The organism is Pseudomonas lactucae (assembly GCF_036688725.1).
Lineage (GTDB): Bacteria > Pseudomonadota > Gammaproteobacteria > Pseudomonadales > Pseudomonadaceae > Aquipseudomonas > Aquipseudomonas lactucae.
Genome location: NZ_JAQQPT010000029.1, coordinates 1 through 57,671, shown reverse-complemented (window position 1 = coordinate 57,671; position 57,671 = coordinate 1). Strand labels below are relative to the sequence as shown.

Annotated in this window: 48 protein-coding genes, 1 tRNA gene, 1 rRNA gene and 2 pseudogenes (1 of these 52 running past the window's edge); 10 read left to right on the top strand and 42 right to left on the bottom strand. The window is 60.4% G+C overall.

Annotated features, from left to right (window positions below; genetic code table 11):
• Both ptsP (V6M90_RS26950) and nagE read left to right on the top strand, forming a co-directional pair.
• Nucleotides 1-1,840: the 3' portion of a phosphoenolpyruvate--protein phosphotransferase gene (ptsP, locus tag V6M90_RS26950; protein WP_332847418.1), read on the top strand. 671 nt of this gene lie to the left of the window's left edge; only the last 1,840 of its 2,511 coding nucleotides appear in the window; its start codon lies off the left edge, out of view; the stop codon is at nucleotides 1,838-1,840.
• Between the two features lie 26 nt (nucleotides 1,841-1,866).
• Nucleotides 1,867-3,564 (top strand): N-acetylglucosamine-specific PTS transporter subunit IIBC, encoded by a 1,698-nt coding sequence (gene nagE, locus V6M90_RS26945; protein ID WP_332847417.1) that lies wholly within the window; start codon nucleotides 1,867-1,869, stop codon nucleotides 3,562-3,564.
• Nucleotides 3,565-3,694: 130 nt separating this feature from the next.
• Here nagE and V6M90_RS26940 read toward each other — a convergent pair whose 3' ends face one another.
• The 3 genes from V6M90_RS26940 to purL form a co-directional block, all read right to left on the bottom strand.
• The gene (locus V6M90_RS26940) at nucleotides 3,695-3,958 is read right to left on the bottom strand and encodes a DUF6124 family protein (protein ID WP_141065025.1); all 264 of its coding nucleotides are present in this window, start codon (nucleotides 3,956-3,958) and stop codon (nucleotides 3,695-3,697) included.
• Nucleotides 3,959-4,352: 394 nt separating this feature from the next.
• Nucleotides 4,353-4,664, bottom strand: coding sequence for a hypothetical protein (locus V6M90_RS26935; RefSeq protein ID WP_003175926.1), 312 nt, complete (start codon nucleotides 4,662-4,664; stop codon nucleotides 4,353-4,355).
• Nucleotides 4,665-4,668: 4 nt separating this feature from the next.
• The gene (purL, locus tag V6M90_RS26930; protein ID WP_332847416.1) at nucleotides 4,669-8,565 is read right to left on the bottom strand and encodes a phosphoribosylformylglycinamidine synthase; all 3,897 of its coding nucleotides are present in this window, start codon (nucleotides 8,563-8,565) and stop codon (nucleotides 4,669-4,671) included.
• Between the two features lie 286 nt (nucleotides 8,566-8,851).
• On the opposite strand from purL, the gene mltF reads away from it, so the two are divergent.
• Complete coding sequence (mltF, locus tag V6M90_RS26925; RefSeq protein ID WP_003175928.1) at nucleotides 8,852-10,312, top strand: membrane-bound lytic murein transglycosylase MltF; 1,461 nt, start codon at nucleotides 8,852-8,854, stop codon at nucleotides 10,310-10,312.
• A 290-nt stretch (nucleotides 10,313-10,602) separates the two neighbouring features.
• Here the strand turns inward: mltF and V6M90_RS26920 are convergent, their stop codons facing one another.
• The 5 genes and pseudogenes from V6M90_RS26920 to treP all read right to left on the bottom strand — a co-directional run bounded on the left by V6M90_RS26920 (nucleotide 10,603) and on the right by treP (nucleotide 17,916).
• Nucleotides 10,603-10,893: a PTS transporter subunit EIIB gene (locus V6M90_RS26920; RefSeq protein WP_003175929.1), complete on the bottom strand. Its 291-nt coding sequence runs from the start codon at nucleotides 10,891-10,893 to the stop codon at nucleotides 10,603-10,605.
• A 2-nt stretch (nucleotides 10,894-10,895) separates the two neighbouring features.
• Complete coding sequence (ptsP, locus tag V6M90_RS26915; protein WP_332847415.1) at nucleotides 10,896-13,430, bottom strand: phosphoenolpyruvate--protein phosphotransferase; 2,535 nt, start codon at nucleotides 13,428-13,430, stop codon at nucleotides 10,896-10,898.
• A gap of 69 nt (nucleotides 13,431-13,499) precedes the next feature.
• Nucleotides 13,500-14,720 (bottom strand): annotated as a pseudogene (locus tag V6M90_RS26910) (carbohydrate porin).
• Nucleotides 14,721-14,771: 51 nt separating this feature from the next.
• On the bottom strand, nucleotides 14,772-16,418 hold the full coding sequence (gene treC, locus V6M90_RS26905) for an alpha,alpha-phosphotrehalase (RefSeq protein WP_332847414.1): 1,647 nt from the start codon (nucleotides 16,416-16,418) through the stop codon (nucleotides 14,772-14,774).
• 55 nt (nucleotides 16,419-16,473) lie between these two features.
• Complete coding sequence (gene treP / locus V6M90_RS26900) at nucleotides 16,474-17,916, bottom strand: PTS system trehalose-specific EIIBC component (RefSeq protein ID WP_078825966.1); 1,443 nt, start codon at nucleotides 17,914-17,916, stop codon at nucleotides 16,474-16,476.
• A gap of 236 nt (nucleotides 17,917-18,152) precedes the next feature.
• Here treP and treR point away from each other — a divergent pair, with 236 nt between their 5' ends.
• Nucleotides 18,153-18,857, top strand: a complete 705-nt coding sequence (gene treR, locus V6M90_RS26895) for a trehalose operon repressor (protein ID WP_003175934.1) — start codon at nucleotides 18,153-18,155, stop codon at nucleotides 18,855-18,857.
• A 19-nt stretch (nucleotides 18,858-18,876) separates the two neighbouring features.
• Here the strand turns inward: treR and V6M90_RS26890 are convergent, their stop codons facing one another.
• From V6M90_RS26890 to V6M90_RS26865, 6 genes are all read right to left on the bottom strand, one after another.
• Nucleotides 18,877-20,109 carry a type II toxin-antitoxin system HipA family toxin gene (locus V6M90_RS26890; RefSeq protein ID WP_042945249.1) on the bottom strand — a complete coding sequence of 411 codons (1,233 nt, stop codon included), beginning with the start codon at nucleotides 20,107-20,109 and terminating at the stop codon, nucleotides 18,877-18,879.
• Nucleotides 20,102-20,347, bottom strand: coding sequence for a helix-turn-helix domain-containing protein (locus tag V6M90_RS26885; RefSeq protein WP_141065031.1), 246 nt, complete (start codon nucleotides 20,345-20,347; stop codon nucleotides 20,102-20,104). The genes V6M90_RS26890 and V6M90_RS26885 overlap by 8 nt, the downstream gene beginning before the upstream one ends.
• 186 nt (nucleotides 20,348-20,533) lie before the next feature.
• Nucleotides 20,534-22,111 (bottom strand): glutamine-hydrolyzing GMP synthase, encoded by a 1,578-nt coding sequence (guaA, locus tag V6M90_RS26880; RefSeq protein ID WP_078734560.1) that lies wholly within the window; start codon nucleotides 22,109-22,111, stop codon nucleotides 20,534-20,536.
• An 80-nt stretch (nucleotides 22,112-22,191) separates the two neighbouring features.
• Complete coding sequence (guaB, locus tag V6M90_RS26875; protein WP_017530001.1) at nucleotides 22,192-23,661, bottom strand: IMP dehydrogenase; 1,470 nt, start codon at nucleotides 23,659-23,661, stop codon at nucleotides 22,192-22,194.
• A gap of 104 nt (nucleotides 23,662-23,765) precedes the next feature.
• Nucleotides 23,766-24,314, bottom strand: coding sequence for a sugar ABC transporter ATPase (locus tag V6M90_RS26870; RefSeq protein WP_141065032.1), 549 nt, complete (start codon nucleotides 24,312-24,314; stop codon nucleotides 23,766-23,768).
• Between the two features lie 74 nt (nucleotides 24,315-24,388).
• Nucleotides 24,389-25,156 (bottom strand): sulfite exporter TauE/SafE family protein, encoded by a 768-nt coding sequence (locus V6M90_RS26865; RefSeq protein WP_003175941.1) that lies wholly within the window; start codon nucleotides 25,154-25,156, stop codon nucleotides 24,389-24,391.
• A 99-nt stretch (nucleotides 25,157-25,255) separates the two neighbouring features.
• Between V6M90_RS26865 and V6M90_RS26860 the strand changes: the two genes are divergently transcribed.
• From V6M90_RS26860 to leuA, 4 genes are all read left to right on the top strand, one after another.
• Nucleotides 25,256-26,146, top strand: coding sequence for a LysR family transcriptional regulator (locus tag V6M90_RS26860; protein ID WP_332847413.1), 891 nt, complete (start codon nucleotides 25,256-25,258; stop codon nucleotides 26,144-26,146).
• Between the two features lie 10 nt (nucleotides 26,147-26,156).
• Complete coding sequence (gene xseA / locus V6M90_RS26855) at nucleotides 26,157-27,536, top strand: exodeoxyribonuclease VII large subunit (protein ID WP_003175943.1); 1,380 nt, start codon at nucleotides 26,157-26,159, stop codon at nucleotides 27,534-27,536.
• Nucleotides 27,537-27,539: 3 nt separating this feature from the next.
• Nucleotides 27,540-28,361, top strand: a complete 822-nt coding sequence (locus V6M90_RS26850) for a M23 family metallopeptidase (RefSeq protein ID WP_003175944.1) — start codon at nucleotides 27,540-27,542, stop codon at nucleotides 28,359-28,361.
• A 322-nt stretch (nucleotides 28,362-28,683) separates the two neighbouring features.
• Nucleotides 28,684-30,363, top strand: coding sequence for a 2-isopropylmalate synthase (gene leuA, locus V6M90_RS26845; RefSeq protein ID WP_332847412.1), 1,680 nt, complete (start codon nucleotides 28,684-28,686; stop codon nucleotides 30,361-30,363).
• Between the two features lie 118 nt (nucleotides 30,364-30,481).
• Here leuA and V6M90_RS26840 read toward each other — a convergent pair whose 3' ends face one another.
• The 21 genes and pseudogenes from V6M90_RS26840 to trmJ form a co-directional block, all read right to left on the bottom strand.
• A complete protein-coding gene (locus V6M90_RS26840; RefSeq protein WP_141065035.1) occupies nucleotides 30,482-31,273 on the bottom strand; it encodes an amidohydrolase in 792 nt (263 codons plus the stop codon).
• The gene (locus V6M90_RS26835; protein WP_003175947.1) at nucleotides 31,261-32,409 is read right to left on the bottom strand and encodes a pyridoxal phosphate-dependent aminotransferase; all 1,149 of its coding nucleotides are present in this window, start codon (nucleotides 32,407-32,409) and stop codon (nucleotides 31,261-31,263) included. The genes V6M90_RS26840 and V6M90_RS26835 overlap by 13 nt, the downstream gene beginning before the upstream one ends.
• Nucleotides 32,410-32,604: 195 nt before the next feature.
• A complete protein-coding gene (der, locus tag V6M90_RS26830; RefSeq protein WP_003175948.1) occupies nucleotides 32,605-34,074 on the bottom strand; it encodes a ribosome biogenesis GTPase Der in 1,470 nt (489 codons plus the stop codon).
• Between the two features lie 134 nt (nucleotides 34,075-34,208).
• Complete coding sequence (gene bamB / locus V6M90_RS26825) at nucleotides 34,209-35,360, bottom strand: outer membrane protein assembly factor BamB (RefSeq protein WP_003175949.1); 1,152 nt, start codon at nucleotides 35,358-35,360, stop codon at nucleotides 34,209-34,211.
• On the bottom strand, nucleotides 35,353-35,994 hold the full coding sequence (locus V6M90_RS26820; protein WP_003175950.1) for a YfgM family protein: 642 nt from the start codon (nucleotides 35,992-35,994) through the stop codon (nucleotides 35,353-35,355). The genes bamB and V6M90_RS26820 overlap by 8 nt, the downstream gene beginning before the upstream one ends.
• 41 nt (nucleotides 35,995-36,035) lie before the next feature.
• Nucleotides 36,036-37,325, bottom strand: a complete 1,290-nt coding sequence (hisS, locus tag V6M90_RS26815; protein WP_003175951.1) for a histidine--tRNA ligase — start codon at nucleotides 37,323-37,325, stop codon at nucleotides 36,036-36,038.
• A 21-nt stretch (nucleotides 37,326-37,346) separates the two neighbouring features.
• Complete coding sequence (gene ispG, locus V6M90_RS26810) at nucleotides 37,347-38,456, bottom strand: flavodoxin-dependent (E)-4-hydroxy-3-methylbut-2-enyl-diphosphate synthase (RefSeq protein ID WP_003175952.1); 1,110 nt, start codon at nucleotides 38,454-38,456, stop codon at nucleotides 37,347-37,349.
• 2 nt (nucleotides 38,457-38,458) lie between these two features.
• Nucleotides 38,459-39,439: a RodZ domain-containing protein gene (locus V6M90_RS26805; protein ID WP_003175953.1), complete on the bottom strand. Its 981-nt coding sequence runs from the start codon at nucleotides 39,437-39,439 to the stop codon at nucleotides 38,459-38,461.
• Nucleotides 39,439-40,197: a type IV pilus biogenesis/stability protein PilW gene (gene pilW / locus V6M90_RS26800; protein ID WP_003175954.1), complete on the bottom strand. Its 759-nt coding sequence runs from the start codon at nucleotides 40,195-40,197 to the stop codon at nucleotides 39,439-39,441. The genes V6M90_RS26805 and pilW overlap by 1 nt, the downstream gene beginning before the upstream one ends.
• 25 nt (nucleotides 40,198-40,222) lie before the next feature.
• Nucleotides 40,223-41,358, bottom strand: a pseudogene (gene rlmN / locus V6M90_RS26795) (23S rRNA (adenine(2503)-C(2))-methyltransferase RlmN); the annotation flags it as partial.
• Between the two features lie 29 nt (nucleotides 41,359-41,387).
• Nucleotides 41,388-41,813: a nucleoside-diphosphate kinase gene (ndk, locus tag V6M90_RS26790; RefSeq protein ID WP_003175956.1), complete on the bottom strand. Its 426-nt coding sequence runs from the start codon at nucleotides 41,811-41,813 to the stop codon at nucleotides 41,388-41,390.
• Between the two features lie 88 nt (nucleotides 41,814-41,901).
• On the bottom strand, nucleotides 41,902-42,102 hold the full coding sequence (iscX, locus tag V6M90_RS26785; protein WP_003175957.1) for a Fe-S cluster assembly protein IscX: 201 nt from the start codon (nucleotides 42,100-42,102) through the stop codon (nucleotides 41,902-41,904).
• Nucleotides 42,103-42,115: 13 nt separating this feature from the next.
• Nucleotides 42,116-42,457, bottom strand: a complete 342-nt coding sequence (gene fdx, locus V6M90_RS26780) for an ISC system 2Fe-2S type ferredoxin (RefSeq protein WP_003175958.1) — start codon at nucleotides 42,455-42,457, stop codon at nucleotides 42,116-42,118.
• A 3-nt stretch (nucleotides 42,458-42,460) separates the two neighbouring features.
• Complete coding sequence (gene hscA / locus V6M90_RS26775) at nucleotides 42,461-44,323, bottom strand: Fe-S protein assembly chaperone HscA (protein ID WP_003175959.1); 1,863 nt, start codon at nucleotides 44,321-44,323, stop codon at nucleotides 42,461-42,463.
• A gap of 53 nt (nucleotides 44,324-44,376) precedes the next feature.
• Nucleotides 44,377-44,898: a co-chaperone HscB gene (gene hscB / locus V6M90_RS26770; protein WP_332847411.1), complete on the bottom strand. Its 522-nt coding sequence runs from the start codon at nucleotides 44,896-44,898 to the stop codon at nucleotides 44,377-44,379.
• A gap of 8 nt (nucleotides 44,899-44,906) precedes the next feature.
• Complete coding sequence (gene iscA, locus V6M90_RS26765) at nucleotides 44,907-45,230, bottom strand: iron-sulfur cluster assembly protein IscA (RefSeq protein ID WP_003175963.1); 324 nt, start codon at nucleotides 45,228-45,230, stop codon at nucleotides 44,907-44,909.
• Between the two features lie 28 nt (nucleotides 45,231-45,258).
• Nucleotides 45,259-45,645, bottom strand: a complete 387-nt coding sequence (iscU, locus tag V6M90_RS26760) for a Fe-S cluster assembly scaffold IscU (protein ID WP_003175965.1) — start codon at nucleotides 45,643-45,645, stop codon at nucleotides 45,259-45,261.
• A gap of 99 nt (nucleotides 45,646-45,744) precedes the next feature.
• On the bottom strand, nucleotides 45,745-46,959 hold the full coding sequence (locus V6M90_RS26755; RefSeq protein ID WP_078734577.1) for an IscS subfamily cysteine desulfurase: 1,215 nt from the start codon (nucleotides 46,957-46,959) through the stop codon (nucleotides 45,745-45,747).
• A gap of 50 nt (nucleotides 46,960-47,009) precedes the next feature.
• Nucleotides 47,010-47,501, bottom strand: a complete 492-nt coding sequence (gene iscR / locus V6M90_RS26750) for a Fe-S cluster assembly transcriptional regulator IscR (protein ID WP_042945252.1) — start codon at nucleotides 47,499-47,501, stop codon at nucleotides 47,010-47,012.
• A 541-nt stretch (nucleotides 47,502-48,042) separates the two neighbouring features.
• On the bottom strand, nucleotides 48,043-48,825 hold the full coding sequence (cysE, locus tag V6M90_RS26745; protein ID WP_003175969.1) for a serine O-acetyltransferase: 783 nt from the start codon (nucleotides 48,823-48,825) through the stop codon (nucleotides 48,043-48,045).
• A 2-nt stretch (nucleotides 48,826-48,827) separates the two neighbouring features.
• Nucleotides 48,828-49,598, bottom strand: coding sequence for a tRNA (cytosine(32)/uridine(32)-2'-O)-methyltransferase TrmJ (trmJ, locus tag V6M90_RS26740; protein WP_305427768.1), 771 nt, complete (start codon nucleotides 49,596-49,598; stop codon nucleotides 48,828-48,830).
• A gap of 145 nt (nucleotides 49,599-49,743) precedes the next feature.
• On the opposite strand from trmJ, the gene suhB reads away from it, so the two are divergent.
• Nucleotides 49,744-50,559 (top strand): type III secretion system regulator SuhB, encoded by an 816-nt coding sequence (gene suhB / locus V6M90_RS26735; protein ID WP_003175971.1) that lies wholly within the window; start codon nucleotides 49,744-49,746, stop codon nucleotides 50,557-50,559.
• Between the two features lie 205 nt (nucleotides 50,560-50,764).
• On the opposite strand, the gene V6M90_RS26730 is transcribed toward suhB, so the two are convergent.
• The 6 genes from V6M90_RS26730 to queA all read right to left on the bottom strand — a co-directional run bounded on the left by V6M90_RS26730 (nucleotide 50,765) and on the right by queA (nucleotide 56,839).
• The gene (locus V6M90_RS26730; RefSeq protein ID WP_003175972.1) at nucleotides 50,765-51,307 is read right to left on the bottom strand and encodes a glycine zipper 2TM domain-containing protein; all 543 of its coding nucleotides are present in this window, start codon (nucleotides 51,305-51,307) and stop codon (nucleotides 50,765-50,767) included.
• Between the two features lie 124 nt (nucleotides 51,308-51,431).
• On the bottom strand, nucleotides 51,432-52,346 hold the full coding sequence (gene secF / locus V6M90_RS26725) for a protein translocase subunit SecF (RefSeq protein WP_003175973.1): 915 nt from the start codon (nucleotides 52,344-52,346) through the stop codon (nucleotides 51,432-51,434).
• 9 nt (nucleotides 52,347-52,355) lie between these two features.
• The gene (secD, locus tag V6M90_RS26720; protein ID WP_078825985.1) at nucleotides 52,356-54,224 is read right to left on the bottom strand and encodes a protein translocase subunit SecD; all 1,869 of its coding nucleotides are present in this window, start codon (nucleotides 54,222-54,224) and stop codon (nucleotides 52,356-52,358) included.
• Nucleotides 54,225-54,286: 62 nt separating this feature from the next.
• Nucleotides 54,287-54,625, bottom strand: coding sequence for a preprotein translocase subunit YajC (yajC, locus tag V6M90_RS26715; RefSeq protein ID WP_003175975.1), 339 nt, complete (start codon nucleotides 54,623-54,625; stop codon nucleotides 54,287-54,289).
• Nucleotides 54,626-54,668: 43 nt separating this feature from the next.
• Nucleotides 54,669-55,784 carry a tRNA guanosine(34) transglycosylase Tgt gene (gene tgt, locus V6M90_RS26710; protein WP_003175976.1) on the bottom strand — a complete coding sequence of 372 codons (1,116 nt, stop codon included), beginning with the start codon at nucleotides 55,782-55,784 and terminating at the stop codon, nucleotides 54,669-54,671.
• 5 nt (nucleotides 55,785-55,789) lie between these two features.
• On the bottom strand, nucleotides 55,790-56,839 hold the full coding sequence (queA, locus tag V6M90_RS26705) for a tRNA preQ1(34) S-adenosylmethionine ribosyltransferase-isomerase QueA (protein ID WP_003175977.1): 1,050 nt from the start codon (nucleotides 56,837-56,839) through the stop codon (nucleotides 55,790-55,792).
• Nucleotides 56,840-56,947: 108 nt separating this feature from the next.
• On the opposite strand from queA, the gene V6M90_RS26700 reads away from it, so the two are divergent.
• Nucleotides 56,948-57,032: transfer RNA gene (locus tag V6M90_RS26700), tRNA-Leu, on the top strand.
• Between the two features lie 415 nt (nucleotides 57,033-57,447).
• Here V6M90_RS26700 and rrf read toward each other — a convergent pair.
• Nucleotides 57,448-57,563, bottom strand: a 5S ribosomal RNA gene (gene rrf / locus V6M90_RS26695).
• Between the last annotated feature and the right edge of the window lie 108 nt (nucleotides 57,564-57,671).

Sequence of the window (57,671 nt, the reverse complement as noted above, 5' to 3'; positions counted from 1 at the left end):
GATCGGCGAAGGCGACGAGGTGCGCGTCAGTTGCCGGGGCAAGGATTGCGAGGCGGCGCTGCAAGCGCTGATTGATGCACTGTCAGCGCCGGTGAAAGACGAACACACGGCACCGGTCGCCGTTACGCCCCGTCGGGCGAGTACCGAAGCCAACGTATTGCAAGGCGTGTGCGCGGCCCCTGGCCTGGTGTGCGGGCCGTTGTTGCGCCTCACCGGCATCGAACTGCCGGCGGACAGCGGCACACATTCGGTCGATGACCAACGGCAACGCCTGGACACGGCCCTGGAGCAGGTGCGCAGTGAAATCCGTAGCACCCTGGACCACGCTCGCCAGCGCAAACACGTCGAGGAAGAAGAGATCTTCGCCGCCCACCTGGCCTTGCTCGAAGACTCTGCCCTGCTCGAAGCCGCCAGCGACGCCATTGAACACGGCAGCGCCGCCACCCATGCCTGGCGCGATGCAATCCAGGCCCAGTGCGCGGTGTTGCTGGCCTTGGGCAAACCGCTGTTTGCCGAACGCGCCAATGACCTGCGCGATCTGCAGCAACGCGTGTTGCGCGCGTTGCTGGGTGAGGCCTGGCACTTCGAGTTACCGCCCGGCTCGATTGTCAGCGCCCATGAATTAACCCCGTCGGACTTGCTGCACCTGAGCGCGCAACAGGCGGTCGGCATCTGCATGGCCGAAGGCGGCGCCACTTCACACGTGGCGATCCTGGCGCGCAGTAAAGGCTTGCCCTGTGTGGTCGCGCTGGGCGCCGACGTGCTCGATGTGCCCCAGGGCCAGCACGTGGTACTCGACGCCGCCAACGGCCGTCTGGAACTGGCGCCCAGCGAAGCGCGTCACGCGCAAGTGCACCAGATTCGCAACGCGCAAAAACTGCGCCGTCAACAGCAACAGGCCCAGGCTCAACTGCCGGCGCACACTACAGACGGTGTAAATATTGAAGTGGCCGCCAATGTGGCCTCCAGCAGCGAGGCCCACGCGGCCTTTGAGAACGGCGCCGATGGCGTCGGCCTGCTGCGCACCGAATTCCTGTTCGTCGACCGCCGCACCGCACCGGATGAGCAGGAGCAGCGCCAAGCCTATCAAGCCGTGCTGGATGCCATGGGCGATAAGTCGGTGATCATCCGCACCATCGACGTGGGCGGCGACAAGCAACTCGACTACCTGCCGCTGCCGGTGGAAGCCAACCCGGTGCTGGGCCTGCGCGGCATTCGTCTGGCCCAGGTGCGCCCGGAACTGCTTGACCAGCAACTGCGTGCGCTGCTGCAGGTCACGCCGCTGGCACGCTGTCGCATCCTGCTGCCGATGGTCAGCGAAGTGGATGAACTGTTACAGATCCGCCGGCGCCTGGATGAACTGTGTGTGGAACTTGAGCTGACGCAACGCCCCGAGTTGGGCGTGATGATCGAAGTCCCCGCCGCCGCGCTGATGGCCGAGCAACTGGCCGAGCAGGCGGACTTCTTGTCCATCGGCACCAATGACCTGTCCCAGTACACCCTGGCGATGGACCGCGACCACGCCGGCCTCGCCGCCCGCGTGGATGCGCTGCACCCGGCCTTGCTGCGGCTGATCGCCCAGACTTGCGCCGGTGCGGCGAAACATGGGCGATGGGTCGGTGTGTGCGGCGCCCTGGCCTCTGACCCGCTGGCCACACCGGTGCTGGTCGGCCTGGGGGTGCGCGAGCTGTCGGTGAGCCCGCCGCAGATCGGCGAAATCAAAGACCGCGTCCGCCATCTGGATGCGGCGCAATGCCGGCAACGCAGCCTTGGCCTGCTCGACCTGAGCAGCGCCAAGGCCGTTCGCCAAGCCTGTCAACACCACTGGCCGCTGAGCTGACCACAACAAAAACAGGGAGACACGCCATGTACCAACACCTTATCGAAGGCCTGCAACGCCTGGGCCGGGCGCTGATGCTGCCGATCGCGATCCTGCCGATCGCCGGCCTCTTGCTGCGCCTGGGCGACACCGACCTGCTCAACATCGCAGTGATGCACGATGCCGGGCAGGCGATCTTCGCCAACCTGGCGCTGATCTTCGCCATTGGCATCGCCGTCGGTTTTGCCCGCGACAATAACGGCACCGCGGGGCTGGCCGGCGCGATTGGTTACCTGGTGATGGTCTCCACGCTCAAGGTGATGGACTCGACCATCAACATGGGCATGCTTGCCGGTATCGCCAGCGGCTTGATGGCAGGCGGGCTGTATAACCGTTTCAAGGACATCAAATTGCCGGAGTACCTGGCGTTCTTTGGCGGGCGGCGCTTTGTGCCGATCATCACGGGGTTCAGTGCGGTCGGCCTGGGCGTGATTTTCGGCCTGATCTGGCCACCGGTACAGAGCGGCATCAACAGCTTCGGCGTGCTGTTGATGGAAAGCGGTAGCCTCGGCGCGTTCGTGTTCGGCGTGTTCAACCGCCTGCTGATCGTCACGGGGTTGCACCACATCCTCAACAATATGGCGTGGTTCGTGTTCGGCACCTTTACCGATCCGGTGACCGGCGCCGTGGTGACCGGCGACCTGACCCGCTACTTCGCCGGCGACCCCAAAGGCGGCCAGTTCATGACCGGCATGTTCCCGGTGATGTTGTTCGGTCTGCCCGCTGCGTGTCTGGCGATGTACCGCAATGCACTGCCGGAGCGACGCAAGGTGATGGGCGGGATTTTCCTGTCGATGGCACTGACCTCGTTCTTGACCGGGGTGACCGAGCCGATTGAATTTGCGTTTATGTTCCTGGCGCCATTCCTGTACCTGATTCACGCGCTGCTCACCGGCCTGTCGATGGCGGTCACCGACCTGCTGAATATCCACCTGGGCTTTACCTTCTCCGGTGGGTTTATCGACATGGTGCTGGGCTGGGGCAAGTCCACCAATGGCTGGCTGGTGGTGCCGGTGGGCCTGGCCTACGCGGTGATCTACTACACGGTGTTCAGCTACTGCATCCGCCGCTTCAACCTGAAGACGCCGGGCCGGGAAGATATCCAGGTGGTGCAGGCTGAAGTGATGAGCGATAAAACGCGTGCCACGGCGTATATCCAGGCATTGGGCGGTGCAGATAATTTGTTGAGTGTCGGTGCTTGCACCACGCGCTTGCGCTTGGACATGGTGGATCGCAACAAGGCGGTGGATGCCGAGTTGAAAGCGCTGGGCGCTATGGCGGTGGTGCGGCCGGGGAACGGCGGCAGTTTGCAGGTGGTGGTCGGGCCGATGGCCGATAGTATTGCCGATGAGATTCGCCTCGCCATGCCGTCGTTTGTTGCGAGTGCGCCGGTTGCCGTTGCGCCTGTGGATAAGTCGGTTGCGGTGAATGTGCAAGAGGCTGAGAAATGGCTGGATGCCTTGGGTGGGCGGGGGAATGTGCGCCAGCTGCAAACGGTGGCGATGAGCCGGTTGCGGGTGGAGTTGGGCGATGATTCGGTGGTGTCCGAGGCTCAGCTTACTGCGCTTGGTTGCCAGGGTGTGAGTCAGCTTGAGAGCGGGGTTTGGCACTTGTTGATGGGCGACAAGGCGTCCGGATTGGGTGAGGCGCTGGAGCGGTTGGTTGCCCGCCCGATCAACGCCTGATCACCCTGTGGCGAGGGAGCTTGCTCCCGCTGGACCGGGCTGGCGCTCCAGTGCGAAGCGCTCCCAGGATTTTTGGGGCCGCTGCGCAGCCCAGCGGGAGCAAGCTCCCTCGCCACAGAGTGTGGTTTATTCAGTTGCTGATGGGTACTTCCTGTAGATCCAGTACTCGATCCACCATCAACTGAATACCCTCCACCATTCGATGAATCCCCAGCACTGCATCACGGTGCGGGCCGTCGATTTCAAAAGCCAGATTACCCGCCAGTGCCTGTACGGATGCCAGGTCTTGGGAGGCGTTGGCGAGCAGGGTTTCGCTGTTCAGGTTGGGGAGTACGGTGAAGATTTGGTCGGCAGACTGAGAATCAGATGGGGGATTTGGGCTGTCTTTGATCATGGCAAAATTCCTAACAAAAAGTGGGAGCTACCGACATCACTTGCAGATGATGGGTGGCAGCTGTGTACGGGTCTGCAAGACCGAGTTGTTAGGAACCCCGGCAGACCCGAGGGTCTCCCGCACACAGCCACCATGACTCGAACCACTTTATGAAAGCGGCACGATTATAGGCGTGCTGTTGAGCACTAACAAACTATCGGCGGGCTTGCAGTCCCGGTCACTGAATTGGCAGCGACTGGCGAAGGTTAGTTGTGCGAGTTCCGAGGGACAACCTGAAAGGTTTGTCGGAAAGTTCTGAGGCGCCTGTACAGACGCCATCGGAGGCCCTGACAGACAACAAAAAACCCGCTGACCAAACTGGCCCAGCGGGTTTCTTGTTTTCACAGCCAACGAATCAGAAATCCGCCAACTGCCACACCTCATACGCCGGTGTCTCATACGGATGGCTCAGCTTCAAAGCAGCCACTACAGCCACAATCAACTCATCCGCCACCACCAACTCAACCTTCCACTCTTCAACCACTTCAACCTGGCCGACCTGCCCGATAAACGGCTGGCTGCCATCCAACGCGCGGAATTGGCCCTGGCCCAGCACTTGCCAGGCGCAGCGGTCGTAGTCGCCGATGCGCCCGCCGCCGGCTGCGAAGACGGCGGTTTTTACCGTCTCCACATGGCTGTCGGGCACGAAGAAGGCGAGTTTGTACACGGCCTTAGTTCACCCAAACGCGTGCGTTGCGGAACATGCGCATCCAGGCGCCGTCTTCGTTCCACTCTTCCGGGCGCCACGAGTTCTGCACGGCGCGGAATACACGTTCCGGGTGCGGCATCATGATAGTCACGCGACCGTCGCGGCTGGTAAGGCCGGTGATGCCGCGCGGCGAGCCGTTCGGGTTGGCCGGGTAGGTCTCGGTGACTTTGCCGTGGTTATCCACAAACCGCAGCGCCACGGAGCCAGACAGGTCGGCTTCGAGCAACGCTTCTTCGCTGCTGAATTCGGCATGGCCTTCACCGTGGGCGATGGCGATCGGCATGCGCGAACCGGCCATGCCTTGCAGGAAGATCGAGTTGGACTCCTGCACCTGCACCATGGCCACGCGGGCTTCGAACTGCTCGGAACGGTTGCGCACAAAGTGCGGCCAGAACTCGCTGCCCGGGATCAGTTCGCTGAGGTTGGACATCATCTGGCAACCGTTGCACACACCCAGGGTGAAGCTGTCGTTGCGCTCGAAGAAGCCCTGGAACGCATCGCGGGCACGGCTGTTGAACAGGGCCGACTTGGCCCAGCCTTCACCGGCACCCAGCACGTCGCCGTAGGAGAAACCGCCGCAGGCCACGAGGCCTTTGAACTCGTTGAGGTCAACGCGACCGGCGAGGATGTCGCTCATGTGCACGTCGATTGCGTTGAAGCCGGCACGGTCGAACGCCGCCGCCATTTCCACCTGGCCGTTGACGCCCTGCTCACGCAGTACGGCAACCTGTGGGCGAATACCCTTTTTGATGTAAGGCGCGGCGATGTCCTGGTTGACGTCGAAGCTGAGCATGGTGCTCAGGCCCGGGTTTTCTTCTTCCAGGATCGTGTCGAATTCCTGCTCGGCGCAGTCGGCGTTATCACGCAGGCGCTGGATCTGGTAGCTGGTCTCGGCCCACTGGCGTTGCAGCAGACGACGCTGACCGGCAAACACGGTGTCGCCGTTGAAGGAAATATTGATTTCACCGTTGTTGATCGGCTGGCCGATCACCGCCACGCAGTCGTCCAGGCCGGCGGCGCTGAATTGTGCGAGTACGTCCGGGGTAGCGTCCTGGCGCACCTGGATCACCGCACCCAATTCTTCGTTGAACAGGATGCCGTTGATTTCAGCGGCGTCCTCGGCAACGCTGTCGAGCACGATGTTCAGGCCACAGTGACCGGCAAACGCCATCTCGACGACGCTGGTCAGCAGACCACCGTCGGAACGGTCGTGGTAGGCCAGCAGGTGGCCGTCGGCATTCAGGCCCTGGATCACGGCGAAGAAGGCTTTGAGGTCTTCGGCGTCATCGACGTCCGGGGCCTGCTTACCAAGCTTGCCGTGGGTCTGTGCCAGGATCGAGGCGCCCATGCGGTTCTGGCCACGGCCCAGGTCGATCAGGATCAGGTCGGTGGTGCCCTTGTCCATGCGCAGTTGCGGGGTCAGGGTCTGGCGGATATCGGTGACCGGCGCAAAACCGGTGACGATCAGCGACAGCGGCGAGGTGACGCTCTTGTCGGTGCCTTCATCGTTCCAACGGGTGGCCATGGACATGGAGTCCTTGCCCACCGGAATGGTAATACCCAGCTCCGGGCACAGCTCCATGCCGACCGCTTTAACCGTGTCGTACAGACGCGCGTCTTCACCGGGGTGGCCGGCGGCGGACATCCAGTTGGCCGACAACTTGATGTCGGACAGCTTGCCGATACGGGAAGCGGCGATGTTGGTGAGGGTTTCACCAATGGCCATGCGGCCCGATGCCGGAGCGTCCAGCAGGGCCAGCGGCGTGCGCTCGCCCATGGCCATGGCTTCACCGGTGTAGACATCGAAGCTGGTGGCGGTGACGGCAACGTCGGCCACCGGCACCTGCCACGGGCCGACCATTTGGTCACGGGCTACCAGGCCGGTGATGGTGCGGTCGCCGATGGTGATCAGGAAGCTTTTGCTCGCCACGGCCGGGTGGTGCAGCACGCGTTCGATGCTGTCGGTCAGGTCGAGGTTGCTTGGGTCGAAATCATCGCCCAGCTCGGTTTCACGCACGGCCGAACGGTGCATGCGCGGGGCCTTGCCCAGCAGCACTTCGAGCGGCATGTCCACCGGGCTGTTGCCGAAGTGGTTGTCGGTGACCGTCAACTGCGGCTCGGCAGTGGCTTCGCCAACCACGGCAAACGGGCAACGCTCGCGTTCGCAGATGGCCTGGAAGCGTGCGAAGTCTTCAGGACCGACGGCCAGTACGTAGCGTTCCTGGGATTCGTTGCTCCAGATTTCGTGCGGGGCCATGCCCGGCTCGTCGTTTGGAATGTTGCGCAGTTCGAAACGGCCACCGCGGTCGCCATCGTTGACCAGTTCCGGGAAGGCGTTGGACAAACCGCCGGCACCGACGTCGTGGATGAAGCTGATCGGGTTCTTGTCGCCCAACTGCCAGCAACGGTCGATGACTTCCTGGCAGCGGCGTTCCATCTCCGGGTTTTCGCGCTGTACGGAAGCGAAGTCCAGGTCGGCCGAGCTGGTGCCGGTGGCCATGGAGGAAGCGGCGCCGCCGCCCAGGCCGATGAGCATGGCCGGGCCGCCGAGTACGATCAACTTGGAGCCGACCAGGATCTCGCCTTTCTTGACGTGTCCTTCACGGATGTTGCCCATGCCGCCGGCCAACATGATCGGCTTGTGGTAACCGCGCACTTCATCGCCACGCGGGGTGGTGATGGACTGTTCGAAGGTACGGAAGTAGCCGGTGAGCGCCGGACGCCCGAATTCGTTGTTGAACGCGGCGCCGCCCAGCGGGCCTTCGATCATGATGTCCAGCGCGGTGACGATGCGCTCAGGCTTGCCGTACGGCACTTCCCACGGCTGTTCGAAGCCCGGGATCTGCAGGTTGGACACGGTGAAGCCGGTGAGGCCCGCCTTTGGCTTGGCGCCGCGGCCGGTGGCACCTTCGTCGCGGATCTCGCCGCCGGAACCGGTGGCGGCGCCCGGGAACGGGGCAATCGCGGTCGGGTGGTTGTGGGTTTCAACCTTCATCAGGATATGCACCGGCTCCTGCACCGCGCCGTACTGGCGGGTCTCGGGGTCCGGGAAGAAGCGGCCGGCGACGGAGCCGACGATGACCGAGGCGTTGTCCTTATAAGCCGACAGAACGCCTTCGCTGTGCATCACGTAGGTGTTCTTGATCATGCCGAACAGGCTTTTTTCCTGGCTCTGGCCGTCAATGTCCCAACTGGCGTTGAAGATCTTGTGACGGCAATGCTCGGAGTTGGCCTGGGCGAACATCATCAGTTCGATGTCGTGCGGGTTGCGCTTGAGACCGTTGAAGGCATTGACCAGGTAGTCGATCTCGTCTTCGGCCAGGGCCAGGCCCAGCTCGGTGTTGGCCTTCTCGAGGGCGGCGCGGCCACCGCCGAGCACGTCGATCGCGGTGAGCGGCTTGGGTTCTGCGTGGCTGAACAGGCCGGCGGCCTGTTCCAGCTGGCTGACGATGATCTGGGTCATGCGGTCGTGCAGGCTGCTGGCAATCAGCTCGGCCTCGGCATCGCTGAACCCACCTTCGACGTAGAAGGCAATACCACGCTCCAGGCGCTGGATTTTATCCAGGCCGCAGTTACGCGCGATATCGCTGGCTTTGCTCGACCAGGGCGAGATGGTGCCGAACCGTGGCAGAACCAGGAACAAGCGGCCGGTCGGCTCTTGAACGGGAACGCTTGGGCCGTACTTCAGAAGGCGTGCCAGCACTTGCTGCTCGTCGGCGGTCAAGACGCCGGTAACGTCGGCGAAGTGAGCAAATTCAGCATACAAGCCAGTGACAGCTGGAACCTTCTGGCTCAGTTGCTCAAGGAGTTTGCTGTGGCGAAAGGCAGAAAGGGCAGGAGCGCCGCGCAGGATCAACATCTTCGGGACAGCCTCGGGAAGGGGTGTGCTTTGAGGCCGTGCATTCTAGCGTAAACCTGCGCCAACGGCACCCGAAACGGCACGGCTGGCTGCTGCCGAACGTCAGTTGGCACCGATTGCACGGTATCGAGGCGCTATCGCAGACATTCCGCACAGTTATTTTAACCGTCACAATTGCTCGTCAACCCACGTTTCTGCGGGCTGCAGCACAGTTTTGACGGCGCTAGCAGACAAGTCCGCCGCTGTCGAGATATGGCGCCGTGAGCCGTTTGCGTATACTGCGCAGATGTTCTCACCAACTGCTTTGCGCCCGCGATGCGCCAAATGGCTCGTCGCCACCGGACTCTTTTTATTGCTCAGCGCCTGTGTTGATAAACCCAGCACGCTCGAGCGAATCAAGGAGGATGGCGTCTTGCGGGTGATAACCCGGAACAGCCCGGCCACGTATTTTCAGGACCGCAACGGTGAAACCGGTTTCGAATACGAACTGGTCAAGCGTTTTGCCGATGACCTGGGCGTGAAGCTGGAGATAGAAACCGCCGACAACCTCGACGACCTGTTCGGCCAGTTGGGCAAACCCAACGGCCCGGTTCTCGCCGCCGCCGGGCTGGTTGGCAGCGAGCAGCGCCAGCAGCAGGTACGTTTCTCCCACCCTTACCTTGAAGTCACCCCGCAGATCATCTACCGCAACGGCCAATCGCGCCCGACCAACGCGGCGGATCTGGTGGGCAAGAAGATCATGGTGCTCAAGGGCAGCACCCACGCCGAACAACTGGCCGAGTTGAAAAAGCAGAATCCTGCAATCGAATACGAAGAGTCCGACGCCGTTGAAGTCGTCGATTTGTTGCGCATGGTGGACGAGGGGCAAATCGACCTGACCCTGGTGGACTCCAACGAAGTGGCGATGAACCAGGTGTACTTCCCCAACGTGCGCGTGGCGTTCGACCTGGGCAACGCCAGCAATCAGAGCTGGGCCGTGGCGGCAGGCGAAGACAACAGCCTGCTCAACGAGATCAACAGCTACCTGGACAAGGTGGAAAAGAACGGCACCCTGCAGCGTCTCAAGGATCGCTATTACGGGCATGTCGATGTACTCGGCTATGTCGGCGCCTATACCTTCGCCCAGCATTTGCAGCAACGTCTGCCCAAGTACGAGAAGCACTTTCGCGCCTACGCCAAGGAAGAAAAAGTCGATTGGCGCTTACTGGCGGCCATCGGTTATCAGGAATCGCTGTGGCAACCGGCGGTCACCTCCAAGACCGGCGTGCGCGGCCTGATGATGCTGACCCAGAACACCGCTCAGGCGATGGGCGTATCCAACCGCCTGGACGCCAGACAGAGCATCATGGGCGGCGCCAAGTACCTGGCCAAGATCAAGGATGAGCTGGACGACAGCATCGCCGAACCGGACCGCACCTGGTTTGCCCTCGCCGCCTACAACGTCGGCACCGGCCATCTGGACGACGCGCGGCTTTTGGCGAAGAAAGAAGGCCTGAACCCGAACAAATGGCTGGATGTGAAGAAAATGCTGCCGCGTCTGTCGCAGAAGCAGTGGTACAGCAAGACCCGCTACGGCTACGCCCGTGGTGGTGAGCCGGTGCATTTTGTGGCGAACATCCGACGTTACTACGACATCCTCACCTGGGTGACCCAGCCGCAGCTGGAGGGCAACCAGGTGGTGGAAGGTAATCTGCACGTGCCGGGTGTGGACAAGACCAAGCCGCCGGAAGATAGCCCACAGTTGTAAACAGTCGCTTAACGACGCTGCAAAAACCTGTGGGAGCCGGGCTTGAGGGTGCATCCCTAAGTAGCCGTTACCGCAGAAACGGATATGTACTCGGTCAGATCCAAAAAAATAGTCGTCTGACAAGCCGCCATCGGGGGCAAGCCCCCTCCCACATTCAGGTCGCGGGGTGTCCGTTAGATAGTCGCCAGCTTCAGGGCCGTCACGGGAGCAAGCTCCCTCGCCACAGGCTTCTTTTCGCCCGCGCTATCTCTTGACTGGCAACCTGATCCCACATCGATCTGCTTTGATCTTCAGGCCGGTTGCAGGCCCGTGAGCAAATGCACCACGCCCCCCGCCAGTACCATCACGGCCGGCACACCCGCTGCCTTCAACGCCAGCTCATCCAACCGCCCCGCATCGCGCAGTTGCACGCGCACCCGTGTCAGGGCGACGCGCCGTTGGGACGTGAGGTTATCCGCACCGCCCAGCGCACCGAGCACGCCGGCCGATAACAGGTGTTCGCCTTCAGGCGCGGGTACGGCCTCGGCGACCAGGTCCGGGGTCAGGGCTTTCCAGAATGCCTGCTGCAATTTCTCGAACATGTTCAGTTCTCCAGGACAGGTGAGGTGCCGGCAGTGGCGGTGTGGAACTGGTAAAGGGCTTCGCGTACCTCGACGGCCTCTTCCAGATTCAGCACCTGGCGAGCGATGCACTGGCAGTCTTTCAAGTGCAACTCACGCACGGTGGCCTTGATGGTGGGGATCAACGGCACACTGACCGACAACTCATCCACCCCCAGTCCGATCAACATCGGCACCGCCAGTACTTCTGATCCCAGGGCGCCGCACACACTGACCGGTTTGCCGTGGGCATGGGCCGCCTTGACGGTGCTGGCGATCAGGCGCAGCACGGCCGGGTGATAGCTGTCGGCCTGGCTGGCCAGCCGTGGATGATCACGGTCCATGGCCAGGGTGTACTGGGTGAGGTCGTTGGTGCCGATGGAAAAGAAATCCACATGCGGTGCAAACAGATCCGCCATCAGCGCCGCCGAGGGCACTTCTATCATGATGCCCAGCTTGGGCCGCTCTGCCAGCCCCAGCGCCTGGACCTCTTCTTCCAGTATCCGGCGCGCCAGGTGCAGCTCCGACAACAGGCTGACCATCGGCAACATGATATGCAGCCGGGCCTGACCGGCACTGGCGAGGATCGCCCGGAACTGTTCACGCAGCAGTTCAGGACGCGCCAGGCACAGGCGAATGCCGCGCAAGCCGAGGAAGGGGTTGGTCTCGCTGTCCATCGGAACATAAGCCAGGGGCTTGTCGCCGCCCACATCGAGAGTACGCACCACCAGGTTACGCTCAGGGCCAAGTGCACGGGCGATGGCGCTGTAGGTGTCGGCCTGCTCGCGGGCACTCGGTGCTCGGTTGCGGTCCAGATAGAGAAACTCCGAACGCAGCAGGCCCACACCCTCCCCGCCCAGGAGCAGGGATTGCTCCACCTCCTGCAACGATGCCACATTGGCCGTGACCTCCACGGCATGACCGTCGCGGGTGACGGCGGCCAATGACGCCTGCGCCACTTCACGCTGGCGCCGCAGCGATTGTTGATGGCGCGCGGTCTCCAGTTGTTCGATCTCGACCGGGTCGGGCTCCAGGTGCAACTCGCCTTTGTCGGCATCGAGCAATACCTGTTTCCCGTTGCTCAGCGCCAGCACGCAAGTCGGCACCCCGCAAATCGCCGGCAGGCCCAGCGCCCGGGCAAGAATCGCCACGTGGCTGGTCGCACCGCCGCCGACCGTGACAAACCCCAGCACCTTGCGCGTATCCAGGCTGGCGGTTTGCGACGGGGTCAGTTGCTCGGCAATCAGAATCGCACGTTCCGGCACTTCCTGGGCGTCGTCCTGGATGCCCAGGATCAGCTTGAGCACACGCCGGCCCACATCGTCCAGGTCGGCCGCGCGCTCGGCAAGCAGCGTATTGCCCAGGCCCTGGAACAGCCGGGTCGTGGCGACCGTGACGCTGTTCCACGCAAACGCAGCGCTCTTGCCTTCGGTCAGCAGGGTGTGTGCCTGCTCCAGCAGGGTCGGGTCTTCGAGCAATTCCTGATGCGCGCGGAAGATCTCGGCCTGGGCGCTGCTCACGTTGGCCTGCATGGCTTGCAGGGCCCGATCGGCATCGCTCAAGGCATGCGTCAGGGTGGCGCGCTCCTGCGCTTCACCGAGGCCTGCCTCGGTAATGACCAGCGCCGCTTCCTTGATCTGGAATACCTGGCCGAACGCCGATCCCGGCGAGGCGCACACACCGTACAACAAGGTAGTGGAGCTGACCGGCGCCGGCGTTTCGGCGGTGCTGGCCGGTGCAACACCGACCACGTTTTCGCCGCAGCCGTCGGCGAGCAATGCCACCAAGGCCTCGATCGCCGCCGCTGCATCTTCGCCGGCGGCGCTGACCTGCAAGGTATCGCCGCGCACGGTTTGCAGGGCCATGATGCGCACCAGGGATTTGGCATTGGCGCTCTCGGTCTGCTTATGCAGGTAAATGCTCGCCTTGAACCCTTTCGCCGCCTGGGCGAACACCGCCGCCGGGCGCGCATGCAGGCCGTGGGCGTTGAGCAGGGTCAACGGTTTGGAAAACAGCGCATCGCCCTGCTCTTGCGCCACCTCCACGGTGGCCGTGGCAGGCTTGAGCTGCAGCACCGGCTGGCCGGCCTCGACCGTACTGGTGGCGGACACCAACAGTTCGAACGGCTCACCGCTGACTACCAGCATCAAGGTCAGCAGGCTGCGGGCATTGAGGGCGATGAAGTCGGCATCGAACTCGATCAGCGGCTGGCCGGCCTGCACCTGCTGACCATCTTCGACCAGCGGCGTAAAGCCCTCGCCCGCCAGGTTCACGGTGTCCAGGCCGATGTGCATCAACACCTGCACGCCGTGCTCGTTGGTGACACTGACGGCATGCCCACTGTCCTGAATGTTACTGATCACACCGGACATGGGCGCGCAAAGGGTCTGCGAAGTCGGATCGATGCACAGGCCATCGCCAAGCAGGCGGCTGGAGAATGCCGGATCGGGCACTTGATCCAGGGGCAGCTGCACCCCGGCCAAGGGTGCCAGCAATACCAAGGGTTGGATTGTGGTCATGACATCACCTGTTGTTGTGTTCTGTGAATAGCCTGGCGGCGCGAGCACACTCGCGCCGGCAGATAAAAATTATTTCCACCAGTACTCGACCTGCACCCCGACGTTGGAGCCATGCCGCGCGGTGCCGTAGCTGCCGGTGTCGGACAAGGCCGAGCCGGCTGCCAGTTCATTGGCGGCACGCTTGGCGGCGGCGTTCCAGGTGGCATAGGTGTAATACAGGCGCACTTCCGGCCGTGCCCAGAATTCCGGGCCTTTGGGCGACCAGGTCGGAGCGAAGGTGAACTTGCTCAACTTGCGCGTGCCGCCGGTGGCGTCGACCTGATCGTGGCCAAGCTCGGCCACCAGCTTGAACTGCTCGGTCAGGGCATAGACCGGGCGTACGCCGAGGGACATCCAGGTCTGGTCCTGGCTGCCGAGACGTACGTCCTTCTGGTACACCGCTTCGATCTGGCCGCCAAACCGCGGCGTCATTTGCCAGTCAAAAAATTCCACCGCACGGTAGCTTTTGCTGCTGTTGTCCAGCGCGGTGTTGCCGGTGTAGCCCAGGCCCGTGCCCGGCCCTTCGCCGTACTGCAAGGCGAATTTGTTCTTGCCGCCGAGGAACGCCTGCTGCACATGCTGCGCGGTCAGCGCCCAACCGCTGTTGGCGTCGCGGCCACCGGCCTTTTCGAGGTAGCTCAGGCCCAGCTACAGCTCGCCGCCGGGGTTGGTCTTGAAGCCGGCGACGTTGAAGTCGTGACGGGTCACGTAGGCTTTCTGGTAGAGGTTGTCCTTGCGCGACAGGGCGTAGCTGTACTTCAGGTCGCCGATTTTTACGTCTTCGATACCGCCACCGGTGGCACTCTGGTTCCAGTAGTAGAAATCGGAGATATGGATGTCATTACGCTTGTAGTACCGACGCCCGGCCCACAGTGAGCCACCGTTGAGACTGGGCATGTTCGACCACTGCGCATACATCTGCGGCATGCGCGCCGAGCCGTTGTTTTCGCCCTGGAATTTCAGGGCGCGGTCGTACTTGTTGTACAGCGAGGCCATGGCATCGACGCTGAGCACCGAGCCGTCATCCAGGGTAAACACGTCCTGGCGCAGCTCAAGCTCCGCGTACTGTTCGCATTCGTTGCCCAGGCGGTATTTGGTTTGCGCGCCCGGCAACTGGAAGCACTGTTGTGGGCCACTGCCGGTCGACGTCCCCGCCCCGCTGCGCAAATAACCGGCAAATTCCAGGGCATGCGCCGCCAACGGCAACGTCAGGCACGAGGCTGCAAAGCCCAGTTTGAGGGTGGTTTTCATGAGGCACTCCTTTTATTTTTATTGTGTTTGTCGCGTCATACAGCGGGTGTTTCAGCCCCTCAGCAGCAGCACGAACGACTCGTAAGGTCGCAGCGAGACAGTGTCTGTGCGTGGCGGGCAGTCGGGGTAGTTACTGATCAGCAGGCGTTGCTCGGTCGCCTCGGTGATGACATCGGGGGGCAGTTGGATCTGGCACGGTGCGGCGTAGAAATTGTTCAGCACCAACAGGCGCTCGCCCTGCCCTTCGCGCAGGTACGCCCACACTTGAGGGTGCTCGGCCAGCAACGGGCGATACACCCCGTCCTGGATCAGCGGCTGGTGCCGACGCAGGGCAATCAGGGCACGGTAGTGATGCAGCACCGAATGCGGGTCGTCGCGCTGGTTGTCGACATTGATGAGCGCGGCGTTGGCCGCAAGACCGATCCACGGCTCACCACGGCTGAAGCCGGCGTTTTCCCCCGCGTTCCATTGCATCGGTGTGCGCCCGTTGTCGCGGGACTTCTGCATGATCGCCGCCATGCTCGCCGCCTCGGACTCGCCGGCATCGCGCTTGAGGCGATAGATGTTCAGGGTCTCGACATCCCGGTACTGCTCAATGCGCTCGAAACCCGGGTTGGTCATGCCCAGCTCTTCGCCCTGGTAAATGAACGGCGTGCCCTGCAGGAAGTGCAGCGCCGTGGCGAGCATCTTGGCCGACACCACGCGGAACTCGCCGTCATCACCGAAGCGCGAGACCACTCGCGGCTGATCATGGTTACACCAGAACAGTGCGTTCCAGCCGCCACCGGCCTGCATACCCAGTTGCCAATCGGACAGGATGCGTTTGAGCTGCAGAAAATCGAAGTCTGCCCGTATCCATTTTTGCAGGTTCGGGTAATCCACTTTCAGGTGATGAAAGTTGAACGTCATCGACAGCTCTTTCGACTCGGGCCGCGAATAGCGAATGCAGTGCTCAAGGCTGGTGGACGACATTTCGCCGACGTTGATCAGGTCGTACCCCTCGAACACTTCGCGGTGCATTTCCTGCAGGTACCGGTGCACGTTCGGGCCGTCGGTGTAGAAACGCCGACCGTCGCTGGCGTCCTGCGCAAAGTCCGCCGGCTTGGAGATCAGGTTGATCACATCCAGCCGGAAGCCACCGACGCCCTTGTCGCGCCAGAAGCGCATCATCTTGAACACTTCGGCGCGCACCTGGGGGTTGTCCCAGTTGAGGTCGGCCTGGGTATGGTCGAACAGGTGCAGGTAATACTGGCCGGTTTGCGCCTCGTACTCCCAGGCCGAGCCGCCGAACTTGGACTCCCAGTTATTCGGCTGGTCGCGCCAGATGTAGAAGTCACGGTACGGGTTGTCGAGGCTGCTGCGCGCCTGCTGGAACCACTCATGCTCGACCGACGTGTGATTGACCACGATATCCAGCATCAGCTTGATGCCGCGCCTGGCCGCCTCGTGGATCAACAGCTCGCAATCGGCCATGGTCCCGTAGCTGGGGTCGATGGCGTAGTAGTCGCTGATGTCGTAACCGTTGTCGCGCTGGGGCGAGCGCAGGAACGGGGTGACCCACAGGCAATCGATGCCCAGCCATTGCAGGTAGTCGAGCTTGTCGACGATGCCCAGCAGGTCGCCGGTCGCGTTCCCTGCATGGCTGTGGAAGCTCTTGGGATAGATCTGGTAGATCACCGAGTGTTGCCAGGCTTGCATGGTGGGTCCTCGAGTAGAATTTTGTACTGGCCTTGAAGGCCTCATCAGCGATAGTTCAGGCAACCCGATAACCCGGCCGGACAATCTTCATGCTCAACACACAGGTCAGCGCAAACGGCACCACGATCGCGACCGTCATGCCGACGACAAACAACGGGATGAACTCAGGCATGATCGAGATGAAACCGGGCAGGCCACCCACACCGATAGCCGAGGCCTGGACCTTGTTCAGCGACAGGAAAATGCTGCCCAACGCGGAACCGGCGAGCGCCGCGTAGAACGGGAATTTGAAGCGCAGGTTGACGCCGAACATCGCCGGCTCAGTGATGCCGAAGTACGCGGAAATCGCCGAGGTCGAGGCCATGCTTTTGTCACGGGCGTTGCGGGTCATGTAGAACACCGCCAGTGCCGCGCTGCCCTGGGCCAGGTTGGACATGACGATCATTGGCCAGATAAAGGTGCCGCCCTGGCTGGAAATAAGTTGCAGGTCCACGGCGAGGAACATGTGGTGCATGCCGGTGATGACCAGCGGCGCATACAACAGGCCGAACAGTGCGCCGCCGACCATGGGCGCCAGGTCGAACAGGGTGACCATGCCTTCGGTGATGAGGATGCCGAGGTGACGGGTCACCGGGCCGATGATCGCCAGCGCCAGCACGCCGGTAACAACGATGGTGGTGATGGGGATCACCAGCAATTGGATGGCATTCGGCACGCGCGCGCGCAACCATTTTTCGATCACGCTCATGACGTAGGCGGCCAGCAGGATCGGCAGGATCTGCCCCTGGTAACCGACTTTTTCGATCTGGAACCAACCGAAGATATCGAAGTACGGCAGGCTCTGGCCGTCGAGGCCGGCGACGGCCTTGCCGTAGTTCCAGGCGTTGAGCAGGTCGGGGTGGACCAGCATCAGGCCAAGCACGATGCCGAGGATTTCACTGCCGCCAAACCGCTTGGCCGCCGACCAGCCCACCAGCGCCGGCAGGAACACGAACGAGGTGTTGGCCATCAGGTTGATCAGGCTCCACAGGCCATCCAGGTTCGGATAGGCCTCCAGCAGCGTTTGCCCCTCGATGAACATGCCCTTGGCGCCCATCAGGTTGTTGATGCCCATCAACAGGCCGGCAATGATCAGCGCCGGCAGGATCGGCATGAACACATCGGAGAACACCCGCACCAGTTGTTGCAGGGGGTTGATCTTGTCGCCGGCGGCTTTCTTGACGTCGGCAATGGTCGAGGCGGCAAGGCCGGTCTGCTCGCGCAGGGCGGCGTAGACCTTTTCCACTTCGCCGGGGCCGATGACGACCTGGAACAAGCCGCCGGTAAAGAAGGAGCCCTTGACCAGGTCGACCTGGTTCAGTGCCGGGCTGTTGACCAGGTTCTGGTCCTTGAGGGCCAGGCGCAGGCGCGTCACACAGTGCGCGGCCTGCTCCAGGTTATCGGCGCCGCCGAGGTGCTGGAGCAACTCGCGGGCAATGTTGGGGTAGTCGTGGCTCATGGGTTTTCTTCCACTTTTCTTGTTATCGGGAGTGACCTTGGCAGTCCAACGACGTCAAAAGTACTCGTCTGTACGAGTTAAATCAACAACTCGTACAGACGAGTTTAAAAATGGATTAATTTTCTGTTTTTTGTGTCGGATACTTCTGAAATTTCAAATCGATTGAATGGACAACGCCCCGGCACTGCCACTAAGGTTCCTGCCTTGAACGCCAACGCGGTACAGAGCCCTCCAACATGAGCAAATACAACCAGATCTATACCGATCTGCTTGCCAGCATCACGACCGAACGGCTGCAGCGTGGTACCCGCCTGCCTTCCGAAACCGAATTGATGAGCGCCTACCAGGCCAGCCGTGGCACCGTGCGCCGGGCCATCGAGCAGTTACAGGAGCGGGGCTTCGCGCAAAAGATTCATGGCAAGGGCACGTTTGTGTTGTCGCCCAACCCCATCGAGTTCCAGTTGGGCGGCATCGTCAGCTTTCGCGAAACCCACGCCGACCTGGGCGATGACGTACAGACCGAAGTGGTGCAGTTCAGCCAGTTCGCCCTGGAGGGCGCGCTGCTCGAACACATCGAAGCCGAACCCGGCAGCCTGATCACGCAGATCAAGCGGGTACGACGCATTGGCGGCAAACGGGTGATCCTCGACATCAACCACTTCGTCGCCGACGTGATCCCGGGGCTGGACCAGGCGATTGCCGGGCAGTCGATCTACGCGTTCATCGAGCAGACCTTGCAGTTGCAGATCAGCTACGCCCAACGCACCATCGAAGCCCTGCCCCGCAGCAAGGACGACCAGGCGCACCTGGACCTGGATGGGCAAAGCCATGTGATCGTGGTGAGTAACCAGACGTTTTTGCAGGATGGGCGGCAGTTCGAGTACACCGAGTCGCGGCATACGTTGGATAAGTTTTACTTTTCGGATATTGCACGGCGGTAAGCGTAAGCCGGGAAGATCACTACACTGCGATACTCTTCGCCAGTCCTGCTGCCCAAGCAGCGGTCATCTTCTCCCCTACTGCCTCGAACTCCGGGTGAGTGCTTCGGTATTCTGAAAGCTCCGCCATCGCGCGAGCCATGCCGTCTTGCACCCTGGCAAGCAGTTCATTGCAACGGGTCTCTGTCAAACCGCACGAACTGCGTCCAAACTGGACCAGCATCTTGCGCTTTGGCCAAGCCTTCGACCCGCCGAGCAGCAAACCCATGATGTCGTTGCTGCTGTACACCGTGGTGGTCACCAGATCGTAAGCCGGGGCGAGCCAAACGTCCGCGTCCTTTGCGCAATTCTCATACAGCAGGCCGAAATTTTTCAGGTGCGCGTCACCGTTCTGGATCCCGGCAGAAAGCGCCACCATCAAAAAGAAGTCTTCCAGTGTCCTGACGACGCGGCTGGGTGTGACAAATGACCTGATCAGCTTCGTGCATCCCTGATAGCTGCCGTCGTATTTCCTGGCGGTTCCCCATCCCGATAGAACGCACATGTCCTCAAATCCGAGGTAGGCGCTTGCACCGATATCGAACCGTTTCACCACCAGGAATTTCCCGTGCTGACTGAGCTGAAACTCAGGCACCTCCAAGCCGCAATGGACTGCGGCCCGCATGCAGAAAAACTCATTGGCGGCCAATTGTGAAAACTCAGATTCGTTGAACGCCTTCACCAGATGCGTGGCGCCCCTATGCGTGAGACGTTCAATGCCGGGGACCGTATCGTTCAGGTCGCGCACCAGCACCTTTGGTTGAACACCCGAGACCCCGGAATAGGCCGCGTAGGTTTTCAGAAGATCATCGAACAGGTCTTTTGCCCCGTCATAGACCAATAACTCTGCGAGCTTGATCTCAGGCAGTGACTCACCACCGGCGGCACGGGAAACGCTGATACGACCCAGTTGGTGTGGGCCCACAATGCCCAGCAGGGTGAAGTCGTCAAAGCCGTGTACCGACTTGCTGAAACGTCGCACAAGTTCGTCCTTGAGATGCCCCTCAGGGATATGCATCTCGAACAACGGATGGACGCCATACTTCCAGTTGTAGCTCTCCAAGCGCACGGGCATGGTCAGGGAAACTGCGTTCTCTTCAGCAACCTTTTCGTTATACGAGAACACCGAATCACGCCGGTCGTCTTCACCGCGCCCGAGCGTTCCAGCAGGCACACCCCCAGCACCGATATACAACCGATCACGTTGACTAGTCATGGATGCCTCCTGATTTCAGCTCATCGAGAGTTTTGCGACGATGCCTGGGTATGGCAGTCAACTCATACCCCAACCCCTCGAGGATCGCTCCGACCTTGCGAATCCCCACTTCCGGGATGGTGTTGTTCTCGATCCCCGAGATAGTGGCGCGACTCATGCCGTGGCGCTGCGCGAGCTGGGCTTGTGAGAGGCCGGCGGCCTTGCGCAGATTTTTGATCAATATACCTAAATCGCCCATACCAAAACGCATCCTATACAATGCAAAAATTGCAAACATTGAATTAATGCACTATATAAGATGCAAAAAGCCCTGAATAGTGTTTTATATGGATCCGTTTCTTGATAAGGCTGACGCTCCGAAAACACAAAACCCCGGCCAAAAGACCGGGGTTTTGTTATTCAGCACTCACCTGCTGCCGCAGGCTCATTCCCACTCAATCGTCGCCGGCGGCTTGCTCGACACGTCATAAGTAACACGCGAGATACCTTCGATCTCATTGATGATCCGGCCACTGACCGTCTCCAAAAGCTCGTAAGGCAGATGCGCCCAACGCGCCGTCATGAAGTCGATGGTTTCCACCGCACGCAAGGCCACAACCCACGCGTAACGACGGCCGTCGCCTACCACGCCAACGGATTTGACCGGCTGGAACACCACGAACGCCTGGCTGACCTTGTGGTACCAGTCGGCCTTGCGCAGTTCTTCGATGAAGATGTGGTCGGCGCGACGCAGCAGGTCGGCGTATTCCTTCTTCACTTCACCGAGGATGCGCACACCCAGGCCTGGGCCTGGGAAGGGGTGGCGGTAGACCATGTCGTAGGGCAGGCCCAGTTCCAGGCCAAGGCGGCGGACTTCGTCCTTGAACAGTTCGCGCAGCGGTTCTACCAGCTTGAGGTTCATTTCCTCAGGCAGGCCACCTACGTTGTGGTGGGACTTGATCACGTGGGCCTTGCCGCTCTTGGCGCCGGCCGACTCGATCACGTCGGGGTAGATGGTGCCCTGGGCGAGGTACTTGATGTTGTCCAGTTTGTTGGACTGGGCATCGAAGACGTCAATGAAGGTGCGGCCGATGATCTTGCGCTTTTTCTCCGGGTCGGACTCGCCGGCCAGGTTGTTGAGGAACTGCTCCTCGGCATTGGCGCGGATCACCTTGACGCCCATGTTCTCGGCGAACATGGCCATCACTTGCTCACCTTCGTGCAGGCGCAGCAGGCCGTTGTCGACGAACACACAGGTCAACTGGTCGCCGATGGCCTTGTGCAGCAGCGCGGCGACCACGGAGGAGTCAACGCCGCCGGACAGGCCGAGCAGCACGTTGTCGGTACCAACCTGGGCGCGCACCTGGGCGATGGCGTCTTCAGCGATTTTAGACGGGGTCCACAGGGCTTCACACTCGCAGATGTCGAGGATGAAGCGCGACAGGATACGGCCGCCTTGCTTGGTGTGGGTCACTTCCGGGTGGAACTGCACGCCGTAGTAACGGCGCTCGTCGCTGAACATGCCGGCGATCGGGCAGCTCGGGGTGCTGGCCAGGATGTGGAAGTCTTCCGGCATTTTGGTGACCTTGTCACCGTGGCTCATCCACACGTCGAGGCCGAACAGGCCGTCGGCGTCGACGTGGTCTTCGATGCCGTCCAGCAGGCGGCTCTTGCCGACTACGTCCACACGGGCATAACCGAATTCACGCAGTTCGGAGCCTTCAACCTTGCCGCCCAGTTGCTCGGCCATGGTCTGCATGCCGTAGCAGATGCCGAAGACCGGTACGCCCAGGTCGAATACGGCTTGCGGGCAACGCGGGCTGTTGGCTTCGTGCACGGACTCGGGGCCACCGGCGAGGATGACGCCTTTCGGTGCGAATTCGCGGATCGCTTCGTCATCCATGTCGAACGGGTGCAGTTCGCAGTACACGCCGATTTCACGCACGCGGCGGGCGATCAGCTGGGTGTACTGGGAACCGAAGTCGAGGATCAGGATGCGGTGGGCGTGAATGTCGAGGGCCATGAAGTCAGTCTCGTCTAATGAATCAGAAACAACTCGGGGCTGAAGAACAGCCCCGGTTACTTAACATTTTGCTGGAAGCCTCAACCTACGCGGTAGTTTGGCGCTTCCTTGGTGATCTGCACGTCGTGGACATGGGATTCAGCCATGCCGGCGCCGGTGATCCGTACGAACTCTGGCTTGGTGCGCATTTCTTCGATGTTGGCGCTGCCGGTGTAACCCATCGAGGAACGCAGACCGCCCATCAGTTGATGGATGATGGCGCTCAGGGTGCCCTTGTAAGGCACACGGCCTTCGATACCTTCCGGCACGAGCTTCTCGGCGCCTGCCGAAGAGTCCTGGAAGTAACGGTCGGACGATCCCTGGGCCTGGGACATGGCGCCCAGCGAACCCATGCCGCGGTAAGCCTTGTACGAACGGCCCTGGAACAGTTCGATCTCGCCAGGGGCCTCTTCGGTACCGGCGAACATCGAGCCCATCATCACGCACGAAGCACCGGCGACGATGGCCTTGGACAGGTCACCGGAGAAACGGATGCCGCCGTCGGCGATCAACGGCACACCGGTGCCTTCAAGGGCGGCGGCGACGTTGGCGATCGCGCTGATTTGCGGCACGCCTACACCGGCGACGATACGCGTGGTGCAGATCGAGCCTGGGCCGATACCGACCTTGACGGCATCCGCGCCCGCTTCGGCCAGGGCCTTGGCGGCAGCGCCGGTGGCGATGTTGCCGCCGATCACCTGTACTTCAGGGAAGTTCTGCTTGACCCAACGCACGCGGTCGATCACGCCTTTGGAATGGCCGTGGGCAGTGTCAACCACCACCACGTCCACACCGGCGGCAACCAGCGCGGCAACGCGGTCGCCGGTGTCTTTACCGGTACCGACGGCAGCGCCAACGCGCAGACGACCCTGGTCATCCTTGCTGGCCAGCGGGTAAGCCTTGGCTTTTTCGATGTCGTTGACGGTCATCATGCCTTTGAGGGCGAATTTGTCGTCGACGATCAGTACGCGCTCAATGCGGTGCTTGTGCAGCAGTTCACGCACATCGTTCTTGTCGGCGCCTTCCTTGACCGTGACGAGGCGCTCTTTGGGCGTCATCACTTCGCGGACGGTCACTTCAAGACGGTTTTCAAAGCGCACGTCACGGGAAGTGACGATGCCGACCAGGTCGCCATCATGCAGCACGGGAACACCGGAGATGTTGTGCAGGCGGGTCAGGTCGAACAGGTCACGCACGGTGGCGTCGGCTTCGATGGTGATCGGATCTTTCACCACACCGGCTTCGTAACGCTTGACCTTGCGCACTTCGGCAGCTTGCTGCTCGATGGTCATGTTCTTGTGGATGATACCGATACCGCCTTCCTGCGCCATGGCAATGGCCAGGCGGGCTTCGGTAACGGTGTCCATCGCAGCGGAAACCAGGGGAATATTCAGCTCGATGCCACGGGTTAGGCGGGTCTTGAGACTGACTTCGTTAGGAAGCACCTCGGAATAACCGGGCACTAGGAGAATGTCGTCGAATGTCAGAGCTTCTTGGCTGATACGCAGCATCGCGGGGGCTCCCGAGCGGGAAAATGGAAGCGCGCCATTATATACATGCACCCTGTCGGGCTCAATGTAAAACTCTGACAAACTTGGTAATACTGATAGATGGATTAAAGCTCGACTTTGACCCAACTGATCTTCTGGTCCAGCCAATCGGCAAATTCGTCGATAAAGCTCTGCTTGAAACCCGCCTCCGCCCAGTTGTTGAAGATGAATCCCAGGTTGGAAAACCCGCACTCCTGCAGAAACAGGAAGCCGTTGATGTCATCTTCATGCCCACACAGCGGGCAGGTGAAGTTGTCGGTGTGGCCGGGCATCCAGTCTTCCAGGCTTTCGAACAGCGCCTCGCCGACTTCCTTGCGGCACTCCGGGCAGCCGGCTTCTTCGAGAAAGCCCTTGGCCGGCGTGTAGATGCAGCGTTTGTAGATAATCTCCAGGCCATTGACCGACTCGTTGAACGGCAGCGCCTCGGGATGCAGCACCACGGCGCGGGCACCGTCGGCCAGGGCGTAGGCCATGCGGTTGCCGGTACGACCGCAGGTGGTCAGTTCTTCCTTGATGATGTTCTTGCGCACCAGCCAGCGCACGATCGCCCGGGCACGGGGTTCGTGGACGGGCAAGGTGGAGATTTTGGGGACAAGGATGCTTTGGGAGTTCATGTAAGTCCTGCGGTGTGGCTGCTGCCCCCGATGAGGCCCTGAAGGCTGGCAGCTTAATCCCTGCCCCACGCAGGTCAAGTACTCAAGTAACGCCCGATCAGCGCAATGCCACTGGCCAACACCAACCAGGTCACCAACCGCACAAACGCCTCACGGGACATGCGCATCGTCAACCTGCGCCCGCACCACAACCCCAGGGCCATCGCCGGCAGCAGGCACAGCGCCAGCATCAACAGTGGCAAATCAGCATAGACCCCGGCGATCAGGAACAGGCTCAGGCGCACCACCGTGCTGCAACTGATCAGCGCGCTTTGCGTAGCACGTGCCGCGTCCTTGGGCAGACGACTGTTCAGGTAGATCGCATATAAAAAGCCACCACTGCCGAACAGCGCACCAAACAGCCCGCCGACGGTGCCCATGGGGATCGACCAGCCTTTGGCGAGCTGCGTGGGCCGGGCTGTTACTGCCAGGCTGTAAACCGCGTAGGCGCTGATAAACAGGCCCATCAATAACAGCAACAGGTCCGAATGCAGGTTGAGCAAAAACACCACACCCAGCGTACAGCCGATGGCCATGCACGGCAGCAGTCGAAGCAGCTCCGGTTTGTTCACATCCCGTCGTGTTTGCAGCAGGCCGCCAAAGGCTGCGACAAAATCCAGCAACACCAGCAACGGAATAATCTTCGACAATGGCATGAACAGAATCAGCACAGGCCCGGCCACCAGCGCCGTACCGAAGCCGGCGATACCGAACACGATGTACGCCACCACCACACCCACGCCGATCACCAGCCAATCCACAGCGCCAAATGACCACTGGCTCATCAGTTCAATCGGGCTCATGAACGATTCCTTGTAAAAGACAGCGTTCACTTTAGCCATCGACGAGAGATGCGACTAATATCTTCAAAGCCCCACACCTATCTCAAAAAGGCATGACGCGTGATTTCCACTCGCCAACTGCGCTACTTCGTTGAAATCGCCGACAGTGGCAGCTTCAGCGCCGCCGCGGAACGTTTGTTCGTGGCGCAATCGGCCTTGAGCCGGCAGATCAAGGAACTGGAAGCCCAGCTGCAAACCCCGCTGTTCGAGCGCACGGCGCGCCAACCGAGGCTGACGGCCGCCGGTGAAGCCTTCTATCCACGCGCGCGCAACCTGCTGAGTGAATTGCTCAAGGCCAGTGAAATGGCCACTCAAGTCGGTCATGGCCAGCTCGGTACGCTGCGCTTGAGCCATTCGAGTACCGTGCCGATGAGTGGTCGCTTGCTGCAAGGTATCAGCACGTGGCTGGAGCGCTGCCCAGGGGTGTCGGTGGATATTGCCAAACTGTCCTCCGAAGACCAGTTGGAGGAAATCGCCGAGGGCCGCCTGGACGTAGGGCTATTGCGCTTGCCGGTGTTGTGCCAGCGCGAAGGGGTGAGCGTGCGGCCTTTATATAGCGAACCCATGTTGCTGGCGGTGCCGTCGAATCATCCGTTGTCACGCCGTGATACGCCCGTAGAGCTGCAGCAGCTTAGGGATGAGGCATTTATCTCGATCCCTCATCCACAGCGTGGCGGCCTGAGTTATCTGTCGGCCGAACTGTGCATGCGCGCGGGATTTTTCCCCAAGGCGGCGCGCGTCATGTCGCGCAAGACCACGCAGCTGCAATTGATCCAGGCCGGCTTCGGTATCGCTTTGTTACCAAAATCCATGCAAGACATCGCGCCCTCCAACGTGCGCTTTTTACCCCTGGCCGACCCGGACTGCCTGAGCAGCGTGGCGTTGGCTTGCCAACAGGCGCCGCAACCGCTGGTGGCGCAATTCTGCCAAACCTTGCACGAATGCCTATAAACTGCCGCCCATGATTAAAGACCCTTTTGCCCGCCTGGGCCTGGACCGCGAAGTCCTGACTGTCAGCCAGCTCAACGGCCGCGCGCGGGTGTTGCTGGAAGACGTGTTCACCAATATCTGGGTCGAAGGCGAGATCTCCAACCTCGCCCGCCCGGCCTCCGGCCATGTGTATTTCACCCTCAAGGACAGCGGTGCGCAGGTGCGTTGCGCGCTGTTTCGCAATAATGCCGCGCGGGTGCGCCAGGCGTTGAAGGACGGCCTGGCGGTGAAGGTGCGCGGCAAGGTCTCGTTGTTCGAGGGCCGGGGTGATTACCAACTGATCCTCGATACCGTTGAGCCGGCCGGTGACGGCGCGCTGCGCCTGGCCTTCGATGCGCTGAAGGAAAAGCTCAGCGCCGAAGGCCTGTTCAGCGCCGAACGCAAGGTGCCGCTACCGGCGCACCCTCGGCGCATTGGCATTATCAGTTCGCCGACGGGCGCCGTGATTCGCGACATCATCAGCGTGTTCCGCCGCCGCGCGCCGAACATTGAACTGACCCTGATCCCGACCGCCGTACAAGGCCGCGAAGCGATCCCACAGATCGTGCGAGCGTTGAAACTCGCCGATGCCCGAGGTTTTGACGCGCTGATCCTGGCGCGTGGCGGTGGTTCGCTGGAAGACCTCTGGTGTTTCAACGAAGAAGCCGTGGCGCGGGCGGTGGATGCCTGCGTGACCCCCATCGTCAGTGCCGTCGGCCATGAAACCGATGTGTCCATCAGCGACTTTGTCGCGGACGTGCGCGCCCCTACCCCCTCCGCCGCCGCTGAACTGCTGGCACCGGACGCCAGTCATCTGGTCCGCCAAGTTGAAAACCTGCACCGCCGCCTGGTGATGCTGATGCGCAACCGACTGAGCCACAGTCGTCTGCGCCTGGAAGGCATGGCCCGTCGCCTGCGCCACCCCGGCGAGCGTCTGCGCCAGCAGGCCCAGCGCCTGGATGACCTGGACATGCGCCTGCGCCGCGCCTTCGAGCGTAGCCTCAATACACGTCGCGAACGCCTGATCCGCCTGGAAACGCGCCTCGCCGGCCAACATCCGGGGCGTCAACTCGCGCTGCTGCGCCAACGCCTGGACAGCCTCGCCGAACGCCTGCCTCGCGCCATGCGTGAAGGTCTCAAGGCACGGCGCCTGCAATTGCAGAGCCAGGTGCAGACGTTGCAAGTAGTGAGCCCGCTGGCGACCTTGGGGCGTGGCTACAGCATCCTGCTGGATGAACGTGGCCAGGCCATTCGCAACGCCGCGCAAACCCGCACCGGCCAGCGCCTGACAGCGCGCCTCGGTGAAGGCCAATTGCAGGTGCGGGTGGAAGACAACCACCTGACCCCCGTCACCCTTTCGTTACTGGATTGATCGATGCCTCGTTTCTTAAGCTTGTGGATGCTGCTGTGCCTGGCCTTTAACGCTCACGCCGACAGCTACGTCAGTCGCACCTTGAATAAACCGGTGCCAGGCGGTGTGGCGGTGGTCGAACTCGGCCCTTCGGCCACGGCGCCCAAAGCCTCCTACCAAGGCAAACCGGTGCTGGTGGTCAAGGAACAGGACAACTGGCTGGCCATTGTCGGCATCCCGTTGAGCGTCAAGCCAGGTAATGAGCGCATCAGCAGTGGTGGCCGCACATTGCCGTTTATTGTCGGCTACAAGAAATACCCCGAGCAGCGCATCACCTTGAAAAACAAAAGCCAGGTCAACCCCGAGCCCGCGCAACTCAAGCGCATCGAGGCCGAGCTGGCGGTTCAGATCAAGGCCTACCGCAGCTTCAGCCCCAACCTGCCGAGCAATCTGGTGCTGGACAAACCCGTGAACGGGCCGCTGTCGAGCAAGTTCGGCGTACGTCGTTTCTTCAACGGCGAGGAACGCAATCCGCACTCGGGCCTGGATTTCGCCGTACCGGCCGGTACGCCGATCAAGACCCCGGCGAACGGCAAGGTCATTCTGGTCGGCAACTACTTCTTCAACGGCAACACCGTGTTTGTCGATCATGGCCAGGGCTTTATCAGCATGTTCTGCCATCTGTCGAAGATCGACGTGAAGGTGGGCCAGCAACTGGTGCGCGGCGCAGTCGTGGGCAAGGTCGGCGCGACAGGTCGCGCCACCGGGCCGCATATGCACTGGAATGTCAGCCTGAACGATGCACGGGTCGACCCGGCGATTTTCATCGGCGCCTTCCAGCCTTGAATGACGCGATTGCGCGCCTGATAACGGGCGCGCAATTTAATCTAGCCTGAGCACTATTCCCAACCATAAAATCCCGTTTCATACGCAGATAAAAGAACTTCTCTCAATTTTTAGCGACTGCTTGCCATCTTTCACCCCTGAGGTTAGGGTTGGACTTATGAAAACCTCTCACACCCTCATTCAGCTCCGCCAGCACCGCAGCCTGTGCCTCGTCAGCGCACGACTGCCAGGCTGAATCGATCTGCCTCGTCTTCAAGCTTTATCCCCAAAACAGTTCCACGGCAGGCCGCCTTTTCTCGGCCCTACAACAAAGGATTTCCCGATGAGCATGCTCAAAGACCCGTCTTCGAAGTACCGCGCGTTCCCGACCATCGATATCCCGGACCGCACCTGGCCCTCGAAGACCATCACCCAAGCGCCGATCTGGTGCAGCTCCGACTTGCGGGATGGCAACCAGTCGCTGATCGAACCGATGGACGCGGCGAAAAAGCTGCGTTTCTGGAAAACTCTGGTTGCTGTCGGCGTCAAGGAAATCGAAGCCTCGTTCCCTGCGGCGTCGCAAACCGATTTCGACTTCGTGCGGACCCTGATCGAAGACAATCACATCCCCGAGGACACCACCATCCAGGTGCTGACCCAGGGCCGTGAAGACTTGATCGCGCGCACGTTCGAATCCCTGCGCGGCGCCAAGAAAGCCATCGTGCACCTGTACAACGCCACCTCGCCGTCATTCCGCCGCATCGTGTTCAACCAGGACAAGGACGGTATCAAGGCCATCGCGGTCAACGCAGCCAAGCTGTTCGTCAAATACGCCGCCCAGCAGCCGCAAACCCAGTGGACCTTCGAATACTCCCCGGAGACCTTCAGCGCCACTGAGCTGGAGTTCGCCAAGGAAGTCTGTGACGCGGTGATCGAGGTGTGGAACCCGACGCCCGAGCACAAGGTGATCCTCAACCTGCCGGCCACCGTCGAATGCGCCACGCCGAATATCTATGCCGACCAGATCGAGTGGTTTGGTCGCCATATCAACCGTCGTGACAGCGTGATCATCAGCCTGCACACCCACAACGACCGTGGCACCGGCGTCGCCGCCACCGAGTTGGGCCTGATGGCCGGTGCCGACCGTGTCGAAGGCTGCCTGTTCGGCAACGGCGAGCGCACCGGTAACGTCGACCTCGTCACCGTGGCGTTGAACATGTACACCCAGGGCCTTGACCCGCAGTTGGACTTCTCCGACATCGATGGCGTGCGCAAAGTCGTTGAAGAGTGCAACCAGATCCAGGTGCACCCGCGTCACCCGTACGTGGGCGACCTGGTCCACACCGCGTTCTCCGGCTCCCACCAGGACGCAATCCGCAAGGGTTTCGCCCAGCAGAAAGACGATGCGCTGTGGGAAGTGCCGTACTTGCCGATCGACCCGGCCGACATCGGTCGCAGCTACGAGGCGGTGATCCGTGTAAACAGCCAGTCGGGCAAGGGCGGCATCGCCTACCTGCTGGAGCAGGAATACGACATCAGCTTGCCGCGGCGCATGCAGATCGAGTTCAGCCAGGTGGTACAGGCCGAGACCGACCGCGTGGGCCTGGAGATGACCGCGCCGCAGATCTACGCGTTGCTGCAACGTGAGTACCTGCAGGCCAATACGCCGTATGCACTGGTCAGCCATCGCCTGCAGGAAGAGAACGGCAACAGCTTTGTCGAGGTGGAAGTCTCAGGCAAGGGCCAGGGCGAAACCAACCTGCACTGGAAAGGCAAAGGCAACGGCGCGCTGGAAGCGCTGGTGGCTGGTTTGCCGATTGGCGTGGAAATCATGGACTACAACGAACACGCCATTGGCGCCGGCACTAACGCCAAGGCAGCAGCTTATATCGAGCTGCGGGTGAGCGGCGAACGTCCGGCACACGGCGTGGGCATTGATGAAAACATCACCACCGCCAGCTTCAAGGCGCTGTTCAGCGCGCTGAACCGTTCGTTGAGCCAGCAGGAAGCCAAAGCGGCGTAAGCTTTATCGCCGCAATGCAAAAGGCCCCTGGATGCGAATCCAGGGGCCTTTTTATTGAGTTTCAGATTTGGGTTGCCTGACAGGGCCTCATTGGGGACTTGCCCCCGATAGCGGTCCGTCAGACAAACTGAAAGCTATCGGCATCCAGATTCGCCGGGAATCTGCTGCGATAGGCAGACAACTCGGCCGCATCCAGAATCACCTGGAACACCCCGTCCGCCTCCCCCGCGCTCAGCAAGGTTTCGCCCTGGAAATCCAGCACCTGGCTGTCGCCTGTATAGGCAAAGCCTTTGCCATCCGTGCCCACTCGATTCACCGCCGCCACATAACACAGGTTTTCAATCGCCCGCGCGGGCAACAAGCGGTTCCAATGCTGACGCCGCGCACCCGGCCAGTTGGCGGTATACAACAGCAGGTCCGTATCTTGGGCATCGCGGCTCCACACCGGAAAACGCAGGTCGTAGCAAATCAGCGGCCGAACACGCCAGCCCTTCAACTCAAACTGCACCTGGCGCTCGCCGGGGGTGTAGTGATTATGTTCACCGGCCATACGAAACAGATGACGCTTGTCGTAATGCAGCACCTCGCCATCCGGCCGCGCCCACAGCAGTCGATTGCGATGGCTACCATCGGCGGCCTGGATAATCACACTGCCGGTAACCACCGCGTTGTACTTCGCCGCCTGAGCTTGCAGCCAATGATGGGTCGGGCCGTTCTCGGGCTCGGCCAGGCTGGCCGACTCCATGGAAAACCCGCTGGTGAACATCTCCGGCAGCACGATCAGGTCGGCGCCCCTGGCCTGCTCAAGCAATGCGTCGAAGTGTTCAAGGTTAGCCTGGCGGTCATGCCATGCCAGCGTGGTCTGGACCAGGGCGATTGTCAGGTTGGGCAATGCATTCAGATCACGCATAGTTTTTCAGCCGCTTGTCGCAGCGTCTCCTCGCGTTTGGCAAAGCACAGGCGCACCAGGCGCTGGCCTTGGGGTGGGTGCTGGTAGAAGACCGACACCGGAATGGTCGCCACGCCGTGCTCGCGGGTCATCCACAGTGACATGGCGACGTCGTCCAGATCGGGGCGGATTTGTGCGTAATCCACCAGTTGGAAGTAGGTACCGGCGACCCGAGTGAAACTCAAACGCGACGGCGCCAGCAGGTCACAGAACAGGTCGCGCTTGGCCTGGTAGAACGCTGGCAGTTCGCCGACGTGTTCCGGGTGTTCGGCCATGAAGTCGGCCAGCGCGAACTGCAACGGCGTCACACCACAGAAATTGACGTACTGGTGCACCTTGCGCAGCTCAACAGTGAGCGCTGGCGGTGCAACGACATAGCCGGTTTTCCAGCCGGTCACGTGATAGGTCTTGCCAAAGGAGCTGACGACGAATGCGCGTTGATACAGCTCTTCGTGAGCCAGCACGCTGACATGGGACATGCCATCGAAGACCAGGTGCTCGTAGACCTCGTCGCTGACCAGGTAGATATCACGGTCGCGTATCAGCTCGGCCAGTTGGTCCAGCTCAGCACGACTGATCAGCGCGCCCGTGGGATTGTGCGGGGTGTTGAGAATGATCATGCGCGTGCGCGGCGACAGCGCGGCCTTGATCTTGTCGAAGTCCAGCGCAAAGCCCTGCAGGCTCAGTTGCACATGCACGCAACGACCACCGGCCAGTTCCACCGAAGGCTCGTAACTGTCGTAGCAGGGGTCGAACACGATGACTTCATCGCCACTGCGAATCACCGCCTGGATTGCACAGAAGATCGCAGCGGTGGCGCCGGGGGTGATGGTCACTTCACTGTCGACATTGACCGTGACGCCGTAGCTGCGCGCGATCTTTGCCGCCACTTGCTGACGCAGCGCCGGTAGACCGGTCATCGGCGAATATTGGTTATGCCCGCTGGCAACGTGCCTGCCCACGGCATCGAGCAAACCCTGGGGGCCGTTGAAGTCGGGAAAACCCTGTGACAGGTTGAGCGCGCCGGTTTCGGCGGCCAATTGCGACATCGTGGTGAAAATGGTCGTGCCGATATTCGGCAGCTTGCTGGTGATCATGGAAGCCCCCTTCGGGTGAGCTGCAAGTTGTAAGCTGCAAGCAACAAGCGGGTCAAGGGGCAAACCGCCAGGCACGAAAAAGGGCTCATTCAGAGCCCTTTTTGTACCTGGCGGTTTGAGCTGCACGTTACAAGCCTCAAGCCACAAGTGATCCAGCTTTTACTTGCCGCTTGCAGCTTTTCACTAGCCGCTGCTTCACTTTTTATCGCGGCGCTTCTTGTCGGCCTTCTTGTGGTGAGTCATCAAGCGACGCTTCTTGTTCACCTGACGGTCCGTCAGTGTGTTCTTGTTGCCTTCGTATGGGTTCTCACCACCCTTGAACTCGATACGGATCGGCGTACCGACCAGTTTCAAGACTCGGCGGTAGGTGTTTTCCAGGTAACGCACGTAGGACTTGGGCACCTTCTCGATCTGGTTACCGTGGATCACGATAATCGGCGGGTTGGCACCGCCCAAGTGGGCGTAACGCAGCTTGATCCGGCGGTTGTTGACCATCGGCGGCGCGTGCTCGCCGACCGCGTCTTCCAGGATCTGGGTGAGACGGTTGGTCGGCCAACGGGTTACCGCGGACTTGAACGAGTTCTGTACGGAGGCGTAGAGATTGCCCACGCCCGTGCCGTGCAGGGCCGAGATAAAGTGGATATCGGCGAACTCGACGAAGAACAGGCGACGCTGCAGCTCGATCTTGACGAAATCGCGCTCGCTCGGCGTCATGCCGTCCCACTTGTTGATCGCGATCACCAACGCCCGACCGGCTTCCAGGGCAAAGCCCAGCAGGTTGAGGTCGTGGTCCACCACGCCTTCGCGGGCGTCCATCACGAAGATCACCACGTTGGCGTCTTTGATCGCTTGCAGGGTTTTGACCACGGAGAACTTTTCAACTTCCTCGTGGATCTTGCCGCGCTTGCGCACACCGGCGGTGTCGATCAGCGTGTACTTCTCGTCGTTACGCTCGAACGGGATGTAGATACTGTCGCGGGTGGTGCCGGGCTGGTCGTAGACGATGACGCGGTCTTCACCGAGCATGCGGTTGACCAGGGTCGACTTGCCGACGTTCGGGCGACCGATGATGGCGATCTTGATACCGTCTTTTTCGCTCGGGCCAGGAATGCGCTTGGCTTCCTCACCTTCGGCAACGATCTCTTCCTCGCCCTCTTCTTCCTCGGCGTCATCCTTCGGGAAGTCGCGCAGGGCGACTTCCAGCATCTGGGTGATGCCGCGACCGTGGGCACCGGCGATCGGGATCGCGTCGCCCAGGCCCATCGGGCTGAATTCGGCGCGGGCCTGTTCAGGATCGATGTTGTCGATCTTGTTGGCGATCAAATAGGAACGTTTGTTGCGCTTGCGCAGGTGCTCGCCAATCATCTGGTCGGCAGCGGTGTAGCCCGCGCGGGCATCCACCAGGAACAACACGACGTCGGCTTCTTCAATGGCCAGCAGCGACTGCTCGGCCATTTTTTCGTCCATGCCATGCTCGTCACCGGAGATACCACCGGTGTCGACAATAATGTAGGAGCGCCCCTGCCACTTTGCCTCACCGTATTGGCGATCACGGGTCAGACCGGACAAGTCGCCGACAATGGCGTCACGAGTCCTGGTCAGGCGGTTGAACAAGGTGGACTTGCCGACGTTAGGTCGGCCCACCAGGGCGATTACGGGAACCATGCGGCTCTCCACTTCGTTATTTCAGAAAATACAAAAGCCGCTGCAAGGCAGCGGCTGGTGCTCGGGGCAGCATCGTCAGATGCCGCATGCCCCGCCGAAGCAGGGCCGCCTGGGTGTTACCCCAAGCATGGTTCTTACTTGATGGTCAGGGCTTCCAGCTTGCCGCTGTTGCCATACACATAAAGCATGTTACCCACCACCAGCGGACGCGCACGCAGGCCGTCGCTGTCGATACGCTCACGACCGACAAAGCGACCGTCCACCTGGCTCAGCAGGTGCAGGTAGCCTTCGAAGTCGCCGACCGCTACGTAGCTGGAGAAAACTTCCGGTGCCGACAGCTGACGGCGGGCCAGGGAGTCGTTGCTCCACAACGCAGTGGTGGAACGCTCGTCAACACTTTCAACAGTGCCGGACGCCAGGCTTACGTAGACGCTGCCAAACCCTTGGGCGACACCCGCGTAGCTGGAAGCATCACGCTGCCAGTTGACGCGGCCACTTTGCAGGTCCAGCGCCGCAACGCGGCCCTGATAGGTAGCCACGTAGAGGGTTTCACCCGACAGCAGCAAGCCGCCGTCGATGTCCACCACGCGGTCCAGCTCGGAGCGGCCTTGCGGGATGGCCACACGGGTTTCCCAGGCCGGCACGCCGTTGCGGGTGTCCAGGGCGACCACTTTACCGGTCGAGAGGCCTGCAACGGCCAGATTGTTGGTCACAACCGGACCACTGGTACCGCGCAAGGTCAACACTGCCGGGGTGCTGTCGTACAACCAGCGCTGTTCGCCAGTGCTGGCGTCCAGACCGATGACGCGGTCGTCCTGGGTTTGCACCACGACGATATCGCCGTTGGTGGCAGGCGGCGCGAGGACTTCACTGGTCACGCGAGCGCGCCATTTCTCTTCACCGGTGCTGGAATCCAGCGCCACGACTTCGCCTTTGAGCGTGCCGAGCAGGACCATGCCGTAACCCACGCCGACAGCGCCGGAGACGGGCAATTCGAGGTCTTTCTTCCACTTGACGTCGCCGTTCATGCGATCCATGGAGACCACCACGCCGGTCACGTCAGCAGCCACAATGTTGTCACCGTCGATTGCCGGTACCAACATGTTGTAGGTTTCGCCCTGACCGTCACCGATGGAGCGGCTCCACTGCTTTTGCAGGACCACTTCTTCCTTGAAGCTGGTCAGCTCGGCCGGAGGCAGTTCTTTTTTACTGTTGCTGCTGCAACCCGCGGCCAGAACGGCCAGAGCCAGCAATGCTGCATGTTTCCAACGGATCACGTCACGCATCCCCTTTGGCCAAGTCGTCCAGCTTGATTTGTAAGCCACCGACTGCCGCTTCATCAGACAGCGCCGCCTTGGCTTTCTTATACGCAGCATTGGCTTCGTCGGTACGACCCAATTGGACCAACAGGTCCCCCTTGAGCTCTTCACGAGTGGCTACAAATGCTTTGTCCGCATCGCCGTCGAGCAGTTTGAGTGCTTCGTCAGCCTTGCTCTGTGCCGCCAATACCTGGGCCAGGCGCTGACGTGCGATTTCACCCAGGGTCGGGTTGGTCGGTTTGTCGACGATGGCTTTAAGTTCGACGGACGCGTCATCCAGCTTGCCGGAGTCGACCGCGACTTTCGCGACAAACAGGCTGCCGTACTGGGCGTAGGTGCTACCGCCAAAATCTTTTTTCAGTTCGCCTGCCAAATACGCAACCTTGGCCGCGTCGGGCTTGCCGTCAGGCGTCAGGGTGCTTTCCAGCAATTGCTGATAGAGGACCGAGGCGCCCTGGGACTGGTTGGCCTGATACTTGTGCCAGGCTTGCCAGCCGAACACCACCACTAAAGCCAGCAGGCCGCCAGTAACCAGGGGCTTGCCGTTACGCTGCCACCAGTCTTTGAAATCGGCCAACTGCTCATCATCAGTACTCGACACCCCAATACTCCTTAATCGCTAAATTCGGCTGTTCGACAGCTTCAACCCTGCACGACGCAGGTGGCCAAGTGCGCAGCAAGCGCATCGAAGGCAATGTTCTGTTGCTCGCCCTGGCCACGCAGGGGTTTGAAACCTATCACTTGCCGGGCCAACTCGTCATCGCCGAGGATCAGTGCGTACAACGCACCGCTCTTGTCGGCTTTCTTGAACTGGCTCTTGAAGCTGCCGGCGCCGGCGTTGATCTGCAGGCGCAGGTTGGGCAGTTGGTCACGCACCTTCTCGCTCAGGGCCAAGGCAGCCAGTTCAGCCGCCTCGCCAAATGCGCAGAGATACACGTCCACCTGACGGGCGATTTCTTCCGGGACCTGCTCCAGGGTTTCGAGCAGCAGGATAAGCCGCTCGATGCCCATGGCGAAACCTACGCCCGTGGTCGGCTTGCCGCCCATTTGTTCGACCAGGCCGTCGTAACGGCCGCCGGCACACACGGTGCCCTGGGCGCCGAGTTTGTCGGTGACCCACTCGAATACTGTCTTGCTGTAGTAGTCGAGGCCGCGCACCAGTTTCGGGTTGATCACGTACGGAATACCGGCGGCATCCAGGCGAGCCTTGAGGCCTTCGAAGTGCGTACGGGACTCGTCGTCCAGGTAGTCGGCCATTTTCGGCGCGTCGACCAGTGCGGCCTGGGTATCGGCGTTCTTGGTGTCCAATACGCGCAATGGGTTGGTCTTCAGACGGCGCTGGCTGTCTTCGTCCAACATGTCCAGGCGTGCGGACAGGAATTCCACCAGGGCTTCGCGGTAGCGTGCACGGGACTCGCTGGTACCCAGGCTGTTGAGCTCAAGCTTGACCGCATCGCGGATACCCAGCATGCCCCACAGACGCCAGGTCAGTACGATCAGCTCGGCATCGATGTCTGGACCATCGAGGTTGAACACTTCCAGGCCGATCTGGTGGAACTGGCGATAACGACCTTTCTGCGGGCGCTCATGGCGGAACATCGGGCCGATGTACCACAGCTTTTGTGGTTGACCACCACCGGTGAGGCCATGCTCAAGCACGGCGCGCACGCACGCAGCGGTCCCTTCCGGACGCAGGGTCAGGGAGTCGCCGTTGCGGTCTTCAAAGGTGTACATCTCTTTTTCGACGATGTCGGTCACTTCACCGATGGAGCGCTTGAACAGTTCGGTGAACTCAACGATCGGCATGCGGATCTGCTTGTAACCGTAGTTATCCAGCAGGCGCGCAACAGTGCCCTCAACGTAGCGCCACAGCGGCGTCTGTTCAGGCAGGATGTCGTTCATGCCACGAATGGCTTGCAGAGACTTGCTCACATCAAATCCTTAAATTCGTTTTCAGCCGCGCGCGATCAGCGCTGCGTCAGCCGCGACCTTTTCGGCCGCTTTCTCGCGGATCAGCTTTTCCAGCTCATCCACCAGATTGTCATTCGTCAGCTTCTGCGACGGCTTGCCGTCGATGTAGATCAAGTTCGGTGTACCGCCGGTCAAACCCACGTGAGCCTCCTTGGCTTCGCCCGGCCCATTGACCACGCAGCCGATCACCGCGACATCCAGCGGCACCAGCAGGTCTTCGAGACGCAACTCCAGATCGTTCATGGTTTTCACCACGTCGAAGTTCTGCCGCGAGCAGCTCGGGCAGGCAATGAAGTTGATACCGCGGGAGCGCAAACGCAGGGATTTGAGAATGTCGTAGCCGACTTTCACCTCCTCTACCGGGTCTGCCGCCAACGAGATACGGATAGTATCGCCAATCCCTTCGGCGAGCAGCATACCGAGGCCCACCGCAGATTTCACTGTGCCTGAGCGCAAACCGCCGGCTTCGGTGATCCCCAGGTGCAATGGCTGCACGATTTCCTTGGCCAGCAGGCGGTAGGCTTCTACCGCCATGAATACGTCGGAGGCCTTTACGCTGACCTTGAAGTCCTGGAAATTCAAGCGTTCGAGGTGCTCAACGTGGCGCAGCGCCGACTCGACCAGCGCCGCCGGTGTCGGCTCGCCGTACTTCTTCTGCAGGTCTTTTTCCAGGGAACCGGCGTTGACGCCGATACGGATTGGAATACCGCGATCACGAGCGGCATCCACCACGGCGCGCACGCGGTCTTCGCGACCGATGTTGCCCGGGTTGATTCGCAGGCAATCGACGCCCAGTTCGGCCACGCGCAGAGCGATCTTGTAGTCGAAGTGAATGTCGGCCACCAGCGGCACCTTGACCAACTGCTTGATGCGGCCAAAGGCTTCAGCCGCGTCCATGTCCGGTACGGACACCCGCACGATGTCCACGCCGGCCGCTTCCAGGCGGTTGATCTGGGCGACGGTGGCGGCGACATCGTTGGTGTCGCTGTTGGTCATGCTCTGCACCGCGATGGGGGCGTCGCCACCCACCGGCACCGAGCCGACCCAGATCTTGCGCGATACGCGACGTTTGATTGGAGATTCGCCGTGCATGACTATTGTCCCAACTTGAGGCGAGCGGTTTCGCCACTGGTGAACGGCGCCACGTCCACAGGCTGGCCGTTGTAGGCCACTTGCGCGCCACGGGCAAAGCCCAGACGCAGCGTCAGAGGAGGCTTGCCGCCCTGGTCGAGTGTATCTCCCTTACGCTTCAGACCGCTAAACAGCACTTTGCCATTGCCATCGGTGAGTTGCGTCCAGCAGTCAGCGACGAAGGTAATTTGTACACGGCCATCACCGGCGATCAATGCCGGCGTGGTAGGCGGCGAAATGGCAGGCGCCGCCGGAGCGACGGGCGCAGCTGCCGCTGAAGCGGATGCGGCAGGCGTATGAACCGGGGCGGCCGAAACTGCCGGCGCGGCCGGAGCAGGCACAGCGGCGGTTGTGGCAGGCGCCGTTTCCAATGCTGGCTGCTCAGTGGCGAGCGGCGCTTCAGGCGTGGCTTGCCCTTCGGCAACCGCCTGGTCCTCCGGCTCATCCAACGGATGGATCTGGGTGGTGCCGTCGGCGCTTTCGACTTCGACGTGCTCCATGGCGTTACTGGTCAGGTCCTTGGTGCGCTGGGAGGCCTGGTCCTGCCACCAGACAAAACCGCCGCCGATCACGGCGATCAGCAGCAACAGGCTGACAATGCGCAAAATGGTGTGGGACACCCGCACAGGCTCTTCGATACGGCCCAGGCCGTGGACATTGCTGCCCTGGGAGTCGGTACCGGTGAACTGGTCGAATTCCTGGACCAAGACGGCCTGATCGACGCCCAGCAATTTGGCATAGGCGCGGATATAGCCACGGGCGAAGGTATGCCCAGGCAGCTTATCGAACGCGCCGGCTTCCAGGTTGGCCAGCGACGTGGTGGTCAAATTGAGCTTGAGGGCCACTTCCGCCAGCGTCCAACCATTGCTTTCGCGTGCCTGGCGCAAGGTATCGCCTGGGTTTACGCGATTAGCTGCTACAACTTCCGGGTGCGCCGCTTTCATCATTGCTCCGACAGGTATTGCTGATATTCCGGCGTACCGGGATAGAGTCGTTCGAGTTGCTGGCCAAAACGTGCGGCCGTGTCGCGTTCTTCATGAACCGTCGCCAGGCGCGCGCCGAGCAATAGACTACGTGCATTTTGCCCGCTGAGCAGGCTAAAACGCGCGTAATAGTCACGTGCCGGCACATAATGCCTGTCTTCGTAAGACATCTCAGCCATTTCAAGCAATGCGCGAGGCTGACGACCGTTCAAGTGCAGGGCTTTTGCCAGCTGTTGGCGGGCACTGTCGCGCTGGCCGAGACGCATCGAGGTCACACCCAGATTCTCAAACACCCGCGAACGCTCAGGATAGAGGGTATCGGCGCTGGCTCGCTGGAAATAAAGGGCCGCCTGGTCGTACCGTTTCTGCTCGAACAGAAAACTGCCGTAATTGTTCAGCAGACGCGGGTCGGCAGGCCGGGTAGACAGCGCCTTGTTGAAGTATTGCTCGGCCAGTGCCGGCTCCGCCTGGGCCTGAAATACCAGGGCGAGCGCGGCATTGGCGTCAGCATCGTCTGCGTCCAGTTCAAGCGCCTTTTTCAACGGCACCTTGGCCTGCTCGCTCATGCCTTGTCGCAAATAGCCCAAGCCCAACTGCACATAGGCAACTCGCGCTTCGTCACGGCCCTTGCCGGTTTGCAAAGGGCTGTCATGGCCCGATGAAACACAACCAGCCGCCAGGCCGGTAACAAGCAGAAGCAGCGCAAGGCGCAAGGGCATAGAGATCCTCTCTCAGATTCGATTCACAGCGATTTGCGGCAGATCGTCGGCGGCGTTCAGTTCACGCACGGCGATATAACGTTCGCTACGACGGGTACGGTCCATTACCTGCCCAACCAATTGTCCACAGGCGGCGTCGATGTCCTCACCACGCGTGGTGCGTACGGTGACGTTGTAGCCGGCCTGGTGCAGTTGATCCTGGAAACGGCGGATGGCGTTGTTGCTCGGCCGCTCGTAGCCAGAATGGGGAAACGGGTTGAACGGAATCAGGTTGATCTTGCACGGGGTGTTCTTGAGCAACTCGATCATCTCGATCGCGTGCTCGACCTTGTCGTTGATGTCCTTGAGCAGAGTGTACTCAATGGTCAGCACGCGTTTTTCACCCAAGGTAGCCATGTAACGCTGGCAAGATTCGAGCAGCATCTTAAGCGGATATTTCTTGTTGATCGGCACCAATTGGTTACGCAATGCGTCATTGGGTGCGTGCAGCGACAACGCCAGGGAGACGTCGATGTGCTTGGCCAGCTCATCGATCATCGGTACCACGCCGGAGGTCGACAGGGTCACGCGGCGCTTGGAGATGCCGTAGCCCAGGTCGTCCATCATCAGGTGCATGGCTGAAATGACGTTGTCGAAGTTCAGCAGCGGCTCACCCATGCCCATCATCACCACGTTGGTGATGGCACGGTCGACGGTCGCCGGGACGCTGCCAAAGGATTTGTTGGCAATCCACACCTGGCCGATCACTTCGGCGGCGGTGAGGTTGCTGTTGAAGCCTTGCTTGCCGGTGGAGCAGAAACTGCAGTCCAGGGCACAGCCCGCCTGGGACGAAACGCACAGAGTGCCGCGCTTGCCCTGGGGAATGTACACGGTCTCGACGCAGCTGCCGGACGCCACGCGCACCACCCACTTACGGGTGCCGTCGCTGGAGATGTCCTCGCTGACCACTTCGGGACCACGGACCTCGGCAATGGTCTTGAGCTTGTCGCGCAGGGCCTTGCTGACGTTCGTCATGGCGTCGAAATCGTCGACGCCAAAGTGGTGAATCCATTTCATTACCTGACCGGCACGGAAACGCTTCTCCCCGATTGAGTCGAAGAATTTCTCCATTTCCGGCTGGGTCAGCCCCAGCAGGTTGGTTTTAACAGTCGATATAGTCATGGATTCACCCTCACTCTTTAAGCCGATGCTTAGCGAGCGGTTACTTCAGTAGCAGCGAAAAAGTACGAGATTTCGCGAGCAGCGGCAGCTTCGGAGTCCGAGCCGTGTACAGCGTTGGCGTCGATGGATTCAGCGAAGTCAGCACGGATAGTGCCGGCAGCGGCTTCTTTAGGGTTGGTAGCACCCATCAGCTCACGGTTCAGAGCGATAGCGTTTTCGCCTTCCAGAACCTGAACAACAACCGGACCGGAGATCATGAATGCAACCAGGTCGCCGAAGAAGCCACGTGCGCTGTGCTCAGCGTAGAAGCCTTCAGCTTCAGCCTTGGACAGTTGCTTGAGTTTCGAAGCTACAACCTTCAGGCCGGCTTTTTCGAAACGAGTGGTGATCTCGCCGATGACGTTTTTTGCAACAGCGTCAGGCTTGATGATGGAGAAAGTACGTTGAACAGCCATGGTGTAACTCCAGAAACGGTAATTTACGAAAAATTAAACCCGCGAATTATACGCGGGTTCAGGGGTATTGCCTAACCTGCAAGGTCGATCAGTCGATTTCTTCGATCCAGAGCTGTTGGACAGCCTCCAGAACCTTCTCGCCACAACGGCCAGAGGTACTGTCGAAATCGGGAAGCTTCATGATCCAATGCTGCAGATCGACAAAATTAACGGTCAACGGATTCACATCCGGCTTGGCTTCGGCCAACTCTTCTGCGATGCGTTGTACATCATTCCAACCATAGCTCATGACAGTGTCACCATCAGTGCGGCGCTTCGGCCGCATGGTTAAGCGAATATTTCGGAATTTCGACAGTGATGTCCTCGGTCCCGACCTTTGCCTGACAGCTTAGACGCGAAGTCGCCTCCAGGCCCCAGGCGCGATCGAGAAAGTCTTCTTCCAGCTCGTCAGCCTCTTCAAGCGAGTTGAACCCCTCGCGAATGATGCAGTGACAAGTGGTGCAAGCACAGACACCACCACAGGCACTCTCGATCTCAATGTGGTTGTCATGGGCAACTTCGAGGATGGACTTGCCGGTCTCAGCCTCAACAACCATACCGTCCGGGCAATGCTCGGCGTGTGGCAGAAAAATGACCTGCGGCATTAATTATTCCTCGATTTCATTCAGGTTGCGCCCGGCCAGTGCGGCTTTCACCGTCTGGTCCATGCGCCGGGCGGCAAAGGCGTCAGTGACCTGCGACAAGCGTTTGGTCTGCTGCTCGATGGCGTAACCATCGTTGCCCTTCATCAATTCGGCCAACTCCTGCATCTGCAGGTCGATGACCATGCGCTCTTCGGCGTCAAGCAGGCGCTCGCCATCAGCATCAAGGGCCCCCTGCACCGCTTCGAGCAGGCGCTGGGCATCCACTTGCTGCTCACGCAATACACGGGCGACCTTGTCGTCGCCGGCATGCTGGAAGGAGTCCTTGAGCATCTTGGCGATTTCACCATCGGTGAGGCCGTAGGACGGCTTGACCTGGATGCTGGCCTCGACGCCCGAACCCAACTCACGCGCAGCCACGTTCAACAGGCCGTCAGCATCAACCTGGAAGGTCACCCGAATCTTCGCGGCACCCGCGACCATCGCTGGGATACCGCGCAACTCAAAGCGTGCCAGGGAGCGGCAGTCGCTGATCAGCTCACGCTCACCTTGCAGCACATGAATCATCATGGCCGTCTGGCCGTCTTTGTAGGTGGTGAAGTCTTGGGCACGGGCGACGGGGATGGTGGTGTTGCGCGGGATCACCTTCTCCATCAAGCCGCCCATGGTTTCCAGGCCCAGGGACAATGGAATCACGTCGAGCAGAAGCAGTTCGCCACCCTCGCGCTTGTTGCCCGCGAGGGTATCGGCCTGGATCGCGGCGCCAATGGCGACTACTTGATCCGGGTCGATTTCGGTCAACGGCTCCCGGCCAAACGCTTCGGCGACGGCTTCCCGCACACGCGGAACGCGAGTGGAACCGCCGACCATGACGACAGCGCCGACGTCTTCCAACTCGATACCCGAGTCGCGCACCGCACGGCGACAGGCTTTCAGGCTGCGAGCGACCATGGGCTCGATCAGCGCATCGAAGGCTTCGCGGGTCAGCTGGGCCGACCAGGTACCGTAGGAAACTTCAACGGATGCGGCATCCGTCAGCGCTTCCTTGGCAGCGCAGGCGGCTTGCAGCAGGTTGCGCTGCGCGCCAGGGTCGAGGTCGGCCGACAGGCCTGCGTTGGTGATGATCCAGCCTGCAATAGCGTGATCGAAGTCATCGCCCCCCAGGGCGCTGTCGCCACCGGTGGCCAGCACTTCGAAGACTCCGCCGGTCAGGCGCAAGATCGAAATATCAAAGGTGCCGCCGCCCAGGTCGTAAATGGCGACCAGGCCTTCAGCATGCTGGTCCAGGCCGTAAGCCACGGCGGCAGCGGTCGGCTCATTAAGCAAACGCAGCACGTTCAGTCCGGCCAGCTTTGCCGCATCTTTGGTGGCTTGGCGCTGAGCGTCATCGAAATAGGCCGGAACCGTGATCACCGCACCGACCAGTTCGCCGCCCAAGGTGGTTTCCGCACGCTGGCGCAGCACCTTGAGGATATCGGCCGACACTTGCACCGGGCTTTTCGGGCCCTGGACGGTGTCGATGAACGGCATATGGGATTCACCGCCGACAAAGCGGTACGGCAACTGGTCACCCAACTGCTTGACGTCGGACAGACCACGCCCCATCAAGCGCTTGACCGAGAGCACGGTGTTAAAGGGATCGGCGGACGCCGCCAGCTTGGCCGATTCACCGACTTCGGTGCGATCGGCGTGATAACGCACGGCAGACGGCAGGATAACCTTGCCGTCGGCGTCAGGCAGCGGCTCGGACAGGCCGCTGCGCACGGCAGCAACCAGGGAATTGGTGGTGCCCAGGTCAATCCCCACCGCCAGACGACGCTGATGCGGTTGAGGGCTTTGGCCGGGTTCGGCGATTTGCAGTAGAGCCATGGTAATCAGGTCTTATCTGTCTATCAGGCGTGCATCACGGGCAGCACACTGGGTTAATCGTCGAGGCGCTCTTCTAGCTGGCGCACTTCGTAGGTGAGCTTGTCGAGGAACTGCATGCGTCGCATCAGGCGTTCGGCCTGTTCGCGTTGCGCTGCATCATCCCAACAGGCTGCGAAGCTTTCGTTGAGCTCATCCTGGGCGGCTTTCAGACGGCGCTTGAAGACCGCGACACCCGCCAGATCGGCGTCGTCCTGCAAGTCTTCAAGTTCTTCGCGCCATTGCATCTGCTGCATCAGGAAGTCCGGGTCGTGCACCGTGACTTCAAGTGGCAGCTCACCACCGTTCAGCGCGAGCAAGTAACGCGCGCGCTTGGGGGGGCTTTTGAGCGCCTGATAGGCTTCGTTGAGGCTGGCCGATTGCTCCAGCGCCAGGCGTTGCTCACGCTCGGAAGCGTCAGCGAAGCGGTCCGGATGCACGCTACGCGCCAATTCACGGTAGCGCGCGGCAAGCTGATCGAGGTCCAGCCGAAAACTCGGTTGCAGATCGAATAAAGCGAAATGACAAGGAGTACCCACGAATAGCCTCAGATGTTGAAGCTTTCGCCGCAGCCACATTCACCGCGTACGTTGGGGTTGTTGAACTTGAAGCCTTCGTTCAACCCTTCCTTGACGAAATCGAGCTCGGTGCCGTCCAGGTAGGTCAGACTTTTCGGGTCGATGATCACTTTCTCGCCGTGACTTTCGAACACCTGGTCCTCCGCAACCACCTCGTCGACAAACTCCAGCACGTAGGCAAGGCCGGAACAGCCTGTGGTGCGTACACCCAGACGAATCCCCTCACCTTTACCGCGCCCATTCAGGGAGCGGCGAATGTGCTGCGCAGCCGCTTCTGTCATGCTGATAGCCATCGTTGACTCCTTACTCGTCGCCAAACACTTAGATCAAGCCTTTCTTCTGCTTGTAGTCGCGAACGGCCGCCTTGATGGCGTCCTCTGCGAGTACGGAGCAGTGAATTTTCACCGGCGGAAGGGCCAATTCTTCGGCCAGCTGGGTGTTGCTGATAGTGACAGCCTCATCCAGGGTCTTGCCTTTCATCCACTCGGTCGCCAGGGAGCTGGAGGCGATGGCCGAACCGCAGCCGTAGGTCTTGAACTTGGCGTCTTCGATAACGCCAGCGTCGTTGACCTTGATCTGCAGGCGCATCACGTCGCCGCACGCCGGAGCGCCGACCATGCCGGTGCCGACATCAGGATCTTCCGCGTTCATCTTGCCGACGTTGCGCGGGTTTTCGTAGTGGTCGATGACCTTTTCGCTGTAAGCCATGGTACTGAATCCTCACTCATCAGGGCCGCTCTGGAACCCTGTAGAAACGCCTGCGTTTTCCGCCACGTTCCTACAGAGCCGGGGTGGCGGCTTCTATAGTTAGTGTGCCGCCCACTCGATCTTGGAAATGTCGACACCGTCTTTGTACATGTCCCACAGCGGCGACAGAACGCGCAGCTTGTTGACGGCTTCGCAGACTTTCTGCGCGGCATAATCGACTTGTTCTTCGGTGGTGAAGCGGCCGAACGTAAAGCGGATCGAGCTGTGAGCCAGTTCGTCGTTGCGGCCAAGGGCGCGCAGTACGTACGAAGGCTCAAGGGACGCCGAGGTGCAGGCCGAACCGGACGAAACCGCCAGGTCCTTGAGCGCCATGATCAGCGACTCGCCTTCGACGTAGTTGAAGCTCAAATTCAGGTTGTGCGGTACACGGGCGGTCATGCTGCCGTTGATGTACAGCTCTTCAAGGTTCTCGACCTGCTTGTAGAAACGATCGCTCAACGCCTTGATACGGATGTTTTCGGCAGCCATGTCTTCCTTGGCTACACGGAAGGCTTCGCCCATGCCCACGATCTGGTGGGTCGCCAGGGTGCCCGAACGCATGCCGCGCTCGTGACCGCCGCCGTGCATAGTGGCCTCGATACGTACGCGCGGCTTGCGGCTTACGTAGAGGGCGCCGATGCCTTTAGGGCCATAGGTCTTGTGGGCGGAGAATGACATCAGGTCGACTTTCAGCTTGGACAGGTCGATGTCGACCTTGCCGGTGGACTGAGCAGCGTCGACGTGCAGCAGAATGCCCTTGGAGCGGGTCAGTTCGCCGATCGCTTCGATGTCGTTGATGGTGCCGATTTCGTTGTTTACGTGAATCACCGAAACCAAAATGGTGTCGTCGCGCAGCGCGGCTTCGATCATGGCCGGGGTGACGATACCGTCGGTGGTAGGCTCGAGGTAGGTCACCTCAAAACCTTCACGCTCCAGTTGGCGCATGGTGTCGAGGACAGCCTTGTGCTCAATCTTGGTAGTGATCAGGTGCTTGCCTTTGGTCGCGTAGAAATGCGCCGCGCCCTTGATAGCCAGGTTGTCGGACTCGGTGGCACCGGAGGTCCAGACGATTTCGCGCGGGTCTGCGCCAACCAGGTCGGCGACCTGGCGACGAGCGTTCTCGACCGCTTCCTCGGCTTTCCAGCCGAATACGTGGGAACGGGAGGCCGGGTTGCCGAAGTTTCCGTCGACCAGCAAGCATTCGCTCATCTTTTGCGCGACACGCGGATCAACCGGGGTAGTCGCTGAGTAATCAAGGTAAATCGGCAATTTCATGGACTTTCTCCTAAATCAGGCTGGCTGGCGTGCCGTTAGCTCTTCGGCTGTCACTCGACGGCGGACGCTTCGATCTTGTCCAGACGCGGCGCCTTGGTGTTGCAACGGCGCTGGTCCTGACGCTGGGCTACTTCTTGCACCTCACGGCGAGTCACAAGATCAGCCAAGCTGATACCACTCAAAAACTCATGGATCTGCAGGCTCAAGTCACACCACAAGTGGTGCGTCAGGCAGGTGTCGCCGGCGTGGCAATCACCCAGGCCCTGGCATTTGGTCGCATCGACGGATTCGTTGACTGCGTCGATCACCTGGGCTACCTGAATGCCCTGCATGTCGCGGGACAGTTGATAGCCACCACCCGGCCCTCGTACGCTGGAAACCAGATTACTGCGGCGCAATTTGGCGAACAGCTGCTCGAGGTAGGACAGGGAAATGCCTTGGCGCTCGGAGATATCGGCCAGGGACACCGGCCCAGCTTGCGCGTGCAAAGCCAGGTCGAGCATGGCAGTCACCGCGTATCGGCCTTTTGTAGTCAGTCTCATGGACAAGTACCAAGGTGTTTCAGAATGGGAGCAAGTATGCGATTCCCGAGTATTTAAGTCAACTATAAGACCTAGTACTTTAGTCAGGATTACCCGCAAAAAGAGCGCGCGAATCATAGCAGGATGGGGTGGGGACGAATAGCGGGAACAGGGCTGAGCAGGAATCCCGAGACAAATGGGTTCAAAACGTGGGAGAGGGCTTGATCCCGATAGCGGTGGATCAGTCGATATATTGGGTGTCTGATATACCGCTATCGGGGCATAGGTATCTACACAATTTTTAAAAGCTGAAAGTCCTCCCTGTGGTGAGCGGGCTTGCCCCGCGCTGGGCTGCGAAGCAGCCCTAAAACCTGCACCTCGGTTACTTCTGACACACCGCGGTGACTTTATTGGGGCTGCTTCGCAGCCCAGCGCGGGGCAAGCCCGCTCACCACAACAGCCGGTTGACCCTAGATTATTCGCTCAGCGGAAGTTGTGTAGATACCTATGGCTATCGGGGGCAAGCCCCCTCCCACAGGGGTTCTCTGGTGGTCCTGAGACCTCAGCTTGCCTTGGTGGCGGCTTCGTCCTTGATCTCGGCGAAGTCTTCTTCGCGCAGTTCAGGCAGATCTTTCGCACAGTAGCTGCTGCCCAACTCCTTCAGCGCACCGCACATACCGTCCAGCTTGCCGTCCACTGCCTGCAGATGGTCGAGCAATTGACCGATGGCGCGGGCCACCGGGTCAGGCATGTCCTCACTGACACCATAGGCATCGAAGCCGATCTTCTCGGCCATGGCCTTGCGCTTGGCCTCCTGCTCGTCGCCGACTTCAGGCTTGACGATGATGCGCCCCGGAATACCCACCACGGTTGCGCCAGGCGGCACGGCCTTAGTGACGACGGCATTGGAGCCTACCTTGGCCCCCGCGCCCACGGTAAACGGGCCCAACACTTTGGCACCCGCCCCGACGACGACGCCGTTTTCCAGCGTCGGATGGCGCTTGCCCTTATTCCAACTGGTGCCCCCCAGTGTCACGCCCTGATACAGCGTCACGTCATCACCGATTTCTGCCGTCTCACCAATGACGATACCCATGCCATGGTCGATAAAAAATCGACGGCCCACCTTGGCGCCCGGATGGATCTCGATCCCGGTCAACCAGCGACCAAAGTTCGACACCAGCCGCGCCAGCCATTTCCAGCCCATACCCCACAAGGCGCCGGACAACCGGTGAATCCAGATCGCGTGCATGCCCGGATAGCAGGTCAGCACTTCGAAGGCGTTGCGCGCCGCGGGATCACGGTGGAAAACACTCTGGATATCTTCTCGCAAACGCTCGAACATTTTTAATCCTTCCGCTTAAGAAGCTCGCCACGAGCCGCTTTCTGGGTTTCCGTGAGGATGCCACGCAATATATTCATTTCCGCTCGACTGACCGAGCTGCGTCCGTATAACCGACGCAGGCGCGCCATCAAGTGCCGCGGTTTTTCCGGATCAAGGAATTCGATGGCCACCAGGGTTTGCTCCAGGTGCTCATAGAACCGCTCCAGTTCGTCCATGGTGGCCAACTCGCCACTTTTGGTCGATGCAACCTCTTCCTTTTCCATCTTGCTGGGCTGGCCGGCAGCCGCCAACCACGCCATGCGCACTTCGTAAGTCAACACCTGCACCGCTGCCCCGAGGTTCAGCGAACTGAACTCGGGGTCTGATGGGATGTGCACGTGGTAGTGACATCGCTGCAGCTCTTCATTGGTCAGGCCGGAATCTTCACGGCCGAACACCAGAGCAATTTCAGCGCCACCGACAGCCTCCTCCACCACCTTGGATCCGCATTCACGCGGATCCAGCAGTGGCCAGGGGATACGCCGGTCACGGGCACTGGTGCCGAGCACCAGGTTGCAACCGACCAGCGCATCTTCCAAGGTGGCGACGACCTGCGCTTTTTCAAGCAGATCGTTGGCACCGGATGCGCGGGCATCAGCCTCGTGGTGCGGGAATACGCGCGGTTCGACCAGCACCAGACGCGTCAGCCCCATGTTTTTCATGGCTCGCGCCACCCCACCGATGTTGCCGGGGTGACTGGTATTGACCAAGACGACACGGATGTTTTGCAGCAAGGGAGGCGCTCTCGGACACGGTAAAGGGGAGCAAATCTTACAGAACAGCCCAAGGTTATGCCACGAAAGCTAACGTCGTCCTTCACCTGAAGAAAGTTTCTGCTAGAATGCTCGGCTTTCTTTAACAACCTTAGGTGACCTATCCATGCAGCCAATGCTGAATATCGCGCTGCGCGCCGCCCGCAGCGCCAGTGAATTGATCTTCCGCTCCATCGAGCGCCTGGATACCATCAAGGTCGACGAAAAAGACGCCAAGGATTATGTATCCGAGGTGGATCGCGCCGCCGAACAGAAAATCATCGACGCGCTGCGCAAGGCCTACCCTACCCACGGCATCCTCGGCGAAGAAACCGGCCTGCACAAAGGTAGTGGCGAAGGCGAAGACTACCTGTGGATCATCGACCCACTGGATGGCACCACCAACTTCCTGCGCGGCATCCCACACTTTGCGGTGAGCATCGCCTGCAAATACCGCGGTCGCCTGGAACACGCCGTCGTACTCGACCCGGTTCGCCAGGAAGAATTCACTGCCAGCCGTGGCCGTGGCGCCCAACTGAACGGTCGTCGCCTGCGCGTCAGCGGCCGCACCAGCCTGGACGGCGCCCTGCTGGGTACCGGCTTCCCGTTCCGGGACGACCAGATGGACAACCTGGAAAATTACCTGGGCATGTTCCGCGCCCTGGTTGGCCAGACCGCCGGCATCCGCCGCGCGGGCGCAGCCAGCCTGGACCTGGCTTATGTTGCTGCCGGGCGTTTTGATGCGTTCTGGGAGTCGGGCCTGTCCGAATGGGACATGGCTGCAGGCGCCCTGCTGATCCAAGAAGCCGGCGGCCTGGTGAGCGACTTCACCGGCGGTCACGATTTCCTGGAAAAAGGCCATGTGGTTGCCGGCAACACCAAATGCTTCAAGGCGGTACTGACGGCAATCCAGCCGCACTTGCCGGCTTCGCTGAAGCGTTAAGCGAGCGGGCACAAAAAAGCACCCCGAGGGGTGCTTTTTTTATGCCTGGATTTTGAGCCAGGCCTAAGCCTCAGCAACAACACCAATCAAATGTGAGAGGGGGCTTGCTCCCGATTGCGGTTACTCAGTTACAGACTCACTGACTGATACACCGCTATCGGGAGCAAGCCCCCCTCCCACATGTTGAACTGCACCAGGCTTGGAATTACTGCTGGTTCTGACCCAGAATCAAACGACCTTCTTTGTCGACTGGAATCTGGCCGCCGGGATCACGGTCCATGCGCACCGAACCTTCCTTGCCATCGAGGTTGTAACGCACGTCATACCCGACAACCTTGTCGCTGATGTCGTTCACGGTATTACAACGAGTCTGCGTGGTGGTGTAGGTATCACGGTTCTGCATGCCTTCCTGAACCTTGTTACCGGCGTAGCCCCCACCGACTGCACCCGCTACAGTCGCCAGCTTCTTACCGTTACCGCCACCGATCTGGTTGCCCAGCAAGCCACCTGCAAGGGCGCCCACGACGGTACCGGCGATTTGATGTTGATCCTGCACCGGACGCTGCCGGGTCACTGCGACATCCTTACAGACTTCGCGAGGGGTCTTGATCTGGGTTTTCACCGGCTGCACTGCCAGCACTTGCGCATACTCAGGGCCGCTTTTTACCAGGCTGTAGGTGGCAACAGCACCCCCGGCAGTCACACCGACAGCACCCAATACCGCACCAACCAGTAACGACTTGTTCACGTTGAACCTCCTGACCATCACAAACGGATCGAAAGATCCGCGCTATACCCAGCCTTGGAGCAAAAAAAAAGGCGCGAGTTCAATACTCGCGCCTTTCTTGTTACAGCCGATCAACAACCACCCATCAAGGGCGGTCGTCGACCTCCTTGCCAGTGCTGGCCGGAGGGATCAAGTCTTCGCTGTTGAGGTTCAGCCAGATCAGCACCACGTTCGCGATATAGATCGACGAGTAGGTCCCCGCCAGAACACCGATAAACAGCGCCAGGGAGAAGCCCCACAGATTGTCGCCACCAAAGATCATCAGCGCAGCAATCGCCAGCAAGGTGGAGATCGAGGTCGCCATGGTCCGCAGCAGGGTCTGGGTGGTGGAGATGTTGATGTTCTCGATCAACGTCGCCTTGCGCAGTACGCGGAAGTTCTCGCGAACCCGGTCGAAGACCACGATGGTGTCGTTGAGGGAGTAACCAATGATCGCCAGCACAGCCGCCAGCACCGTCAGGTCGAAGGTGATCTGGAAGTAGGCCAGGATGCCCACGGTCACGATCACGTCGTGGATCAGCGACACAATGGCGCCGACACCGAACTTCCACTGAAAGCGGAAAGCCAGGTAGATCATGATACCGACCAGCGCCATCAGCATGCCGAGGCCGCCCTGGTCGCGCAGCTCTTCACCGACCTGCGGCCCCACGAACTCGACACGCTTGACCGACGCCGGGTTGTCGCCGCCCACTTTTTGCAAGGCTTCGGCTACCTGGTGACCCAGTTGCGGGTCTTCGCCAGGCATGCGCACCAGGAGGTCGGTGGTCGCACCAAAGCTTTGCACGATGGCCTCGTGATAACCGGCCTTGACCAGTTCGTTGCGCACCAGGGTAACGTCGGCCGGCTTCTCATAGGTCAGCTCGATAAGCGTACCGCCGGTGAAGTCCAGACCGTAGTTCAGACCCTTATGGAACCAGCTGAACAACGCCAGAACGGTAAGGAGCACAGTGGCGCCGAACGCAATGTTGCGAACGCCCATGAAGTTGATTGTACGTAACATGGCAGCCCCTTAAATCCACAACTTCTTGAAGTCACGTCCGCCAAAGATCAGGTTGACCATTGCGCGGGTCACCATGATGGCCGTGAACATCGAGGTAAAGATACCGAGGGACATGGTCACCGCAAAACCTTTGACCGGGCCTGTGCCCATGGCAAAGAGAATCCCGCCGACCAACAGGGTGGTCAGGTTGGAGTCGAGGATCGCGGTAAATGCCCGGCCGAAGCCTTCGTTGATAGCACGCTGCACGGTCATGCCCGCCGCGATTTCCTCACGAATCCGCGAGAAGATCAGCACGTTGGCGTCCACCGCCATACCCATGGTGAGCACGATACCGGCGATACCCGGAAGGGTCAGCGTAGCGCCCAGCAGCGACATCAGGGCCAGCAGCATCACCATGTTGCCCGCCAGGGCCACGGTGGCGATGACGCCGAAGAAGCGGTAGATAGCGATGATGAACAGCGAGACGAACAGCATGCCCCACAGCGCGGCATCCACACCCTTGGTGATGTTGTCGGCGCCCAGGCTCGGGCCGATGGTGCGCTCTTCCGCGAAGTACATCGGCGCAGCCAGGCCACCGGCACGCAGCAGCAGGGCCAGCTCCGAGGATTCACCCTGACCGTTCAGGCCAGTGATGCGGAATTGAGCACCCAGCGGCGACTGGATGGTCGCGAGGCTGATGATCTTTTTCTCTTCCTTGAAGGTTTGTACCGGCACGTCTTTCTCGACGCCGTTGACCATTTGCTTGGTGTAAGTAGTAACAGGACGCTGCTCGATGAAGATCACCGCCATGCTGCGACCGACGTTGCTGCGCGTGGCGCGGCTCATCAGTTCGCCGCCGTGACCATCCAGACGGATGTTCACCTCAGGGGTACCGTGCTCGCCGAAACCCGCCTTGGCATCGGTCACCTGGTCACCGGTGATGATCAGGCCACGCTCGATAAGCGCTGGAGGACGGTTGCCTTCGCGGAACTCGAATTCCTCGGACGTCGCGCGGGAAGCCCCCGGCTCGGCCGCCAGGCGGAACTCCAGGTTGGCAGTCTTGCCGAGGATACGCTTGGCTTCAGCCGTGTCCTGCACGCCCGGCAGCTCGACCACAATACGGTTTGCGCCTTGGCGCTGCACGATCGGCTCGGCCACACCCAGCTCGTTGACCCGGTTGCGTACCGTGGTCAAGTTCTGCTTGATGGAGTATTCGCGGATCTCCGCGATCTTGGCCGGGCTCATCGCCAAACGCAGTACCGCCTGACCATTCAGGTCGGCGGGTACGATGTCGAAATCATTGAAGTTTTTGCGGATCAGCGCACGGGCCTGTTCGCGGGAGGCTTCGTCAGTAAAGCCCAGCTGGATGGCGCCGTTAAGCTGCGGCAGGCTGCGATAACGCAACTTCTCTTTGCGCAGCAGGCTCTTCACGTCGCCTTCATAGACTTTCAGGCGGGCGTCTAGGGCCTTGTCCATGTCCACTTCCAGCAGGAAGTGCACACCACCGGACAAGTCCAGACCCAGTTTCATCGGGTGCGCGCCAATGCTGCGCAGCCATTGTGGCGTGGTTTGTGCCAGGTTTAACGCGACAACGTAGTCGTCACCCATGGCCTTGCGCACGACATCTTTGGCCGGCAATTGGTCTTCTTGCTTGGTCAGGCGCAACAAACCGCCCTTCGAACCAGCTGCCAAGGTTGCCGCTTTAACCTGGATACCTGCGTCGTTGAGCGCTTTGCTCGCACGCTCCAGGTCAGCCTGATTGACCTGCAGCGAAGTGCTGGCGCCAGAGATCTGGATCGCAGGGTCATCAGGATAGAGATTGGGAGCGGAATAAATAAAACCGATCGCCAGCACCGCCAGGATCAGTACGTATTTCCACAGAGGGTATTTGTTCAGCATCACGCCGCCCGCTTATAACGCGGGGCGCCTTGCGCGCCCCGTCGATTGGTAAAGGTTGTTACTTAGATCGCTTTGAGCGTGCCTTTTGGCAGCGTGGCGGCGATGGCGCCCTTCTGGAACTTCATTTCCACGGTGTCGGAGACCTCCAATACCACGAAAGCATCGGAAACCTTGGTGATCTTGCCGGCGATACCGCCAGTGGTCACCACTTCGTCACCTTTCTGCAGGCTGCCCAGCAGGTTTTTCTGCTCTTTGGCACGCTTGGCCTGGGGGCGCCAGATCATCAGATAGAAGATGACCAGGAAGCCGACCAGGAAAATCCACTCGAAACCACCGCCCATAGGGCCGGCAGCAGCAGGTGCGGCGGCGTCGGCCATGGCGTTAGAGATAAAAAAGCTCATTTAGCACTCCAGTTGCAAATAGTGAATCTTAGGGTCGGAAAACTCAGTCCAAGGGCGGCACAGGCAGCCCGCGCTTGGCATAGAAGGCATCGACGAAGGCGGCCAATGTACCCTGTTGAATAGCCTCGCGCAAACCAGCCATCAGGACTTGGTAATGACGCAAATTGTGGATGGTATTCAACATGCTACCCAGCATTTCCCCGCACTTGTCCAGATGGTGCAGATAGGCACGGGAGAAGTTCTGGCAGGTGTAGCAATCACAGGTGGGATCCAGCGGCGAATCATCATGGCGATGGAACGCGTTACGGATCTTGAGCACGCCTGTATCAATGAACAGATGCCCATTGCGGGCATTACGGGTTGGCATCACGCAATCGAACATGTCCACACCGCGGCGCACACCCTCTACGAGATCTTCCGGTTTGCCAACGCCCATAAGGTAACGAGGTTTGTCAGCGGGCATCAGGCCCGGCAGGTAATCCAGCACCTTGATCATCTCGTGCTTTGGCTCGCCTACCGACAAACCGCCGATGGCCAGGCCGTCGAAACCGATCTTGTCGAGGCCTTCGAGCGAGCGCTTGCGCAGGCTTTCATGCATGCCGCCCTGCACGATACCGAATAACGCGGCGGTGTTGTCACCGTGGGCGTTCTTCGAACGCTGGGCCCAACGCAACGACAGCTCCATGGAGATCCGCGCCACGTCTTCATCGGCTGGGTACGGCGTACATTCGTCAAAGATCATCACGATGTCGGAGCCCAGGTCACGCTGTACCTGCATTGACTCTTCCGGCCCCATGAACACCTTCGAGCCGTCCACCGGCGAGGCGAAGGTCACGCCCTCCTCCTTGATCTTGCGCATGGCACCCAGGCTGAACACCTGGAAACCACCAGAATCAGTGAGGATAGGACCTTGCCATTTCATGAAGTCATGCAGGTCGCCATGCTTCTTGATCACTTCCGTACCAGGACGCAGCCACAGGTGAAAGGTATTGCCCAGGATGATCTCGGCACCGGTGGCGACGATGTCGCGCGGCAGCATGCCCTTGACGGTGCCATAGGTGCCGACTGGCATGAACGCCGGGGTTTCCACAGTGCCGCGCGGGAAGGTCAGGCGTCCCCGACGGGCTTTGCCGTCGGTGGCGAGCAATTCAAACGACATACGACTCATAGTTGTTCCTCTGGGCCGCGTGGCGCCGGGTTGCGGGTGATAAACATCGCATCACCGTAACTGAAAAAACGGTACCCGTTATCGATGGCTGCTTGATAGGCGGCCATGGTTTCCGGGTAACCGGCAAATGCCGACACCAGCATCAATAGCGTGGATTCCGGCAAGTGGAAGTTGGTCACCAGGCAATCGACCACATGGAACGGCCTGCCCGGAAAAATGAAAATATCGGTGTCGCCACTGAACGGCTTGAGCACGCCATCACGTGCCGCACTCTCCAGGGAGCGCACACTGGTCGTACCCACCGCCACCACTCGACCTCCACGCGCCTTGCACGCTTGAACGGCATCCACGACGTCTTGGCTGACCTCCAGCCATTCGCTGTGCATATGATGGTCTTCGATGTTATCCACACGCACCGGCTGAAACGTACCGGCCCCCACGTGCAGAGTCACATAGGCGGTCTCGACGCCCTTGGCGGCAATCGCATCCAGCAGCGGTTGATCGAAATGCAGGCCGGCAGTCGGCGCGGCCACCGCACCGAGGCGCTGCGAGTAGACCGTCTGATAGCGCTCACGATCCGAGTCTTCATCGGGGCGATCGATGTAAGGAGGCAGCGGCATATGACCCACGCGCTCCAACAAGGGCAGCACTTCTTCGGCGAACTTGAGCTCGAACAACGCGTCATGGCGCGCCACCATCTCGGCCTCACCACCGCCGTCGATCAGGATGCTCGACCCCGGCTTAGGCGATTTGCTGGAGCGCACATGCGCAAGTACGCGATGGGTATCCAGCACCCGCTCCACCAGAATCTCCAGTTTGCCACCGGATGCTTTCTGGCCAAACAGACGCGCCGGAATCACCCGGGTATTGTTGAATACCATCAAGTCGCCCGGCCGCAAATGCTCAAGCAAATCAGTGAATTGACGGTGTACGAGGGCACCGCTGACCCCGTCCAGGGTCAGCAGTCGACTGGCGCGACGCTCGGCCAAAGGGTGGCGAGCAATCAGCGAATCAGGCAGTTCAAAAGTAAAGTCAGCAACGCGCATGATGGGGTTCGTCTAGCAGGGCCGGGAAGTCTAGCGGAAATAGTGAAAATAGACCATGAAACGTGATTGACCAACGGTAATCTCATCTCTATACTTCGCCGCCATTGAGCCCTGATGGCGGAATTGGTAGACGCGGCGGATTCAAAATCCGTTTTCGAAAGGAGTGGGAGTTCGAGTCTCCCTCGGGGCACCATCTTAAAGAAAGACCTTGAATTTCAAGGTCTTTTTTTTCGCCTGAAGAAAAGTGCCAGTCTCTCTCCGGGAGCCTGGAGGGCGCCCAGAAAGCAAGTAGCAGCCTCCAACCCCATGGAGCTGTAACGGCGATCAAAACCCTGTGAGGCGCTCTACAGGCCGCTGGAGCCTTATTCGCGAACCAGCCACTTGGCGCAACTGCTGTACAGCGGAACGACCGGGGGCTGAAGTTCGGAAGGTGTGTTGACTGGACGCTTACAGAGAGTTCGACGCCGTCCGAATTGGAGTAGCTCGCGTGTATCAGGGAATAGGCGAATACCAGGGAGTTAGGTTAAGCACGCAGAAATAGATCGACACTTTCCGAGCGCCCAAAACAAAACCCCACCTGCTTTCGCAAATGGGGTTTCGGAATTTAATCTTGACGATGACCTACTCTCACATGGGGAAACCCCACACTACCATCGGCGATGCATCGTTTCACTTCTGAGTTCGGGATGGGATCAGGTGGTTCCAATGCTCTATGGTCGTCAAGAAATTCGGGTACTGAGTCGTGACCTGATGGTCTCGCTTCAGCAAATTGGGTATGTGACAGCAATTGGTGTTTTGTGAGCGTCGAACTTTCGGTTCATCTCGTCTTCAC

Coding starts and splice junctions, on each gene's coding strand:
- ndk (WP_003175956.1), bottom strand. CDS start 41,813: ATGGCTGTTCAACGTACTTTCTCCATCATCAAGCCTGACGCTGTTGCA.
- treC (WP_332847414.1), bottom strand. CDS start 16,418: ATGCAAGCCTGGCAACACTCGGTGATCTACCAGATCTATCCCAAGAGC.
- iscX (WP_003175957.1), bottom strand. CDS start 42,102: ATGAGCTATGGTTGGAATGATGTACAACGCATCGCAGAAGAGTTGGCC.
- pilW (WP_003175954.1), bottom strand. CDS start 40,197: ATGCCCTTGCGCCTTGCGCTGCTTCTGCTTGTTACCGGCCTGGCGGCT.
- secD (WP_078825985.1), bottom strand. CDS start 54,224: ATGCTGAACAAATACCCTCTGTGGAAATACGTACTGATCCTGGCGGTG.
- treP (WP_078825966.1), bottom strand. CDS start 17,916: ATGAGCCACGACTACCCCAACATTGCCCGCGAGTTGCTCCAGCACCTC.
- iscR (WP_042945252.1), bottom strand. CDS start 47,501: ATGAGACTGACTACAAAAGGCCGATACGCGGTGACTGCCATGCTCGAC.
- ispG (WP_003175952.1), bottom strand. CDS start 38,456: ATGCACGGCGAATCTCCAATCAAACGTCGCGTATCGCGCAAGATCTGG.
- nagE (WP_332847417.1), top strand. CDS start 1,867: ATGTACCAACACCTTATCGAAGGCCTGCAACGCCTGGGCCGGGCGCTG.
- guaB (WP_017530001.1), bottom strand. CDS start 23,661: ATGCTGCGTATCAGCCAAGAAGCTCTGACATTCGACGACATTCTCCTA.
- tgt (WP_003175976.1), bottom strand. CDS start 55,784: ATGTCGTTTGAATTGCTCGCCACCGACGGCAAAGCCCGTCGGGGACGC.
- xseA (WP_003175943.1), top strand. CDS start 26,157: ATGATTAAAGACCCTTTTGCCCGCCTGGGCCTGGACCGCGAAGTCCTG.
- V6M90_RS26870 (WP_141065032.1), bottom strand. CDS start 24,314: ATGAACTCCCAAAGCATCCTTGTCCCCAAAATCTCCACCTTGCCCGTC.
- fdx (WP_003175958.1), bottom strand. CDS start 42,457: ATGCCGCAGGTCATTTTTCTGCCACACGCCGAGCATTGCCCGGACGGT.
- suhB (WP_003175971.1), top strand. CDS start 49,744: ATGCAGCCAATGCTGAATATCGCGCTGCGCGCCGCCCGCAGCGCCAGT.
- cysE (WP_003175969.1), bottom strand. CDS start 48,825: ATGTTCGAGCGTTTGCGAGAAGATATCCAGAGTGTTTTCCACCGTGAT.
- treR (WP_003175934.1), top strand. CDS start 18,153: ATGAGCAAATACAACCAGATCTATACCGATCTGCTTGCCAGCATCACG.
- iscU (WP_003175965.1), bottom strand. CDS start 45,645: ATGGCTTACAGCGAAAAGGTCATCGACCACTACGAAAACCCGCGCAAC.
- V6M90_RS26840 (WP_141065035.1), bottom strand. CDS start 31,273: ATGCGTGATCTGAATGCATTGCCCAACCTGACAATCGCCCTGGTCCAG.
- V6M90_RS26755 (WP_078734577.1), bottom strand. CDS start 46,959: ATGAAATTGCCGATTTACCTTGATTACTCAGCGACTACCCCGGTTGAT.
- leuA (WP_332847412.1), top strand. CDS start 28,684: ATGAGCATGCTCAAAGACCCGTCTTCGAAGTACCGCGCGTTCCCGACC.
- V6M90_RS26885 (WP_141065031.1), bottom strand. CDS start 20,347: ATGGGCGATTTAGGTATATTGATCAAAAATCTGCGCAAGGCCGCCGGC.
- queA (WP_003175977.1), bottom strand. CDS start 56,839: ATGCGCGTTGCTGACTTTACTTTTGAACTGCCTGATTCGCTGATTGCT.
- ptsP (WP_332847415.1), bottom strand. CDS start 13,430: ATGACCACAATCCAACCCTTGGTATTGCTGGCACCCTTGGCCGGGGTG.
- V6M90_RS26850 (WP_003175944.1), top strand. CDS start 27,540: ATGCCTCGTTTCTTAAGCTTGTGGATGCTGCTGTGCCTGGCCTTTAAC.
- secF (WP_003175973.1), bottom strand. CDS start 52,346: ATGTTACGTACAATCAACTTCATGGGCGTTCGCAACATTGCGTTCGGC.
- V6M90_RS26920 (WP_003175929.1), bottom strand. CDS start 10,893: ATGTTCGAGAAATTGCAGCAGGCATTCTGGAAAGCCCTGACCCCGGAC.
- V6M90_RS26865 (WP_003175941.1), bottom strand. CDS start 25,156: ATGAGCCCGATTGAACTGATGAGCCAGTGGTCATTTGGCGCTGTGGAT.
- V6M90_RS26940 (WP_141065025.1), bottom strand. CDS start 3,958: ATGATCAAAGACAGCCCAAATCCCCCATCTGATTCTCAGTCTGCCGAC.
- iscA (WP_003175963.1), bottom strand. CDS start 45,230: ATGGCTATCAGCATGACAGAAGCGGCTGCGCAGCACATTCGCCGCTCC.
- yajC (WP_003175975.1), bottom strand. CDS start 54,625: ATGAGCTTTTTTATCTCTAACGCCATGGCCGACGCCGCCGCACCTGCT.
- V6M90_RS26835 (WP_003175947.1), bottom strand. CDS start 32,409: ATGATCACCAGCAAGCTGCCGAATATCGGCACGACCATTTTCACCACG.
- guaA (WP_078734560.1), bottom strand. CDS start 22,111: ATGGCCCTCGACATTCACGCCCACCGCATCCTGATCCTCGACTTCGGT.
- der (WP_003175948.1), bottom strand. CDS start 34,074: ATGGTTCCCGTAATCGCCCTGGTGGGCCGACCTAACGTCGGCAAGTCC.
- purL (WP_332847416.1), bottom strand. CDS start 8,565: ATGTTGATCCTGCGCGGCGCTCCTGCCCTTTCTGCCTTTCGCCACAGC.
- hscA (WP_003175959.1), bottom strand. CDS start 44,323: ATGGCTCTACTGCAAATCGCCGAACCCGGCCAAAGCCCTCAACCGCAT.
- V6M90_RS26890 (WP_042945249.1), bottom strand. CDS start 20,109: ATGACTAGTCAACGTGATCGGTTGTATATCGGTGCTGGGGGTGTGCCT.
- mltF (WP_003175928.1), top strand. CDS start 8,852: ATGTTCTCACCAACTGCTTTGCGCCCGCGATGCGCCAAATGGCTCGTC.
- bamB (WP_003175949.1), bottom strand. CDS start 35,360: ATGCGTGACGTGATCCGTTGGAAACATGCAGCATTGCTGGCTCTGGCC.
- V6M90_RS26805 (WP_003175953.1), bottom strand. CDS start 39,439: ATGAAAGCGGCGCACCCGGAAGTTGTAGCAGCTAATCGCGTAAACCCA.